Raw genomic sequence first — 56,506 nt, forward strand, 5'->3', positions numbered from 1 at the left:
TTTCCTCGGGGTTTCGCCTTCCGGGTCTCCGCTTTCGCGCTTTCCCTTTCCGGCGGTTCCGACTCTATCAGATCTTCTTTTTCGACCTGACCCCCGGTCAGCGGGGTTTGTCTTTCCGGCTGTTGGGCCGTTCCGACGAGTGAGACTGTAGCGGATTCCCTGCTCCCGAGCTAATCGGGGGCCTGCGCCCTTTCGAACGCGGATTCCTCATTTCGCGAATACACACACCAATGCCATGACGACAGACAGACGGCTGCCGTTGAGTTGGTGCAGTACGTACGGAATGGCTGTCCGGGGCCGACCGGAGTCGGTACTCACGTCGGACAACTCGGAGAACACTACGGATGACGTCAGGGTGTGTCAACTCGCTGCCGTCATCACCACCCGGTGCCCCTCTTCAGGGCGTAGCCTGGCCCACATGACGACTACGCGTACGTACAGCCAGCTCTGGTGGGCCGCCTGACAGCGGCCGTCCGTACGTATGCGCTCAACGGCCGCCGTTCCGGTGGCCGTTTTCGTTTCTCCCTCCAGGGCTCCGGCCCTCAGGACTCCGGGGGCGGCCGGCCGGGGCGGCGGTCACAACCAGGAGACGGAGACAGGAAGCGATGAAACGGGTCTTCAGTGGGATCAAACCGACCGGACATCTGACGCTGGGGAACTACCTGGGGGCCATGCGGCGGTGGGCCGCGGTCGACCAGCACCGGGCGGACGCGTTGTTCTGCGTCGTAGATCTGCACGCGCTGACCGTGGACCACGACCCCTCACGGGTGCGCAGACTGAGCCGGCAGGCGGCGACGCTGCTGCTGGCGACCGGGGTGGATCCGGAGCTGTGCACCGTGTTCGTGCAGAGTCACGTGGACGAGCACGCCCGCCTGTCGTACGTGCTGGAGTGCGTGGCGACCGACGGCGAGATGCGGCGGATGATCCAGTACAAGGAGAAAGCCGCGCGGGAGAAGCGGCGGGGCGGGAGTGTGCGGCTGTCGCTGCTGACGTATCCCGTGCTGATGGCGGCGGACATCCTGGCGTACGGGACGGACGAGGTGCCGGTGGGGGACGACCAGGCGCCGCACGTGGAGCTCACACGGGATTTGGCCGTGCGGTTCAACCAGCGGTACGGGCACACCTTCGTGGTGCCCCGGACCACGCATCCGGACGTGGCTGCGCGGGTGATGAATCTGCAGGACCCCCTGTCGAAGATGGGGAAGAGCGACGACGTCGGGCCGGGAATCGTCTACCTGCTGGACGAGCCGGACGTGGTGCGGAAGAAGGTCATGCGGGCGGTGACCGACAGCGGACGCGACGTCGTGTACGACAGGGAGGAACGGCCCGGGGTGGCGAATCTGCTGGAGATTCTCGCGGCGTGCTCGGGCGGGGACCCGAAGACGCTGGGCGATGCCTACGACTCGTACGGGGCTTTGAAGAAGGACACCGCTGAGGCCGTGGTCGAAGCACTGAAGCCATTGCGGGAAAGGCACAAGGAGTTGTGCGCGGATCCCGGTCATGTGGAGGGTGTGTTGCGGGACGGAGCGGAAAGGGCTCGCGCCATGGCACGGCCGGTCGTGGATGCCGCCTATCGGGCTGTCGGCCTGCTGCCGGCGTCCGCGGCGGGGGCCGGAAGGTAGTGCCGGTGCCGGCCCCGGTGTCCGCGCCGGGCGGCCGGCTCGCTTGGCAGTAAGTCGTCGGTCGTTGGCCTCCGTACCTCTGGGAGGTGGGGTGCGGGGGCGGCACGATCGGGGTCATGGACATTGCGGAGAACGCGGCGCTGGTGGTCGTCGACGTGCAGCAGGCTTTCGAGGACCTCGATTTCTGGGGGCGGCGGAACCATCCCGGGGCGGACGAGAACATCGCCGGACTGATCGACGCGTGGCAGGCGTCGGGGCGGCCGGTGGTGTTCGTGCGGCACGACTCGGTCGAGCCGGCGTCGCCCCTGCGTCCGGGGCAGCCGGGCAACGGATTCAAGGAGTACGTGGAGCGGCGGCGCGGCACGGGGAGCGGGGGCGCCGAGCTGCTGGTGACCAAGAGCGTGAACTCGGCGTTCCACGGCACTCCGGACCTCGGCGCCTGGCTGAAGGACGCGGGGATCTCCCAGGTGGTGCTGGCCGGGATCCAGACCAACATGTGTGTGGAGACGACGGCCCGGGTGGGCGGGAACCTCGGGTACGACGTGGTGGTCGTGTTCGACGCGACGTACACCTTCGACGTGGAGGGACCGTTCGGCTGGCGGCGCAGCGCGGACGAGGCGGCGCAGGCGTCGGCGGTGACGTTGCACGGGGGCGGGTTCGCGCGCGTGGTGATGTCGCAGGACGTGCTCGCCGGAACGAAGTGAATGACAGTGGCCGACGGGGCGCCCCGGGCGGGGGCGCCCCGGGCGGGGCCTGTCCTCAGTCCTTGGTGCCGGAGGCCAGTTCGCGGCTGCGGTCGCGGGCGGCTTCGAGTGCGGCGATGAGGGCGGCTCGTACGCCGTGGTTCTCGAGTTCGCGGATGGCGTTGATGGTGGTGCCGGCGGGGGAGGTGACGTTCTCGCGGAGCCGTACGGGGTGTTCGCCGCTGTCGCGGAGCATGATCGCGGCGCCGATCGCGGACTGGACGATGAGGTCGTGGGCCTTGTCGCGGGGCAGGCCGAGCAGGATGCCGGCGTCCGTCATGGCTTCGACCAGGTAGTAGAAGTACGCCGGGCCGGAGCCGGACAGGGCGGTGCAGGCGTCCTGCTGCGACTCCGGGACGCGGAGCGTCTTGCCGACGGCACCGAAGATCTCCTCGGTGTGGGCGAGGTGCTCCGGGGTGGCGTGGCTGCCGGCGGAGATGACCGACATGGCCTCGTCGACCAGGGCGGGGGTGTTCGTCATGACGCGGACGACCGGGGTGCCGGCAGCGAGACGGTCCTCGTAGAAGGAGGTGGGGATGCCTGCGGCGCCGCTGATGACCAGGCGGTCGGCGGGGAGGTGCGGGGCCAGCTCGTCGAGGAGGGTGCCCATGTCCTGCGGTTTGACCGTGAGGATCAGGGTGTCGGCGGTCTTGGCGGCTTCGAGGTTCGAGACCGGGGTGACTCCGTGGCGGGCGCGGAGTTCGTCGGCCCGCTCCTGGCGGCGGGTGGTGACCAGGAGGTCGGCGGGGGCCCAGCCGGCGCGGATCACTCCGCTGAGCAGGGCTTCACCGATCTTGCCGGTGCCGAGGACTGCGACTTTCTGAGCCATGACTGGGGATGTCCTCCGGAGTGGGCGCGTCGTCCTGATTCATCCTCGCACTCGGGGGGCGTGGGGGCGGGGTGGTGTCCGGTGGGCGGACGAGGGGTGGACGGTGGCGGACGCCGCTGCCAGGGGCTCCGGGGAGGGCGTCAGGCCGTCCTGCGGCGCAGGGTCGCCGCGCCGAGGACGAGCACCAGCAGGGCGCAGCCGGCGACGATCAGGATGTCGCGCACGAAGGGGGCGGTCATGTCCGTGTGCCTGAGAACCTCGTTCATGCCGTCGACGGCGTAGGACATGGGGAGGACGTCGGAGATGCCCTCCAGGACGGGGTGCATGTTCTCGCGCGCGGTGAAGAGTCCGCACAGGAGGAGCTGGGGGAAGATCACTGCCGGCATGAACTGGACCGCCTGGAATTCCGAGGCCGCGAAGGCCGAGACGAAGAGGCCGAGGGCTGTGCCGAGGAGGGCGTCGAGCAGGGCCACCAGGAGGAGCAGCCACGGGCTGCCGACGACGTCGAGCCCCAGGAACCAGACCGCCAGCGCGGTGGCCAGGGCGGACTGGACGATCGCGATCGCGCCGAAGGCGAGGGCGTAGCCGGCGATCAGGTCGCCCTTGCCCAGCGGCATGGTGAGGAGGCGTTCCAGCGTGCCGGAGGTGCGCTCGCGCAGGGTGGCGATCGAGGTGACCAGGAACATCGTGATCAGCGGGAAGATCCCGAGGAGTGAGGCGCCGATGGTGTCGAAGGTGCGCGGGCTGCCGTCGAAGACGTAGCGGAGCAGGAGCAGCATCAGGCAGGGGACGAGCAGCATCAGCGCGATCGTGCGCGGATCGTGGCGGAGTTGACGCAGGACCCGGGCCGCGGTGGCGAGGGTGCGCGAGGCGTTCAGGGCACTCGTGGGGACGGAGGGCCGGGTCGTCGTACGGGGGGTGCTCATCGCGAGGTCTCCTTCGTGCGGCTTGCTGCGACGGCCGCGTCCACCAGGTGCAGGAAGGCCGCCTCGACGGTGTCGGATCCGGTGCCGGCGCGCAGGGCGTCGGGGGTGTCGTCGGCGAGGATCTCGCCCTCGCGCATGAGCAGGAGGCGGTGACAGCGCTCGGCCTCGTCCATGACGTGGGAGGAGATCAGCAGGCCGGCACCCCGTTCGGCGGCGATGGTGTGGAAGAGCTGCCAGAGGTCGCGGCGCAGGACGGGGTCGAGGCCGACCGTGGGCTCGTCGAGGACCAGCAGCTCGGGGGTGCCGAGGAGGGCGACGGCGAGGGAGACACGGCTGCGCTGGCCGCCGGAGAGGTTGCCGGCGAGGGCGTCGGCATGGGTGGTGAGGTCGACGTCGGCGATGGCCCGGGTGACGTTGTCCCGGCGGCGGTCGGCGGCCGTGGGGGTCCCCCCGCGCGAGCGAGTTCGAGCGTGGGGGAGGCCGGGATCGAGGACCGAGGCGAAGTAGTCGAGGTTCTGTCGGACCGTGAGGTCGTCGTAGACCGAGGGAGCCTGGGTGACGTAGCCGATGCGGGTGCGCAGGGCGGGGTGACCCGCGGGGAGACCGAGCACGTCCAGCGTGCCGGTGACGTTGGCCTGGGTGCCCACGATGGCCCGCATCAGGGTCGACTTGCCGCAGCCGGAGGGACCGAGGAGGCCGGTGACCTGCCCTCGCGGGACGGTGAAGTCGAGGCCGCGCAGGACGGTGCGGGGGCCTCGGACGACGGTGAGGCCCTGGGCGCGGACGGCGGGGGTTTCTCCCTCGCCGGTGTCCGGGTGCGGAGTGCCGGAGGCGTAATTCATCATGTGATGAATAATCCTCTCGGAGGCGGGGCACGTCAAGCGGTGGCGAAACGGTTCGCGCTGGGACAGGGGACGGCCGTGCGGCTGAGGCAGGGAACGGCCGTGCGGGGGCGAGCGGGCAGGGCCGACGGGAGGCGCGGCGCAGTGCGTGGCGGGCGGCCGAGGGGCGAGGCGGGAGACACAGCGCGGTGCGCGGCGGGAAGCGGCCCGCGAAGGGCATCGGCACGGGGACGCGGGGACGCGGCGCGGGCGGCACGGGCGTCGGCACAGGGGCGCGGGCGGGCGGCACGGGGACGCGGGCACGCGCGCGGGCGGCAGCCCAAGGCGGACGGCGGAGCGGCGCGCCGGATGCGGGGAAGCACCCGGCGGCAGAGGGAGGGAACCGTTCGGTGCAGGCCGACGGTTTCCCTGCGGTGGTCAGGAGCGGCGGCGCTTCTTGGGGTTGCCGGAGCGGCGGGACGTCCGCTTCGCGTACTGGGCGCGGGCCGTTTCGTACTCCTCGCGGTGGAGCTTCTCGCCGGGAGCCTCGGCGAGGGAGCGGAAGAAGTAGGCGAGAAGGGAACCGACGAAGCCGACGGTGAGCAGGCCGCGGAGGGACCGCTGGCGGTCGGGGTCGGGGCGGCGCTTGAACGCCTCCCAGGTGTGCCCGAACGCGAGGGCGCTGCAGACCGCGAACATCACGACTATGAGGAGCGTGACGAAACCGCCGACCTCGGCGATCTGGAACCCCTGGTAGGCGATGCGCAGAACGAGGCAGGCGGCGGCCGCGGCGGCGAGCGAGCCGACGGCGACGCCGATGCGGCGGGCCGCGTAGCCGCTGTCGCGGTCGACCCAGGTCGTACCGAAGAAGCGGATGGGTTCGGGGCGGGGGCCGACGGGGGTTCCCGGGGAGCCCGCGGGGTGGTCGTCCGGGGTGCCGTTCTCTGCGCTCACGCTTCGATTATGGCTCCGGCGCCCCGCGGGCTCCGAACGGGATCAGCCGCGATCAGCTGGGATCAGCTGGGATCATCTGGGATCGGGCGGAATCAGCTGCAGCGCGGGGCCACGTAGCCGTCGCTGCCGGTCTTCACGTAGGTGTCCGAGACGTACTGGCCGTCGGCGATGTTGCACCAGATGCTCGACGTGCCGTACGGGCCGGTGACGGTCGTGCCCGGACGCTGGCAGAAGATCGGCACCTGCGCGCCCAGCGGCAGGGTGCGGACGATCGCGTAGTTCGTGCCCGGACCGCTGCGGACATTGAGCCGGTAGCCCGGCGCGACCGGGTAATACTGCACGGCCGCCGCCGCGGCCGACTCTGCCGCCCCGGCGCCCTCTGCTTCTCCAACCTGGTCAACTGCCATGGAAAACCTCCCCCGTTGTGCACCCCATGTCTGTCATGGGGCCCCCTTCATACCCTGAAATCCCGCCACGCACACATGTACGTTGTTTAAACACCAGTACGGCCATGCCTCCTCGGTCCCGTACATTTCATCGACTAGGGTCTGTGCGGCGCGCACGTGGACGAACAGCACGGGGGTGGTCCCATGGCGCCACAGCAGAACATCGGAGCGGGCACGGAAGCGGAACTTCCCGAGTACGCCGGTCACTACCGTCTCGATTCATGCCTCGGCTCCGGCGGAATGGGCGTGGTGCATCTGGCCCGGAGTACGTCCGGGCTGAAGCTCGCGGTGAAGGTCGTGCACGCCGAGCTCGCGCGGGATCGCGAGTTCAGGGGACGTTTCCGGCAGGAGGTCGCGGCGGCGCGACGGGTGAGCGGTGCCTTCACCGCGCCGGTCGTCGACGCCGACCCGGAGGCCGCACGCCCCTGGATGGCCACGCTGTTCATACCCGGCCCGACGCTCGCCCAGCATGTGAAGCGGAACGGGCCCATGTCCCCGCCCCAGTTGCGCAGGCTGATGGCCGGACTGGCGGAGGGGCTGCGGGACATCCACCGGGTCGGGGTCGTGCACCGCGACCTGAAGCCCAGCAACGTACTGCTCGCCGAGGACGGGCCGAAGGTCATCGATTTCGGCATTTCTCGGCCAAAGGACAGTGAACTGCGGACCGAGACCGGCAAATTGATCGGCACCCCGCCCTTCATGGCGCCCGAACAGTTCCGGCGTCCCCGTGAAGTCGGCCCCTCCGCCGACATCTTCGCGCTCGGCTCCCTCCTCGTGCACGCCGCCACCGGACGCGGGCCGTTCGACTCCGACAGCCCGTACGTGGTCGCCTACCAGGTGGTGCACGACGAGCCCGATCTGACCGGCGTACCGGACGGGCTCGCCCCCCTGGTGCTGAGCTGCCTGGCCAAGGAACCCGAGGACCGGCCCTCCCCCGACGAGTTGATGCGGGAACTGCGGTCCGTCGCGGCCACGTACGACACCCAGGCCTTCATCCCTGTACAGCGGGCGGAACCGGGAGCGGAGGCTGACCCGGGAGCGGAAGCGAGGGCGGGAGCGGGAGCGGCCTCAGCGGGCGCCGTACCCGGCCACCAGGGGGTGCCCGAAGCGGAGGGCGGGATCGGCTCCGAGCCCGCGAACCGGCCCGGAGCCGACCATACGGCCGAACTCGTTGCCGGAGCCGCTCCCGAACCTGCTCCCGGTCCCGAACCCGGTCCCGGGCACCGCGTCGGCCCGACGGCGGCCCGGCGTTCCGCGCGGCCGACCCTCAGTAAACGGTCGCTGCTCGGGGGCGGAGCGCTCGCCCTCGCCGTGTTCGGCACTCTCTTCTCCGTCCAGTTGCTCGGCGACGAGCCCTCGGCGCGGCAGACCACCGCCGGCGCCCGGACCACGCCGGACGCGTTCCGGGCGTGGGAGGCGGCGCCGTCGGGCAAGCCGGGCAACCCTCAGTGCTCGTACGGGGCCGATCTGCTGGTGTGTGCCCAGGCGGAGTCGGTGTTCGCCCTCGACCCCGACGACGGCGGCCTGCTGTGGCGGCACACCGTCGCGGGGACGGCGGCGAGCGGACCGCCGGTCGTGTCGGGCGGACTCGTGCAGCCCGCGCCGGAGCCGGCCGGCGGCCTGGAAGCCCTCGACCCGGCCTCGGGGAAGCCGCGGTGGCGGCAGGAGAACGCCGAGTACAACGGCCTGACCGGTACCGGGGACGTGCTGCTGCTCACCGGAGCCGACGGCACGGTCACCGGCGTGGACAGCGCCTCGGGCGACGCGTTGTGGAGCGGGCGGGTGCCGGGGCACGACGCCCTGTACTTCCGCACGTTCGCGGGGGACCCGCTGGCCTACGTGGCGAGCACGTCGGACGACGGTTCCAGCACACAGGTCACAGCGGTCGATCCGCGGTCCGGTGCGGTGCGGTGGGACGCCCGGCTGGAGGGGATGCTGACGCCGGTCGGCAGCACGGGCGAGGCGCTCGTCCTCGCTTCCGCCGACCCGGTCTACGACACCGCTCAGGCCCTGATCCGCTACACACCGGACAGCGGGGAGACGCGCCGGGTGACGCTGCCCGTGCCGCTGGCCCAGGCGCGGGGCACCGTGCACGGGGACGTCGCCTACCTGACGGGCACCGGCGGCAGACTGGTGGCCGTCGACATGACCGCGCTGCGGCAGCGGTGGAGCCTGGAGAGCGGGATCGCCCGCTCGTCCACGCCGGTCGCGGACGGACGGCACGTCTATTTCACGGCGCCGGACGGCCGGCTGCTCGCCGTGGACGCGCGGGAGGGACGACTGGCCGGGCAGACGGCGCCCCGGATGGACGGCACCCCCGACCGTGTGGCCGCCACCCTGCCGGATCCGGTGATCGCCGACGGCCACGTCTACGCCACCGCCCCCGACGGCACGGTCTTCGCCGTGGACGGCCACGCCCCGGCCGACTGGTAGGGCCCACGGAACCCCCTGGTTCCGTGGGCCCTCGGGCGTCGGGCGTCGGGCGGTTCAGCCCAGCTTCGACACGTCCCGCACCGCGCCCTTGTCGGCGCTCGTGGCCATCGCCGCGTACGCCTTCAGCGCCGCCGAGACCTTGCGCTCACGGTTCTTCGGGGCGTACGCACCGCCCAGCGCCTCCTCGCGACGGGCCAGTTCGGCGTCGTCGACCAGCAGCTCGACCGAGCGGTTCGGGATGTCGATGCGGATGCGGTCGCCCTCCTCGACCAGGGCGATGGTGCCGCCCGAGGCCGCCTCCGGGGAGGCGTGACCGATGGAGAGGCCGGACGTACCGCCGGAGAAGCGGCCGTCGGTGATCAGGGCGCAGGCCTTTCCGAGACCCCGGCTCTTCAGGTACGACGTCGGGTAGAGCATCTCCTGCATGCCGGGGCCGCCCTTGGGGCCCTCGTAGCGGATGACGACGACGTCGCCCTCCTTGACCTGCTTGGTGAGGATCTTCTCGACGGCCTCTTCCTGCGACTCACAGACGACCGCCGGGCCTTCGAAGGTCCAGATCGACTCGTCGACGCCGGCCGTTTTGACGACGCAGCCGTCCACGGCGAGGTTGCCGCGCAGCACCGCCAGGCCGCCGTCCTTGGAGTAGGCGTGCTCGGCGGAGCGGATGCAGCCGCCCTCGGCGTCCTCGTCGAGGGTGTCCCAGCGCTCGGACTGGGAGAACGCCTCGGCGGAGCGCACACAGCCGGGGGCCGCGTGCCACATCTCCACGGCCTCCGGGGACGGGGAGCCGCCGCGGATGTCCCAGGTCTTCAGCCAGTCGGCCAGGGTCGGGCTGTGGACGGAGTACACGTCCTCGTTCAGCAGGCCCGCGCGGTGCAGTTCGCCGAGCAGGGCGGGAATGCCGCCCGCGCGGTGCACGTCCTCCATGTAGTACGTGCGGCTCTTGGCGACGTTCGGTGCGACCTTCGCCAGACAGGGCACACGGCGCGAGAGTGCGTCGATCTCGGTCAGGCCGAAGGGGACCTCCGCCTCTTGGGCGGCGGCCAGCAGGTGCAGGATCGTGTTGGTGGAGCCGCCCATGGCGATGTCCAGCGCCATCGCGTTCTCGAAGGCGGCGACGGTGGCGATGCTGCGGGGCAGGACCGTGTCGTCGTCCTGCTCGTAGTAGCGGCGGGTGATGTCCATGACCGTGCGGGCGGCGTTCTCGTAGAGCGCCTTGCGGGCCGTGTGGGTGGCGAGGACCGAGCCGTTGCCGGGGAGGGACAGGCCCATGGCCTCGGTGAGGCAGTTCATCGAGTTGGCGGTGAACATGCCGGAACAGGAGCCGCAGGTCGGACAGGCGTTCTCCTCGATACGGAGGAGGTCGGCGTCGGAGATCTTGTCGTTGGCGGCGTCCACCATCGCGTCGATCAGGTCCAGCGTGCGGACCGTACCGTCGACCAGCGTCGCCCGGCCGGCCTCCATGGGACCGCCGGAGATGAAGACCGTCGGGATGTTCAGCCGCAGGGCGGCGTTGAGCATGCCCGGGGTGATCTTGTCGCAGTTGGAGATGCAGATCAGGGCGTCCGCGCAGTGGGCCTCGACCATGTACTCCACGCTGTCCGCGATCAGGTCGCGGGAGGGCAGGGAGTACAGCATGCCGCCGTGGCCCATCGCGATGCCGTCGTCGACGGCGATGGTGTTGAACTCGCGCGGGATGCCGCCGGCCGCGACGACCGCCTCGCTGACGATCCGGCCGACCGGCGCGAGGTGGGTGTGGCCGGGGACGAACTCCGTGAAGCTGTTGGCGACGGCGATGATGGGCTTCCGGCCGATGTCCGCACCCGGCACACCGGAGGCTCGCATCAGGGCGCGGGCGCCCGCCATGTTGCGGCCATGGGTGACTGTGCGGGACCTCAGCTCGGGCATCGTCGCTCGCTCCTTCAGACCTTCTCGGGGTGCCGGGGTCAGAGATTCCTGACTGTCGTCGAGCGTACGCCCGTCATCCAGGGGGCGGGACGGGGTGTCCGGAATGCGGGATACGGATCTCAGTGCGGGGGCGGTGCGGGAGCGGTGCGGGGACCGCGGTACGTGCGCGGTACGTGTGGAGGGCGCGGCGCTTCAGCGGCCGGTGAGGTGGCCCTGCACCACCGGCGCCACCCGCTCGACGATCTGCTCGGCGTCCGCCGAGGCCAGCGGTTCGACCTTGATCACGTACCGGATCATCGCGATCCCGACCAGCTGGGCGGCGGCGAGCTCGGCGCGCAGTTCGGCGTCCGGCAGGTCGAGCCGCCCCGCGATACGGCGCAACAGCTGGCCGGCGACCAGGCGGCGGAAGACACCGGCGGCGATCTCGTTGTTCACGGCGGACCGGACGATCGCGAGCAGCGGGGCCCGGGTCACCGGGTTCTCCCAGAGGCCGAGGATCATCCGGGTCATCCGCTCGCCGACCTCCTCCAACGGAGCGTCGAGGACGGCTTCCCGGCCTTTGAGCACCGGGGCGAAGGCAACCTCGACGGCCGCCTCGAACACCTGCTCCTTGGTACCGAAGTAGTGGTGCACCAGCGCGGAGTCGACCCCTGCCGACTTGGCGATGCCCCGTACGGATGTCTTGTCGTACCCGCGTTCGGAGAACTCCTCGCGGGCGGCGTCCAGGATGCGGTCCCGGGTGCCGGCCGACTCCGTGCGCGAGGGCCGGCCACGGCGTCGGGGGGTGGTGCCGGGGCGGCCGGGGGACGTGTCCGGGGCGGTGGCGGACGTATCCGGGACCGACTCGTCCGGACCGCCGGACACCCCGTCCGGACCGCCGGGAGACGCATCCGGTCCGCCGGGCACGGTGACGCCGGTCATCGGCGTGGCGCACGCAGCGCCGAGGTCGCCGTCGAGGCCCCGGGGGCACCTGGGGTCGCCGACGCCAGGTGCAGACGGGTGAACGCCAGTGCCTCCGCCAGGTCGGCCTCGCGCTCGGCACCGGACATGGCACGGCGGGTGTTGACCTCGACGACGACATGGCCGCCGAAACCGTTGAGGGCCAGGCGCTCCAGCACCTCGGCGCAGGGCTGGTCGCCGCGGCCGGGCACGAGATGCTCGTCCTTGGCCGAGCCCCGGCCGTCGGCGAGGTGGACGTGACCGAGGCGGTCACCCATGCGGTCGAGCATCCCCAGGGTGTCGGTGCGGGCGGTCGAGGCGTGGCTGAGATCGATCGTGAAGTGGCGGTAGTCGTCCTTGGTGACGTCCCAGTCGGGGGCGTAGGCGAGCATCTCGCGGTCGCGGTAGCGCCACGGGTACATGTTCTCGACGGCGAACCGCACATCCGTCTCGTTGGCCATCCGCCAGATTCCGTCGACGAAGTCGCGGGCGTACTGGCGCTGCCAGCGGAACGGCGGATGAACGACGACCGTGGCGGCGCCGAGCTTCTCGGCGGCGGCACGGGCCCGCTGGAGCTTGGTCCAGGGGTCGGTGGACCACACGCGTTGCGTGATGAGCAGGCAGGGGGCGTGCACGGCCAGGACAGGGATGCGGTGGTAGTCGCTGAGGCGGCGCAGCGCCTCGATGTCCTGGCTGACCGGATCGGTCCACACCATGACCTCTACACCGTCGTACCCGAGGCGCGCGGCGATCTCGAAGGCCGTCGCCGTCGACTCCGGATAGACGGAGGCCGTCGACAGAGCGACCTTCGCATCCGGGATGCGCACCGCTGGATCTGCCACGAGTGACAGCGTACGGGGTGTGTTCGACGGGTGGGCCGCGGACGACGGGCTTCGGCCGGAGGTGTTCGCCCTGGCCGCGAGCACATGAGCGCAGGACACGGGGCGTTTCGTCCGTCCGGCGGTCCCGCGGCCCGAAGGCCGCCGTGTGATCGAGCCGACCGGACGCCTGCTCCGCTGCCCCGGCTCGTCGAAGCACGCGCGGCCCGGCTCATCGACCCCCGCGCGGCCCGGCTCGTCGACCCCCGCGCGGCCCGGCTCGTCGACCCCCGCGCGACGGGTGGTCGCATCCGCGCGGCAGGCGGTCGCGGCGCGCGACTACGCGGGCCCCATGTGGTCCAGGCGGCGCAGGATGACGCCCTCGCGCAGCGCCCAGGGGCAGATCTCCAGGGACTCCACCCCGAGGAGGTCCATCGTGGCCTCCGCGACCAGCGCCCCGGCGACCAGCTGGCCGGCGCGCGACTCGGAGACCCCGGGCAGCGCGGCGCGCTCTGTGGTGGTCATCACGGACAGCCTCGACACCCACCCCTCCAGGGACTGGTACTTCAGCTCGCGCGGGACGTACGGACCCTCGGTGGAACGGGCGGCGCCCGCGAGGCGGGCGAGCTGCTTGAAGGTCTTGGAGGTGGCCACCACGTGGTCGGGCGGACCGAGACGGCTGAACTCGCCGACCGTACGGCCGATCTCCGCGCGGACGTGCCGGCGCAGCGCCCGCACGTCGTCCGGCGCCGGCGGGTCGCCGGGCAGCCGGGTGCCGGTGAGGCGGCCGGCGCCCAGCGGTAGCGACACCACGGCGTCGGGCTCCTCGTCGATGCCGAAGGCTATCTCCAGGGAGCCGCCTCCGATGTCGACGACCAGCAGCTTTCCGGCCGACCAGCCGAACCAGCGGCGGGCGGCGAGGAAGGTCAGCCGGGCCTCCTCGGCACCGGTGAGGACCTGCAGTTCGACTCCGGTCTCCGCACGCACACGCTCGAGGACCTCGCCCGAGTTGCGGGCGTCGCGCACCGCCGAGGTCGCGAACGGCAGCAACTCCTCGACGCCCTTGTCCTCGGCGGCCTGGAGCGCCTCGTGGACGACCTGGATCACCTGGTCCGTCCCGCCGGGGCCGATCGCTCCGTCGGCGTCCAGCAGCTCGGTCAGGCGCAGCTCCGCCTTGTGCGAGTGCGCGGGCAGCGGGCACGCCCCGGGGTGCGCGTCGACCACCAGCAGATGCACCGTGTTCGAACCCACGTCGAGGACACCGAGTCTCATGTACGGAACGCTACTGCGCGTGACGCGGCGAAAAGCCCGCTCTGGAGCAGTCGGTCCGGTACGGGACAGTGATGTGGGCGACTTACCCTGGACGAGTGCCAAAGACGAAAAAGGCGAAGACTGAGAAGGCGGACAAAATGACCAAGCAGGCCAAGAGGGCCAAGCCGGTCGATAGTCCGTCGCGGGTGCCGCCGAACGACGAGAAGGGCCTCGACTTCGCTCGGGCGTGGGTGGAGTTCCCCGATCCGGCGGACGAGGAGCAGGTGTTCCGCTGCGATCTGACATGGCTGACCTCTCGCTGGAACTGTGTCTTCGGCAGCGGTTGCCAGGGCATCCAGGCGGGCCGCGCGGACGACGGATGCTGCACCCTGGGGGCGCATTTCTCGGACAAGGACGACGAGAAGCGGGTCGCGGGGCATGTGGCGAGGCTGACGCCGGACATCTGGCAGCACCACGACGAGGGCATCCGGGACGGCTGGGTCTCCGAGGACGAGGACGGTGACCGCCAGACCCGCCCCTTCCAGGGCTCGTGCATCTTCCAGAACCGGCCGGGCTTCGCCGGCGGCATGGGCTGCTCGCTGCACATCCTCGCCGTGCGGGAGGGCCGCGAGCCACTGGAGACCAAGCCGGACGTGTGCTGGCAGCTGCCGGTCCGGCGGACCTACGACTGGATCGACCGGCCCGACGACACGCGCGTGCTGCAGGTGTCGATCGGTGAGTACGACCGCCGGGGCTGGGGCCCGGGCGGTCACGACCTGCACTGGTGGTGCACGTCGGCGACCTCGGCGCACGGCGCGGGCGACCCCGTGTACGTGTCCTACCGGGCGGAGCTGACCGAGCTGATGGGCCAGGCCGGTTACGACCGGCTGGCCGAGCTGTGCGAGGAGCGGCTCGCCTCGCAGCTCCCGCTGCTGGCACCGCATCCGGCGGATCCCGCCTGATCCACCTCCCCATGCACGGGGCCCGGGTCACCGGTTTCGGGTCCCGGCAGCCCCCGCAGTCCCGGCAGTCCCGGCAGTCCCGGCAGTCATGGCAGTCATGGCAGTCACGAAACGGACGGGATCAGGGCGCCGCGGATGTCATCGCCGATGTCACCGCCGCCGTCCTCGGTGGACGGGGACGGCGAGGACGGCGGGTGGGCAGGGGCGGCCGGGCCGCCGGGGGCCGGGTCCGTGGGCTCCGGGTCCGTGGGCTCCGGGTCGGGCGACCGGGGCGGATCGCTCGGAGCGGGATCCGACGGGGACGGTGACGTGGGTGTGGGCGTCGCGTCCGGGGCGGGGGACGACGGCGGGGGCCCGCCCGGGTCGCCGGAGCTCGGGGGCGGGGTGGACGGGGAACCGGGGTGCGAGGTTCCCGGGCTGCCGGGACGGCCGGGCCCCCCGGACCGACCGGGAAGGGGCGCGCCGGAGGAGGACGGGCCGGGGGCGTTGCCGTGGCCGTCGATGGTCACCACGGCGCCGGTGGGCGAGACTGCCACCCGCGCGCTCCAGCCGCCGGACGGCTCGCGCAACTGGTCGACGTACACCCTGATCGTCAGCGACTGCCCCGGCCGGAGCGTCCCCGACGCCTGGCTCAGGTAGAGCCAGGGTGCCCCCGTCGACGCGGACCAGCGGACCGGCACCGCGCCCCGCGCGGTGAGCGTGATCAGCGTGGTGTCGCCGCTGTGACCGGCGGTGACACCCAGCACGGCAGCGCCCTTGTGGCCTGCACCGGTGACCTCGACGACCTCCACGGACACGTCCGCCCTGCCGTGCCCGCCGGCCTCGCCGGAGCGGCCCCCGGGCCGGGTGTCGGCGTTGCCGGTGTTCTCGTAGCCGCCCGGGCCCCCGCCGGCGAGGTCGAGGGGCATGTCGGTCTCCCGCGCGGAGGCCGTCCGGCCGTCCCGGGCCTCGCCGACGGGGGCGCCCCGGTAGGCGGCGTACAGCGCGAGCACGGGGGCGGCGACGACGGTGGCGACGACGGTCGTCGTGACCGCACGCGCGCGCAGCCGGTTCCGGCGGGCGACACGGTCCTTGGGATCCATCGGGAATCCGCGCCGGTCGAAGCGGGGCGCGCCGCCACGCGCGCGTGGATGGTGCGCCAGGGCGGTGCGCAGGGCCGCTTCGGGAGCCGGAAGGACGTGCAGGGCGTCGGGGGTGACGCCGGTGCCGGGCCAGCGGCCGGGGAGGGCGCGCCCGGCGGTTCGGCGGCAGCCCGGGCAGTCGTCGACGTGCCGGACGAGTTCGCGGCGCAGTGCGCTGCTGAGCACGAGCCGGCTGTCGCCGGTGAGATGCGCCACGCCCCGGCAGGCGCCGGTCTCGACGACGGCGAGCGCCGCGCGGGTGCGCTCGACCTCGCAGGCGGCGGAGGCGAGCAGTTCGCGGGCGGCGTCCGGTTCCATGCCGAGCACGGCGGCGACCTCATGGGTTCCGAGGTGGTGCCGGACGCCGAGTTCGAGCGCCTCGCGCTGCTCCGGCGTGGTGCCCGCGGCCTCCGGCCAGGCGAGCAGGGCCAGCTCACGGCGGCGCTGCTGCCGCACCTCCTCTGAGACGGCCGGGGCAGCGGCGGTCCGCGCCGCCCGCTGCCGGGCCGCCCGGCCCGCCGCATGGGTGACCTGGCGTTTCTGCCGGGCCTCGGCCAGCTTGCGCAGACAGGCCCAGCGGGCCAGCGCGTACAGCCAGGCCCTGTGGTCCCCGGACGCGTCCGGGAGGTGCCGGCCACGGCGCTCCGCGAGGGTGAGGACGTCGGCCAGGGCGGCGGTCGCCGCGTCGTGGTCGCACAGCACTGACAGGCAGTAGGTGAACAGGCCGTCCAGACACGGTTCGTGGCAGGTGGGCGGCCGGTGTGCCGGCGTGTGCGCGGCCCCGCGGTCGCGCACCTCCCGGTGCGCCCGGTGTGTGCCGGTCGTGCGGGTCGGGATCTCCGGGCCACTGCTCATCATTCGGCGACCGTAGGCGGCCGGAGTCGGCCCCTCCCGGAGCCCTGCGCACTTTTAATCCGTACGGGTGAAACGATCCCTCAATCGGGGGGGAGAACCCTTCGCTCCACGGGTGGGGCGGGGAAATCGGCCCGGCGCCGGGGCCGGTGGCCGGGCACTGTGCGCCCGGCTGTCAGTGCCGGGCGCTACCGTTTCGACCATGGCTGCCCGCACCAAGACCACCAAGGACCGACCGTCCTACCGCTGCACCGAGTGCGGCTGGCAGACGGCCAAGTGGCTCGGCCGCTGCCCCGAGTGCCAGGCCTGGGGGACGGTCGAGGAGTACGGCGTGCCCGCGGTCCGTACGACAGCGCCGGGGCGGGTCACCACCTCCGCCGTACCCATCGGCCAGGTCGACGGCCGTCAGGCCACGGCCCGCTCCACCGGTGTTCCCGAGCTGGACCGGGTGCTCGGCGGCGGGCTCGTCCCCGGCGCGGTGGTGCTCGTCGCGGGTGAGCCGGGCGTCGGCAAGTCCACGCTCCTGCTGGACGTCGCGGCCAAGGCGGCGAGCGACGAGCACCGCACGCTCTATGTCACGGGCGAGGAGTCGGCGAGCCAGGTCCGGCTGCGCGCCGACCGGATCCACGCCATCGACGACCACCTGTACCTCGCCGCCGAGACGGATCTGTCCGCCGTCCTCGGCCATCTGGACGCGGTGAAGCCGTCCCTGCTGATCCTCGACTCGGTGCAGACGATCGCCTCCCCGGAGCTCGACGGCGCGCCGGGCGGCATGGCCCAGGTGCGCGAGGTGGCGGGCGCACTGATCCGCGCCTCCAAGGAGCGCGGGATGGCCACACTCCTGGTGGGCCATGTCACCAAGGACGGCTCGATCGCGGGGCCGCGCCTGCTGGAGCACCTGGTGGACGTCGTCCTGAGCTTCGAGGGCGACCGGCACGCGCGCCTGCGCCTGGTGCGCGGCGTGAAGAACCGCTACGGCACCACGGACGAGGTCGGCTGCTTCGAACTGCACGACGAGGGCATCACGGGCCTGGCCGACCCCAGCGGGCTGTTCCTTACCCGCCGTGCGGAGCCGGTGCCGGGCACCTGTCTGACGGTGACACTGGAGGGCCGCCGCCCGCTGGTCGCCGAAGTGCAGGCGCTCACCGTCGACTCGCAGATCCCCTCCCCCCGTCGCACCACGTCCGGGCTGGAGACCTCGCGTGTCTCGATGATGCTCGCGGTGCTGGAACAGCGCGGGCGCATCAGCGCCTTGGGCAAGCGGGACATCTACTCCGCGACGGTCGGCGGAGTAAAACTCTCCGAGCCGGCGGCGGATCTGGCGATCGCGCTCGCCCTCGCGTCGGCGGCGAGCGACACCCCGTTGCCCAAGAACCTGGTCGCGATCGGCGAGGTCGGGCTCGCGGGCGAGGTCAGGCGGGTGACGGGCGTGCAGCGCAGGCTTTCCGAAGCGCACCGCCTGGGCTTCACCCACGCGCTCGTGCCGGGCGATCCGGGCAAAATCCCGCCAGGGATGAAGGTTCTGGAAGTCGCGGACATAGGGGATGCTCTGCGCGCCCTTCCGCGTTCGCATCGCCGGGACGCCCCACGGGACGAGGAGGAGCGCCGGTAGACTTTGCCCTGGTCTCGCCCGTCCGTACGAACCGAGTGCGTGGGGATCTCCCGTTTGGATCAGCCGGACAGGGAGCGGGGCCGGGTGCGTGCAGCTGCAGGCGGAGGAGGAAGTCAACGCGGTGGGGGTCCCCCCTGCTCGAGCTCGTCGAGAGCTTGGGGGCGTTGGCGACCGACGACCACGCCGCTGGGGGTCCTCCAAGCTCGAAGAGCTCGGGGGAGCACGCACCCGGCCCCGCGAGCCCGGCATGATTCGAACGGGACACCCTGAACGGGGGCGCCCAGACATCGCGACCGGAGGAGTGCAGTGGCAGCCAACGACCGGGCAGCAGCTCCCGGAAAGTCCGGCGGGAGCGCCGGTTCCGATCGCCTGATGCGTGCCTCGCTGAGCGCCGTGGCACCCGGCACCGCCCTCCGTGACGGCCTGGAGCGCGTACTGAGGGGAAACACCGGCGGTCTCATCGTGCTCGGTTCCGACAAGACCGTCGAGACGCTGTGCAGCGGCGGGTTCGTCCTGGACGTCGAGTTCACCGCCACCCGGCTGCGCGAGCTGTGCAAGCTCGACGGCGGCATAGTCCTGTCGTCCGACCTGTCGAAGATCCTGCGCGCGGGCGTCCAACTGGTGCCGGACCCGACGATCCCGACCGAGGAGACCGGCACCCGGCACCGCACCGCCGACCGGGTCTCCAAACAGGTCGGCTTCCCGGTCGTCTCGGTCTCCCAGTCGATGCACCTGATCGCGCTCTACGTCGACGGCCACCGCCGCGTCCTGGAGGACTCGGCGGCGATCCTGTCCCGTGCCAACCAGGCACTCGCGACGCTGGAGCGCTACAAGCTCCGCCTCGACGAGGTCGCCGGCACGCTGTCGGCGCTGGAGATCGAGGACCTGGTGACCGTGCGGGACGTCTCGGCGGTCGCGCAGCGGCTGGAGATGGTGCGCCGCATCGCCACCGAAATCGCCGAGTACGTGGTCGAACTGGGCACCGACGGTCGTCTCCTCGCCCTTCAGCTGGACGAGCTGATCGCGGGTGTGGAGCCGGAGCGCGAGCTGGTCGTGCGGGACTACGTGCCCGAGCCCACCGCCAAGCGTTCCCGCACGGTCGACCAGGCCCTGCACGACCTGAACGGCCTCCCCCAGGCGGAACTGCTGGATCTGCCCACGGTGGCCCGGGCCCTGGGCTACACCGGCTCCCCCGAGACACTGGACTCGGCCGTGTCCCCGCGCGGCTTCCGGCTGCTCGCCAAGGTGCCGAGGCTGCCCGGCGCGATCATCGACCGCCTGGTGGAGCACTTCGGCGGCCTGCAGAAGCTGCTGGCCGCCAGCGTGGACGACCTCCAGACGGTGGACGGCGTCGGCGAGGCCCGCGCCCGCAGCGTCCGGGAGGGCCTGTCGCGGCTGGCGGAGAGTTCGATCCTGGAGCGGTACGTCTAGGACTCGGTACGTCCGGGAGCCCCGGTACGTCCAGGCCGGTACGCGCGGGACGCGGTGCGCGCGGGACGGTCAGGCGCTCTTCAGCACGAAGGACGTCTGCACCTTCGCGAACCCCGGTGTCTTCGCCTCGACCAGGTACGTGCCCGCCTTGGCCGACCCGGCCGGCGGCGTCGCGCACTGCGGGGCGCTCGGCTTGCGGTCCCACTTCACGGTGTACGTGATGCTGTCGCCCGCGGGCACCCGGAACACCAGGCTCCCCGCGCCCTTGGGGCAGTCGTCCGACGCCCAGTACGCGTCGTCGTCGGCGGCGGCCGCCTGGGCGATCGTCAACACCGCACTCTTCGGACCGAGATCGACCTTGCAGTCGCTTCCGGAGATGTTCCGCGCGGTCAGCCGGAAGGTGGGCGTCCCGTCGGGCTCGTATGAGTTGCGGACGCTGCTCAGGCTGAACTTGACCGCGCTCGCGGTGCAGTTGGGGAGCCCGGACCCGACCGGCAGCGCGTCACCCGCGCCGACCCCCGCCGTCGTACCGCCCTCGGAGCCGCTGCCCGTGCCGCCCTCGCCGCCGCCGTCCGATCCGCCGCCGGAGTCACCGGGGTCGCCGTTCGCCCCGTCGTCCCCCGTGCCGGTGCCGGTCGAGGAGCCACCCGAGTCCTCGTCACCGGACTCGTCACGGCCGCCCGGTGCCTGACTGATCGCCGGCCCCGAACTCGACGGTCCCGGAGCGATGGTGGAGGGTGCGGGATTCTTGCCGTTGGCCCCGTTGTCGTGCCCGCCCCCGCCCCCGCCTCGGGAGACGACGACCCAGGTGACCAGCAACGCCAACACGCCCAGCAGGGACAGCAGTACGGCCCTCCTGCGCCAGTAGATGGAGGAGGGAAGCGGCCCGACCGGATTGCGCAGAGATCCCACGGTGCAAACTGTACGAGAGATCCGGGCCTTCGCTGATCCCACCCGCCGCTGAGAACTCAACTTTTCCGGATCATCATCCCGGAAACGGCTGCTTGTTGCCGCTCTCGGTCAGGCACGGCACGCGACGGTCACGGAGTGTGATGACATGGGTACTCCACCTACGGTCCGTGACCGAGGAGCGCGGAGGTGGCCCTCGCCGCCGGGAGCTCCGCACTCCGACACCCCGTGTTCGCGATCGTGTCCCTTGCAGCTCTGGCCACGGCTCCGACCGCCATTGCGGCACGACGGGGGTGGCGGTGTCCCCGTTCGTGCCGGTGGTCGTGGCAGGATCGAGAGGCCATGACTGCTCTCACGAAGCCCCAGCCCGACGGCACCGCCGATCCCTCGTCCGAGCACGCTCCCGGAGCGTCGCTCCACTACCCCGTCATCGACTGGTTCGACGAGCACGCCCGGGATCTTCCGTGGCGACGCCCGGAGGCCGGCGCGTGGGGGGTGATGGTCAGTGAGTTCATGCTCCAGCAGACCCCGGTGAACCGGGTCCTGCCGGTCTACGAGCAGTGGCTGGCTCGCTGGCCGCGCCCCGCCGACCTCGCCGCCGAGGCGCCCGGTGAGGCCGTCCGCGCCTGGGGCCGGCTCGGCTACCCGCGCCGCGCCCTGCGGCTGCACGGCGCCGCCGCCGCCATAACGGAACGGCACGGGGGCGACGTACCCGCCGACCACGCGCAGCTGCTGGCGCTGCCCGGCATCGGCGAGTACACGGCCGCCGCCGTGGCGTCGTTTGCTTACGGGCAGCGGCACGCCGTGCTGGACACCAACGTGCGCCGGGTGTTCGCCCGTGCGGTGACCGGTGCCCAGTACCCGCCGAACGCCACCACGGCCGCCGAGCGCCGGCTCGCCCGCGCGCTGCTGCCCGAGGATGAACGGACCGCCGCGCGGTGGGCCGCCGCCTCCATGGAGCTGGGGGCGCTGGTGTGCACGGCGAAGAACGAGTCGTGCCATCGCTGCCCGATCGCCGCACAGTGCGCCTGGCGGCTCGCGGACAAGCCGGCACACGACGGCCCGCCGCGCCGGGGACAGACGTACGCGGGCACGGACCGCCAGGTCCGCGGGCGGCTGCTGGCCGTGCTCCGGGAAACGCACAGTCCCGTACCGCAGGCGACCCTGGACCGGGTGTGGCACGAGCCGGTGCAGCGCGCCCGCGCACTGGACGGCCTGGTCGCCGACGGTCTGGTCGAACCACTGCCCGGCGGGTTCTACCGACTGCCACTGACCTGACCCGACCGACCGGCCACCCGACCGGCCGGACCGACCCGGCCGGCCGGTCACCGGTCCGACGCCGGTGGGCTCACCCGCGTACGGGCCGTGTCGTCACACCCGCACATCCACCCGTGCGGCACACATCACCCCATAGGATCCCCAACTCTCCTACCGCTTTACCTCGTTCCTACTTCCGTTACACAACCGACGGACAGCCGAGGGCAGGCCGCAGGCTGCTTCGCACAGTGCCGTGACAACGCCTCCGTACCTTCATTCCCATGCCCCGCACGCAGCACACGGCGCACAGGGGCGCAATCACCACGGATCACAGCAGGGGGACCGGACCGCACGGGCGGGCCGGTACGGGGAGCGGAAGGCGGTTCACCATGGCGCAGGGCGAGGTGCTCGGGTTCGAGGAGTACGTCCGTACCCGGCAGGACGCGCTGCTGCGCAGCGCCCGCCGTCTGGTGCCCGACCCCGTCGACGCACAGGACCTGCTGCAGACCGCGCTGGCCCGGACGTACGGCCGCTGGGACGGGATCGCCGACAAACGGCTGGCCGACGCCTACCTTCGCCGCGTCATGATCAACACCCGGACCGAGTGGTGGCGTGCCCGCAGGCTGGAGGAGGTGCCCACCGAGCAGCTCCCTGACGCCTGTGTGAACGACGCCACAGAACAGCACGCCGACCGCGCCCTCCTGATGGACGTACTGAAGGTGCTCGCCCCGAAGCAGCGCAGCGTGGTGGTGCTGCGACACTGGGAGCAGATGTCCACGGAGGAGACGGCCGCCGCACTCGGCATGTCGGCCGGAACGGTCAAGAGCACGCTGCACCGGGCCCTCGCCCGGCTCCGCGAGGAGCTGGAGGCCCGCGAGCTGGACGCACGCGCGCTGGAGCGTGAGGAGCGGGAGCGTTGCGCGGCCTGACCGACGCGGGACCCGTGCGGGTCCGGAGAAACGCCCGGGCGGCGACCACGGCGACGTCCGTGCTCGTCGCCCTCGCCCTTTTCCTCACCGCCTGCGGCAGGGGCGGCACCGGCGCCCGCGACGAGGGCCCTGCGCACGCGGACTCGGTGGCGAGTCCCCCCACGTCCACGGAGACCGGCTCGAAAGCGCCGGTCTCGGCTGCCGGCCGGGTGGACGCTGTGCGGCTGGTCAAGGACGATCCCATCGTCTCGGCCGAGGTCAAGCGGCTGCTGAGGCCGTGCGTCGCCGACGAGTACCCCCTGGACGTGAGCTACGGGAACGTTACCGACGGGACCGCGGACGATATCGTCATCAACGTGCTGACCTGCGGAGACGCGGTGGGCGTCGGCTCGTACGTGTACCGCGACCAGGGCGGTGCGTACGTGAACGTGTTCAAGACCGAGGAGCCCCCCGTGTACGCGGAGATCGACCGCGGGGACCTGGTGGTGACGATGCAGGTGTACGACCGGGGCGACCCGGTGTCGAGTCCGTCGGGCGAGAACGTGATCACCTACCGCTGGACCGCCGGCCGGTTCACCGAGGAGTTCCGCACCCACAACGAGTACGGCAAGGTGTCCGGCACGGAGCCGACCCCTATGCCCGACAGCTGAGATCCGGAACCCGGGGCCCTGGACACAGGGGCCCGGAACCCGGGCCGGGGCCTTGAAGGGTGGGGCCCGCACCACGTTTCCTGGCGCGTGGCGTGAACCGGCGGGCCGCGTGGTCCGATGAGGGGATGAACCCTCCGCGCGGTTCCCGCGTCTGCCCGGTGGGCGGGGTGGAACGCTCCCACCGACCCGAGAGCGTACGAGAACCGAAAGCCGAGAGCCGAGAACCGAGAGCTGAGAGCTGAGAGACCGGGATGACAGACCAGACCCATGTCCTGTTCGTCGAGGACGACGACGTCATCCGTGAGGCCACCCAACTCGCCCTGGAGCGGGATGGCTTCGCGGTCACCGCGATGCCCGACGGGCTGTCGGGCCTGGAGGCTTTCCGCGCCGACCGGCCGGACATCGCCCTCCTCGACGTCATGGTGCCCGGCCTCGACGGCGTCAGCCTGTGCCGGAGCATCCGAGACGAGTCGATGGTGCCGGTGATCATGCTGTCGGCGCGCGCGGACGCCATCGACGTGGTGCTGGGCCTGGAGGCGGGCGCCGACGACTACGTGACCAAGCCGTTCGACGGAGCCGTCCTGGTCGCACGCATCCGCGCGGTCCTGCGCCGCTTCGCCCGGGCGAACGGCGGCCGGGAGGAAGCGGAGGCCGTGGCCCCCACCGGCGCGCTGGCCTTCGGTGAACTGGAGATCGACACCGTGGGCATGGAGGTGCGGCGGGCCGGGACGCCGGTGGCACTGACACCGACCGAGATGCGGCTGCTGCTGGAGTTCTCCTCGGCGCCGGGCACCGTCCTCTCCCGCGACCGGCTGCTCGAACGTGTGTGGGAGTACGGGTGGGGCGGCGACACCCGCGTCGTCGACGTCCATGTGCAGCGGTTGCGCGGGAAGATCGGCCAGGACCGCATCGAGACGGTCCGCGGCTTCGGCTACAAACTGAAGGCCTGAGCACGGACATGCGGCGGTACGTCGGGCGCCTGGTGAGCGCGGGAACACAGGGGGATTTCGGGAGAGGGGCTGCCGGGAGACCGGCGAGCGCCGGCGCCCGGGAGGGATTCGGGCCGTCTGCGGGCGCCGGCGCGCGGGGCAGGTTCGGGCGGCTGGTGAGCGCGGGGCTCGAACGGGCGGGTGTGCTCACCGGGCTGAGATGGAAGCTCAGCGCGGCCATCGCCCTGGTCGGTGCGCTGGTGGCGGTCGCGCTGAGCCTGGTCGTGCACAACGCGGCCCGGGTGTCGATGCTGGACAACGCGCGCGACCTCGCCGACGAACGCGTCGTGATCGCCCAGCGCAACTACGAGCTGTCGGGGCGGCTGAACTTCCCCAACACCAAGGTCGACGACCCCGACCTGCCGGCGGAGCTGCGGGCGAAGGTCGAGGAGGGCAGGCGGGCGACCTATGTGGCGAACCGGGCGGACGGGACGCCGGACATCTGGGCGGCCGTACCGCTGAAGAACGGCCATGTCATGTCCCTGCACTCGGGCTTCACGGACCGCAGCTCGAACATCCTCAAGGACCTCGACCAGGCCCTGGTGATCGGCTCCATCGCCGTCGTCCTGGGCGGCAGCGCGCTCGGGGTGCTGATCGGCGGGCATCTGTCCCGCCGACTGCGCAAGGCGGCGATCGCGGCCAACCGGGTTGCCAAGGGGGAGACGGAGGTCCGGGTGCGGGAGGCCATCGGCGGGGTCGTCCGGGACGAGACCGACGATCTGGCCAGCGCGGTGGACGCGATGGCGGACGCGCTGCGCCAGCGGCTGGAGGCCGAACGCCGGGTCACCGCCGACATCGCGCACGAACTGCGCACCCCGGTCACCGGTCTGCTGACCGCCGCCGAACTACTGCCGCCGGGCCGGCCGACCGAGCTGGTGCTGGACCGGGCGAAGGCCATGCGCACCCTGGTCGAGGACGTCCTGGAGGTGGCCCGGCTGGACGGCGCCTCGGAACGGGCCGAGCTGCAGGACATCCTGCTGGGTGAGTTCGTCGCCCGACGGGTCGCGGCGAGGCGCGAGGCCAGGGCCCGCGAGCCCGGCCTGATCCGGACGGGAGGGCCTGGGGACCCGGACGTCACGGTGCGCGTGGTGCGCGAGTCGGAGGTCACCACCGATCCGCGGCGCCTGGAACGCGTGCTGTTCAACCTGCTGGCCAACGCCGCCCGGCACGGCAGGCCGCCCATCGAGGTCTCCGTCGAGGGGCGGGTCGTCCGGGTCCGCGACCACGGGCCCGGCTTCCCCGCGGTCCTGCTCGCCGAGGGGCCGAGCCGTTTTCGCACCGGCAGCGCGGACCGGGCCGGCCGCGGTCACGGCCTGGGCCTGACCATCGCGGCCGGGCAGGCCCGGGTCCTGGGCGCGCGGCTGACCTTCCGCAACATACGGCCGGCCGGCGTGTCCGAGGACTCGCCGACCGAGGGGGCGGTCGCCGTGCTGTGGCTGCCGGAGCACGCACCGACGAACACGGGTAGTTACCCGATGCTTCCGTAGGGTGGCAGGCCGAGGAGACCCGGGGCCGGGATGTTTCCCCGGACCGGAGTCCTCAGAACTGCACGCCCTTGCCGCGCAGGAACTTGACCGGGTCGATCGCGGAACCGTAGTTCGCGCCGGTCCGGATCTCGAAGTGCAGGTGGGGGCCGCTGGAGTTGCCGGTGTTGCCGGACAGGGCGATCTTCTGGCCGGCCTTGACGACCTGGCCGGGCTGCACGTTCACCTGGGAGAGGTGGGCGTACTGGGAGTACGCCCCGTTGCCGTGGTTGATGACCACGGCGTTGCCGTAGGCCGGGCCGTCGCCGGCGCCGTTGCCGCCCGCCTTGACGACCGTGCCGCCGTGCGTGGCCATGACCTTGGTGCCGTTCGGCACCGCGAAGTCCTGCCCGCTGTGGGCGGACTGCCACATGCCGCCGGCCTGGGCGTAGGTCGCGGAGATCGTGTACTGCTCCACCGGGTCGACCCAGGACGCCTTCTTCTTGGCGGGCTGAGCCGGCTTCTTGGCCTTCTCGGCCTTCTTCACCTCGGTGGCCTTCTTCGCCTCGGCGGTCTTCTTCGCCTCGGTGGCCTTCTTCGCCTCGACGGTCTTGGCCTCCGCAGCCTTGGCCTGGGCGTTCGCCTGAGCCTGCACGGCCTTGGCGGTGTTGCCGGCGGCGGCCGTGGTGTCGGCGGCGGCCGCGATCCCGGCTCCCACGACGGCCGTGACTCCCATGCCGGCGGCCAGAACGGCCGCACGGGTGCGGAGGTGGGACGTGAGGAAGGAACGGGGCGTGACGCGCTGGGACATCTGAACCTCGTAAGGAAGGGAGCAGGGGAAAGCCACCGGGCGAACTGGTCCCCGCCGCAGTGGCCATTCCTTGGTAACCCCTTCACCCACAAAGCCACAAGAAGGTGGATCTACTACCCAAGTTCGTACTTCTGGAGTGAGATGGACGTCTCTTGACATCAAGCCCGCACCGGACGAAAGCCCCATTTAAGGCCGATCGATCAGAGGCTTACGTCAAATATCCGTTTCGCATTTCAGCGTTTCGCTACTATTCATGCTCGTAACGGACAAAACGGCTGTGCAGCATGTCACCAAGAGGCGGGTTCAGCCATTCCATAAATGTGGCGTGCGCCTCTCTGGCCACCTACCGCTTGGTAACCCTACGGTTCACCTCGCGTCACCCTCGAAGACGAACATGCACACGACACATCGGCAGCGTGACGAGCCCGAGAGGACCCCCACCACATGAGAAGCCGACGCTCCTGGCTGCGCCGCGCATCGGTCACCGCCGTCTCCACCGCGGCCCTGGTGGCCCTGGCCGCCCCCGCCCAGGCAGCGACCGCCCCCGGTACCCCCGCAACGGCCACGACGGCCGACGTGACGGCTACGGCAGCCGCCGCGGCCGTCGACTACGACACCTGGCAGCGGGACTGCCAGGCGGTCATGAACCAGGCCCTGCCGCAGCTGACGCAGCGGATCGCGAACCCGCGGCCGGGCGAGAAGCAGGCGATCGTCCTCGACATCGACAACACCGCTCTGGAGTCCGACTTCGGATTCAAGTTCCCGGCACCGGCCAACGAGCCGGTCCTGGAGGTCGCGCAGTACGCCCAGGAGCGCGGGGTCTCGGTGTTCTTCGTGACTGCCCGGCCGGGCATCGTCGAGGCCTTCACCGAGTACAACCTCGACCACGCCGGATACGAGTCCGCCGGACTGTACGTCCGCGGCTTCCTCGACCTGTTCCGGAACGTGGCCGAGTACAAGACGGCCCAGCGCGTCGACATCGAGTCGAAGGGCTACACGATCATCGCCAACATCGGCAACAACACCACCGACCTGTCGGGCGGCCACGCCGAGAAGACCTACAAGCTGCCGGACTACGACGGCCGGCTCTCCTGACCCGGCCCCGGGCAGCCGAAAGGGGCCGGTGCCCTTCCCGGGCACCGGCCCCTTTCGGCTGCCGTGACGCTTACGCGTCCTTGCTGAGGTTCGGACCGGCTCCGCCGGCCGCCTGCTCGATCGGCGGAACGTCGGGCAGGGCCGACTTCTCCTCACCACGGAAGGTGAAGATCGTGCTCTCGCCCTCGCCCTCGATGTCCACGACCACGATGTGGCCGGGGCGCAGCTCGCCGAAGAGGATCTTCTCCGACAGCGAGTCCTCGATCTCGCGCTGGATGGTCCGGCGCAGCGGCCGGGCGCCCAGCACGGGGTCGTAGCCCCTCTTGGAGAGGAGCTCCTTGGCGGGCTGGGAGAGCTCGATGCCCATGTCCCGGTCCTTGAGGCGCTCGTCCACCTTCTCGATCATCAGGTCGACGATCTCGAGGATGTCCTCCTGGGTCAGCTGCGGGAACACGACCACGTCGTCGACACGGTTGAGGAACTCGGGACGGAAGTGCTGCTTGAGCTCGTCCTGGACCTTGTTCTTCATGCGCTCGTAGTTGGTCTTCTTGTCGCCCGCGGCGGCGAAGCCCAGGTTGAAGCCCTTGGAGATGTCCCGGGTGCCGAGGTTGGTCGTCATGATGATGACCGTGTTCTTGAAGTCCACGACCCGGCCCTGGGAGTCGGTCAGGCGACCGTCCTCCAGGATCTGCAACAGCGAGTTGAAGATGTCCGGGTGGGCCTTCTCGACCTCGTCGAAGAGGACGACCGAGAACGGCTTGCGGCGCACCTTCTCCGTCAGCTGACCGCCCTCCTCGTAGCCCACGTAACCGGGGGGCGAACCGAAGAGACGCGAGACCGTGTGCTTCTCGCTGAACTCCGACATGTCGAGGGAGATCAGTGCGTCCTCGTCACCGAACAGGAACTCGGCGAGGGCCTTGGACAGCTCGGTCTTACCCACACCGGACGGACCGGCGAAGATGAACGAACCACCGGGACGCTTCGGGTCCTTCAGACCGGCACGCGTACGGCGGATGGCCTTCGACAGCGCCTTGACGGCGTCCTTCTGGCCGATGACCCGCTTGTGGAGCTCGTCCTCCATGCGCAGCAGACGCGAGGACTCCTCCTCGGTCAGCTTGAAGACCGGGATGCCGGTGGCCGTCGCGAGGACCTCGGCGATCAGGTCGCCGTCGACCTCGGCGACGACGTCCATGTCGCCGGCCTTCCACTCCTTCTCGCGCTTGGCCTTGGCAGAGAGGAGCTGCTTCTCCTTGTCGCGCAGGGAGGCGGCCTTCTCGAAGTCCTGCGAGTCGATCGCGGACTCCTTGTCCCGGCGGACGCCGGCGATCTTCTCGTCGAACTCGCGCAGGTCCGGCGGCGCGGTCATCCGGCGGATGCGCATCCTCGAGCCGGCCTCGTCGATCAGGTCGATCGCCTTGTCCGGGAGGAAGCGGTCCGAGATGTACCGGTCGGCCAGGGTGGCGGCCTGCACCAGCGCCTCGTCGGTGATCGAGACGCGGTGGTGCGCCTCGTACCGGTCGCGCAGACCCTTGAGGATCTCGATGGTGTGCGGCAGGGACGGCTCGGCGACCTGGATCGGCTGGAAACGGCGCTCGAGGGCCGCGTCCTTCTCCAGGTGCTTGCGGTACTCGTCCAGCGTGGTCGCGCCGATCGTCTGCAGCTCACCGCGGGCCAGCATCGGCTTCAGGATGGAGGCCGCGTCGATGGCGCCCTCGGCGGCACCCGCACCGACCAGCGTGTGCAGCTCGTCGATGAACAGGATGATGTCGCCGCGGGTGCGGATCTCCTTGAGCACCTTCTTCAGGCGCTCCTCGAAGTCACCGCGGTAGCGGGAGCCGGCGACCAGGGCACCGAGGTCCAGGGTGTAGAGGTGCTTGTCCTTGAGGGTCTCGGGCACCTCGCCCTTGACGATGGCCTGAGCGAGGCCCTCGACGACGGCGGTCTTGCCGACGCCGGGCTCACCGATCAGCACCGGGTTGTTCTTGGTGCGGCGGGACAGCACCTGCATGACCCGCTCGATCTCCTTCTCGCGCCCGATGACCGGGTCGAGCTTGGACTCACGAGCGGCCTGGGTGAGGTTCCGGCCGAACTGGTCGAGGACCAGGGACGTGGAGGGGGTGCCCTCGGCAGGACCGCCGGCGGTGGCGGTCTCCTTGCCCTGGTAACCGGAGAGCAGCTGGATGACCTGCTGCCGCACCCGGTTCAGATCTGCGCCCAGCTTGACCAGGACCTGGGCGGCGACGCCCTCGCCCTCACGGATCAGGCCGAGCAGGATGTGCTCCGTGCCGATGTAGTTGTGACCCAGCTGCAGCGCCTCGCGGAGCGACAGCTCGAGGACCTTCTTGGCACGGGGAGTGAAGGGGATGTGACCCGACGGGGCCTGCTGGCCCTGCCCGATGATCTCCTCCACCTGCTGACGGACCGCCTCGAGCGAAATCCCGAGGCTCTCAAGGGCCTTGGCGGCGACACCCTCACCCTCATGGATCAGGCCCAGGAGAATGTGCTCGGTGCCGATGTAGTTGTGGTTGAGCATCCGGGCTTCTTCCTGAGCCAGGACGACAACCCGCCGCGCGCGGTCGGTGAACCTCTCGAACATCGTTAATCGCTCCTCAGAGCGGTCAGGCAGTGGGGGGAACTTCCCCTCCCTGTCCTTCCGCAGCTTAGTCCCGCAAGCGGGGACCGCTCATTCCAACTGCCGACACCGTCGATGGCCTCCTGACCCCGAACGCCGACATCTGCTTCAACCCGATGGTGCGAGACGATGTTCCCGCAGGCCAGGCAGTTACCCCCATCTCCAGTACGCCGATGGCGAACGCGAGATGTGCCGCCCTGCGTGTCGCCCTCTCCCACTAGGGATGTCTTACCCGCTGCCACCGACAGTCCATGCCAAGGGCGGGGGTCCCCTCCGCTACGGGCGAACAGCCTTGCGCCTCCCCGGGCTCCCTCACGCCCCCCTGTTCGACACACTGTGCATATGCAGGAGCACCCAGCGTAACCCGAACGGCCTTCCGGCAGTTGCGCTTGCATGGCCGGCACCGTCCCATCCGTCATCGCGGGCCCCTCGGTCCCTGCGCACCGTTCCGTCAGCGCGGCCGACGGGGCCCCGGGCTCTCGCAGACCCCTCGGTCCACCCGATCCGGCCGGGGCGGACGAGCCGAGTGCTCCGGGCAGCCCGGATGATCCGGTCCGGCACTGGTACGAGAACGAACAAGGGTGGCCGACGGTGCCCGGCTCTCCGGTACGCCTGTCGGTGGGGATGCGCTTCGACGTCCTGGACGTCCCCGCCGAGGCGGGCCGTGCGGCGTTGGAGCGCCTGGGGCGCCCGGAGCCTCCGGAACGTTCTGGGGGCTCCCGGCGGGCCGGACACGCTGCCGGGTGGTTTCCGGTGGCCCTGCAGGGCGGCCGGATGCGGCTGCTGGTGGCCGCGGGCAGCGCGGAGGAACTGCCGGGGCTGCTCGCCTGGCTGGAGTGGGGCACGCTGACCCTCGATCTGGCCGCGATCGGCACGGGCGGCCTCATCGACGCTCCGCCGCCCCCTGGGGCCGCCGGCCATGATGCTGTCCGGCCGTTCTCCCCGGGAAGCGCCGGTTCGCAGGGGGCCGCCGTATGGCTGCGGCCCCCCGAGCCGGGGCGCGAGGTCGAGGTCTCGCTGCCGACGCTGTCGGCGACGGGGACCCGTGGGGACGCCCCCGATCTCGTACGGCTGGTGAACACGGTGGCCACGCAGTGCCACCGGGTCCGGATCCTGCGCGCCTGCGGCCGGCCGCAGGTCGGGATGCGCGTGGCGGGGCGGGCCGACGGTCAGCCGTTGGCCTGCTCGTAGGCCTCGCGGATGGCCGCGGGGACACGGCCGCGGTCATTGACCTCGTGGCCGTTCGCCTTCGCCCAGGCGCGGATCGCCGCGGTGTCCTGGTTGCCGCCGGAACCGGCACGCGCCTTTCCACGCCCTCCCGAAGCACGGCCTCCCGTGCGACGGCCGCCCTTCACGTAAGGCTCGAGAAGGCCACGGAGCTTGTCCGCATTGGCAGTGGTGAGATCGATCTCGTATGTCTTGCCGTCCAACGCGAACGTCACGGTCTCGTCCGCTTCGACGCCGTCGAGGTCGTCGACAAGAAGGACCTGAACCTTCTGTGCCACCGGATTTCCTTTCATCGATAACGTCAGGGCCCGGGTGTACCGGCTTCCGCCGTATCGCCGTCCCCTGTTATATGCACTACTGCAGTACGTCGGAAAGCAAACCGCTTTTGCCGGAAAAACACAAACCCCGGGGACGGACCCACTGGCGCACACAGCCCGGAAACGTGCGCGTTTCGGACATAGGGAACCGGCAAGGCCCACGACACGGAAGCAGTACGGAATATGCCTTGACGTGGCACACCGAGACCTCCGCCGCAAGGCGTCGGGTGCGGAACGCCGACGATCACAGATGCAGAAGCATCCGGCTGTTGCCCAGAGTGTTCGGTTTCACGCGTTCGAGACCGAGGAACTCCGCGACACCTTCGTCATAGGAACGCAGCAGCTCGGCGTACACATCGGTGTCGACGGGCGTCTCACCGATCTCCACGAAGCCGTGCTTGCCGAAGAACTCGACTTCGAAGGTCAGACAGAAAACACGGCGAACACCGAGCCAGCGGGCAGTCTGCAGCAACTTCTCCATCAAGTGATGCCCCACACCGGCGCCCTTCAGTCCGGGCTTCACAGCGAGAGTACGGACTTCCGCGAGGTCTTCCCACATCACGTGCAGTGCGCCGCAGCCGACGACCTCCCCGTCGTCGCTCCGTTCCGCGATCCAGAACTCCTGGATCGCCTCGTAAAGAGTCACCGTTGCTTTGTCGAGCAGGATGCCCTTGCGGACGTAGGCGTCGAGGAGGTGGCGCACGGCGGAGACATCGCTGGTGCGGGCCCGCCGGACGGTGATGGCTTTTGCGGTGACATCCGGGCTGTCTGCTGACATGAGCGGACGCTATCGCCTGCGCGGACCCTCGCCCGCGGCGGGGTTCTCGACAGAGGGTTCCGCGGGCGGGGTCTGTTCGGGCGATCCTGCTTCTTCGGCCGAACCGGCTTGTTCCGCCGGCCGGCGTTGTTCCCCGGTTTCCGGAAGCTGTGCAACCCGTACGGCATCCGTGAGGGCCTGACGCTGTTCCTCGCTCATCATGCCGAAGAAGGCGACGAGTGCGGCGGCGGCGTTGTCGCTCTGCGACCATGCCTCGTTCATCAGCGCGGCAGCGTACGCGGCGCGGGTGGAGACCGCTTCATATCGATAGGCCCGGCCTTCCGCCTGACGACGCACCCAGCCCTTCTGATGGAGATTGTCCAGAACGGTCATCACCGTGGTGTACGCGATGGACCGTTCCTTCTGTAGATCTTCAAGGACTTCCCTGACGGTCACCGGGCGGTTCCACTTCCACACCCGCGTCATGACCGTGTCTTCGAGTTCTCCCAGGGGGCGAGGCACACATCAGACAATAGTGCGCAATCACCCCCACGGCGTCCCGAACATATAGAAGGATCTTCGATCGTGAACAAAAACGGCGTACGACTCGCACTCGAGTCGTACGCCGGGGCCGTCTCCCGTGCCGCTCGCGGCCGGCGGGGCGGCGGGGCGGATCAGACGTCGGTCTTGGCGGTGGCCTGGCGGGTGGCCTCCGCGCGGGCGAGGGCCGCGTCCACGGCGGCGTCCTCCTTGGTCTTGTTGGCGCCACCCTGGGTCTTCACGATCACCCGGATCACACCGATGAAGAGGACGGCCATGACGACCGGGGGCAGGAGCGCGGAGACGTAGTCCATGGGTCCAGGGTAGCGAGAGCGGCCCGGCGGACGGCCGAGCGGGGGCGAATGTGCGGCGGCTGCGCGGGCGCGGTGGGGGGCGCGGCGACGATTCAGCCCGCGGCGAGTCGCCGGCCCTGCGGGGGCCGGGCGGGCTTGCGGCGGGGGAAGACCTCTCCCGGGGTGGGAACGGGGCGGCCGGGTTTCGGTGCGCCGGGAGCAGGGGCGGCGGGTTCGGGCCGGGGGGCGGACGGCTTGTGCTCCGGCTCCTTCTCGGAGTCCTCGGCGGCCTGGCCGCCCGGCAGGGCGAGGAGGCGGGGACGGGAGGCGGGGACGACGGACAGGGGGCCCTTGGACAGCGGAGCGGCGGACGGGACGCCGGGCGGGGAGCCGGTGGCGGCCGCGCGGACCGTGCGGCCTGCGAGGCGGGCCCGTACGTCCTGTTCGGCCAGTAGCCGGCAGCGGTCCAGGAGGGCGGCGGCGGTGGGGTTGCCGCGCAGCGCCCGGAGGGCGGCGAGGTCGTCGGCGTCGGGGCGGTAGCCGGCCCCCAGCGCCTCCTCCAGGAGCGTGAGGTAGCCGGCGACGGTGCCGGGGAGGGCGGCGCGGTAGCGACCGAGGTCGGCCACCAGGAAGGCGCGCAGGCGGGAACTCTCCCGCGTCGCCTCGTCGAGGGAATCGGCGAGGCGAAGGCAGTCCTGGACGTCTTCGGCCGAGGCGGACGTGGGGTGCAGGGCGAGGGCGAGGGCGAGGCGGAGCACACGTAGCTCCTCCGTGCCGAACGCCATGCCGCCGCGGGATCCGTAGGGCGTGGGCATGCGGCGACGATACGCGCTAATCGGACAAATAGCGCATAGCGCACGGGTGTGGCGTGCGGGTACGGTGCCCGGGTCCACCCGGGTGGGGGCCGGCCCGGCGGAGGGCCGGCCCGGCGGGCGTCCCGGCGAGGAGCGGGTGCCGCTCGACGAGGGCCGCCCGGTGCCGCAGGGTGCGGGCTCACGGAGCCCAAAACGGCCGGGGGAACCGACCGACGGCATCCGATCCGCGAGGGGCCCGGCCCGCTCCACGAAGCGTACGGGCCGGGCAGCTCCCGTACGGCTCCGGGACCTGCCCGTGGCCCGCGGGCAGGTCCCGGAGCGCCGCGTCCGGGGCGGGCCACGGGAGCGCCGCATCCGGGATGCGCTACATCCGCGACACGTTCCGTTCGTAGACCAGGCGCAGGCCGATCAGGGTCAGCCACGGCTCGTGCTCGTCGATGACCGCGCTCTCGCCCAGAACCGTCGGCGCGAGTCCGCCGGTCGCGATGACGGTCACCTCCTCGGGATCGTCGGAGAGCTCGCGGGCCATCCGGCGGACGACGCCGTCGACCTGGCCGGCGAAGCCGTAGACGATGCCGGACTGCATCGCCTCGACCGTGTTCTTGCCGATCACGCTCCGGGGCCGGGCCACCTCGATCTTGCGGAGCTGTGCGCCGCGGACGCCGAGCGCCTCGACGGAGATCTCGATGCCGGGGGCGATGACGCCGCCGACGTACTCCCCGCGCGCGCTGACCGCGTCGAAGGTGGTGGCGGTGCCGAAGTCGACGACGATGGCCGGCCCGCCGTAGAGATCGACGGCGGCGACCGCGTTGATGATGCGGTCCGCGCCGACCTCCTTGGGGTTGTCGGTGAGGATCGGCACGCCGGTCTTGACGCCCGGCTCGACCAGGACCGCGGGGACGTCACCGTAGTAGCGGCGGGTCACCTCACGGAGTTCGTGCAGGACGGAGGGAACGGTCGCGCAGATGGCGATGCCGTCGATGCCGTCGCCCAGTTCGTCGCCGAGCAGGGGGTGCATGCCCATCAGGCCCTGGAGGAGAACGGCGAGCTCGTCGGCGGTGCGGCGCGCGTCCGTGGAGATCCGCCAGTGTTCGACGATGTCCTGGCCGTCGAACAGGCCCAGGGTGGTGTGCGTGTTGCCCACGTCGATCGTCAGCAGCATGGCAGGCCCCTATTCAGCCGCTCGCAGGTCCAGGCCGATGTCCAGGACCGGCGAGGAGTGGGTGAGTGCGCCCACGGCGAGGTAGTCGACCCCCGTGTCGGCGTACGCCTTGGCGTTTTCGAGGGTGAGCCGGCCGGACGCCTCCAGGGTGGCGCGGCCGGCGACGAGGGCCACCGCCTCCTCGCACTCGCCGGGGGTGAAGTTGTCCAGCAGGATCAGGTCGGCGCCCGCGTCCACGACCTCGCGGAGCTGGTGCAGGGTGTCGACCTCGACCTCGATCGGTACGTCGGGGAAGTGTTCCCGGACGGCCCGGAAGGCCTGGGCGACACCACCCGCGGCGACGACGTGGTTGTCCTTGACCAGGGCGGCGTCGGAGAGCGACATGCGGTGGTTGACGCCGCCGCCGCAGCGCACGGCGAACTTCTCCAGGGAGCGCAGGCCCGGGGTGGTCTTGCGGGTGTCGCGGACCTTGGCCTTCGTGCCGTCCAGGACGTCGGCCCACGCGCGCGTGGCCGTCGCGATGCCCGAGAGGCGGCACAGGATGTTCAGGGCGCTGCGTTCCGCCGTGAGGAGGTCGCGGGTGCGGGTGGTGACGGAGAGGAGCTTGTCGCCGGCTTCCACCCGGTCGCCGTCCTCCACGTGCCGTTCGACCTCGAACTCCGCCGTGCAGACCACCGAGACGACCGCCTCGGCGATCCTGAGGCCCGCCACGACACCCGCTTCCCGCGCGGTGAAGTCGGCGGTGGCGACGGCGTCCTCGGGGATGGTCGCGACCGTCGTCACGTCCACGCCGTGGGCGAGGTCCTCCTGGATGGCGACGTTGGCGATGTCCTCGACCTCCACCGGGTCCAGACCGGCATCGGTCAGGAGCTGCGCGAGCGCGGGGTCGAGGCCGCACTCCAGGTAGGTCTCGTCGTAGTTCTCGTCGCTGTCCGCGCCGCAGGCGCAGCCGTCGCCGCAGCCACCGGACGGGGCGAGGGGAAGGTCTGGGGTGGTCACTGCTGTCACTGCTCCTGGGGCCTGGTGCGGGAGGGTCGGGGGGCCTGGACGTCAGGGAAGTCCGACATCGGGGAGGCCGGGACATCGGGGAGGGTCGGGGGGAAGTCTGTGGTGCCGGTGGTGTGCGTCGCCAGCGTGCGGTCCGGATTCAGCCGTACGACGATGTGGCGGCGCCAGGCGGTGTCGTCGCGCTCGGGCCGGTCCTCGCGCCAGTGGCAGCCCCGGGTCTCCTCGCGACGCAGCGCGGCGGCGACCAGGACGCGGGCGACGCACAGGAGGTTGGTCGCCTCCCAGGTGTCGACTCCGGGCTCGGCTGTCTTGCCCTGCTCGTCGAGGGCGTCGCGGGCATCGGCGTGCAGCCGCTGGAGCGCCTCGGCGGCCCGCTCGAGGGAGGCGGCGGAACGCAGGACACCGGCTCCCCCCGTCATGATCCGCTGGATGGTGAAACGGGCCTCCGCGGGGAGGAGGGGGTGCCCGGGGCGCTCGGCGGGCGGGAGGGGCTGCGGCGTACGCGTGTGGAGGACATTCCCGGTCCGGCTCCCGGCGATGTCGGCGGCGATGCGCTCGGCGTAGACCAGGCCTTCCAGGAGCGAGTTGGAGGCGAGCCGGTTGGCTCCGTGCACGCCGGTGCAGGCGACCTCCCCGCAGGCGTAGAGCCCGGGGACGGTGGTGCGGCCGTGGAAGTCGGTACGGACGCCGCCGGAGGCGTAGTGGGCGGCGGGGGCGACCGGGACGGGCTCGGTGACCGGGTCGATGCCGTGGGTACGGCAGGCGGCGAGGATCGTCGGGAAGCGGTGTTCCCACATGTCGGCGCCGAAGTGCCGGGCGTCGAGGTACATGTGCTGGGCGTCCAGCTCCCGCATCCGGCGCATGATGCCCTTGGCGACGATGTCCCGCGGGGCCAGCTCGGCGAGCTCGTGCTGCCCCACCATGAAGCGCACGCCGTCGGCGTCGACCAGGTGGGCGCCCTCGCCTCGGACCGCCTCGGAGACCAGGGGCTGCTGGCCCTCCGCGTCCGGGCCGAGGAACAGGACGGTCGGGTGGAACTGCACGAACTCGAGGTCGCTGACCTCGGCACCCGCGCGCAGGGCCAGTGCCACCCCGTCGCCGGTCGAGACGGAGGGGTTCGTGGTCGCGCTGAAGACCTGGCCCATGCCACCGGTCGCCAGCACCACCGCAGGGGCGTGCACGGCCCCCACGCCGTCGTGCTGGCCCTCCCCCATGACGTGCAGGGTCACACCCGCGCTGCGCCCCTCGGCGTCCGTCAGCAGATCCAGGACGAGCGCGTTCTCGATCGTGCGCAGTCCCGCCCGTCGCCCGCCACCGCCCTTGCCCGGGAACGCTTCGCGCTCGCCCCTCCTGACCGCGCGTACGGCTTCCACCAGCGCGCGGGAGATCTCAGCGCCGGTGGCGTCCCCGCCCGCGTGCGCGATGCGCCGGCGGTGGTGGCCGCCCTCGCGGGTGAGTTCCAGGCTGCCCTCCTCGGACTCGTCGAAGTGGGCGCCGGTGGCGATGAGACGGCGTACCGCGTCGGGGCCCTCGGTGACGAGGATGCGGACCGCCTCCTCGTCGCACAGCCCCGCGCCGGCGACCAGGGTGTCGTCCCGGTGCTGCTCGGGGGTGTCTCCGTCGCCGAGGGCCGCGGCGATGCCGCCCTGGGCCCATCGGGTGGAGCCGTCGTCGAGCCGGGCCTTGGTGACGACGACGGTGGCCAGTCCGGCGGCCTCGCAGCGCAGCGCGGCTGTCAGCCCGGCCACGCCGGAGCCGACGACCACGACGTCCGCCTTGATGGACCATCCTGGCGCGGGAGCGTGCAGTCGTATGCCGGTGCTGGTCACGAGGCGGCTCCGAGGGTGCCGAAGGTCAGGGGGAGGTTGTCGATCAGGCGGGTCGTGCCGACCCGGGCGGCCACGACGAGCACGGCCTCGCCGGTGAAGTCGTCGCCGATCTCGGTGAAGTCCGAGGGGTCGACCAGGGCCAGGTAGTCCGGCGTGAGCGGCGGGGTGAGGCGGGCGGCCCCGTCGAGGACCTGGCGGGCGGCGGCGCGGACGGCCTCGGGCCCGCCCGCCGTGGCGACGGCGTGCGCGTCGGCCGCCGCGCGGGACTCCCCGAGCGCGTTCAGCGCCTCGACGCGTGCGTGCGTGGCGGGCACTTCGCGGGCCCGCGCGCGCAGCGCCTCCTGCGCGGCGTGCCGGTCCCGGCCGGCGAACAGGGCGCCGGACAGGGCGAGGGCGGTGCGCCGCTCAGCGGCGGAGAGATAGCGGTTGCGGCTGGAGAGGGCCAGTCCGTCGGGCTCGCGGACGGTGGGGACGCCGACGATGTCGACGCCGAAGTTCAGGTCGCGGACCATACGGCGGATCAGCGCGAGCTGCTGGGCGTCCTTCTGGCCGTACAGGGCGATGTCGGGGCGGGTGAGGTGCAGCAGCTTGGCGACGACGGTGAGCACACCGTCGAAGTGGCCGGGGCGGGCGGCACCCTCCAGGCGTTCGCCCATGGGTCCGGCGCTGATGCGGACCTGGGGCTCGCCGCCCGGGTAGACCTCGTCGACCGACGGGGCGAGGACCACGTCGGCACCAGCCCGCCCGGCGAGCTCGAGGTCGGCGTCCAGGGTGCGCGGATACCGGTCGAGGTCCTCGCCCTCGCCGAACTGCAGCGGGTTGACGAAGACGGTGACCACGACCTCGCCCCCGGCGCCCGCGAGGTCGCGCGCGGCGCGGATCAGGGTGGCGTGGCCCTCGTGCAGGGCACCCATGGTCATCACCGTGGCTCGGCGGCCCGCCCGCGCGCGTGCGTGCAGGTCGGCCGCGGTGCGCAGCAGGGTGGTGGTCATCGGGGGTCCCCTTCGTCTTCGCCGCCTTGATCGCCCTGGTCACCGGGATCGCCGGGGTTTCCCCGGGCTCCCCGGTCGCCCTGGTCGCCCTGGTTTCCTTGACCACCCGGGCTCGTCGTCCCGTCGGCGAGTACCCCGAGGAGGTCCTCGGCGAGCTCCGGCTTCAGCAGGCCATGGGCGAGGGCGCGGTCGGCGGTCGCGCGCGCCATCGCCAGATAGCCGGCGACAGTCTGCGGGGCGTGCCGGCGCAGCTCGGCGACATGGGCGGAGACGGTGCCGGCGTCACCGCGCGCGACGGGGCCGGTGAGGGCCGCGTCGCCGGAGCGCAGGGCGTTGTCCAGGGCTGCGCCGAGCAGGGGACCGAGCATCCGGTCAGGGGCCTCGACCCCGGCGGTGCGCAGCAGCTCCAGGGACTGGGCGACCAGGGTGACCAGATGGTTGGCGCCCAGGGCGAGGGCCGCGTGGTAGAGCGGGCGGTTCTCCTCGGCGATCCACTCCGGTTCGCCGCCCATCTCGATCACGAGGGCCTCGGCGGCCAGCCGCAGCTCCTCGGGCGCGGTGACGCCGAAGGAGCATCCGGCGAGCCGCTGCACGTCCACGGGCGTGCCGGTGAACGTCATCGCCGGGTGCAGGGCCAGCGGCAGCGCACCGGCCCGCAGAGCGGGGTCCAGCACCTTCGCGCCGTACCGCCCGGAGGTGTGCACGAGGAGCTGTCCCGGCCGTACCGCACCCGTCTCGGCGAGCCCGGCCACCAGTTCGGGCAGCGCGTCGTCCGGAACGGTCAGCAGCACCAGTTCGGCCCGCTCCAGCACCTCGGCGGGCGCGACCACCGGCACGTCGGGCAGCAGCTGCTCGGCACGCCTCCGGGAGGCGGCCGAGACGGCGGACACGGCCACCGGACGGTGTCCGGCGAGCTGCAGGGACGCGGCCAGGGCCGGTCCGACGCGCCCGGCGCCGACCACACCGACGCTGAGCCGCGCGGGGCGGTCCCTGGGATCCGGCTGTGGGCTTGTGTTCACGCGACGACGGCCTTCCCGTTCCAGTCCGCTCGGGGTACCGGACGATTTTTCGTCATGTTAACGCGAAACGCGGCCGGTTCCCCGGCGCACAGTGGTCCGCAGGGTGTGGGTTCCGCGGGGTGTGGGTTCCGCGGGGAAAACCCGGTGCCCGCGCGCGTCCGTACGCGGGATGATCCCGGCATGGGTGATACGGCGGAGAACGGCACGGGGACACAGGACGGGGACGGGCGGCAGAACGGGGCGGAACCGGACCCGGACCAGGGGCCGGACCAGGACCAGGGGCCGGACCAGGAGGCGGATCAGGAACAGGAGGCGGATCAGGAACAGGGCCAAAAGCTCCGCGCGCGGCGGATCGCCGCCTGGCGCAGCGCCCCGCGCGCGCTCGCGCGCCTCGGCTTCCTCGGCCCTCTTCGGGAGCGGCTGGCCCTGCTGGACGCGGCGGCGAGCGTGTACGACCTGGACGAGACGGCCGACCTCTACGGCAACGGCGTCGTCGAGGCGCTGGAGGAACGGGTCGCCGGACTCCTGGGCACCGAGGCCGCCGCGTTCTTCCCGACCGGGACGATGGCCCAGCAGGTGGCCCTGCGCTGCTGGGCGGGCCGTACCGGCAGCCCGGTGGTCGCGCTGCACGGGCTCAGCCACCCCGAGGTGCACGAACGGAACGCGTTCAGCCGGGTCAGCGGCCTGCGTCCGGTGCGGGTGACCGACGAACCCCGGATGCCGACCGCCGCCGAGGTGCGGGACTTCGACGAGCCCTTCGGCGCGCTGATGCTGGAGCTCCCCCTCCGGGACGCCGGTTTCGTGCTGCCCACCTGGGAGGAGCTGACCGAGGTGGTGGACGCCGCGCGGGAACGCGAGGCCGTGGTCCACTTCGACGGGGCCCGGCTGTGGGAGTGCACGGTGCACTTCGGCCGTCCGCTGGAGGAGATCGCCTCCCTGGCGGACAGCGTCTACGTGTCGTTCTACAAGTCCCTCGACGGCTTCGGCGGCGCGGCGCTCGCCGGTCCGGCGACGTTGGTGGAGGAGGCCAAGGCCTGGCGGCACCGGTACGGAGGCAATGTCTTCCAGCAGTTCCCGACCGCCCTGGCGGCGCTGATCGGCCTGGAGCACGAGCTGCCCCGGCTGCCCGAGTACGTCACCCACGCGCGCGTGGTGGCCGCCGCCCTGCGCGAGGGGCTGGCGGAAGCCGGGGTGCCGTGGGCGCGCGTCCACCCCGAGGTGCCGCACACCCACGACTTCCAGGTGTGGTTGCCGTACGAGGCCGATGTCCTGGCCGAGACGGCCGTCCGGGCGGCCGAGGAGACGGGGGCCGCGCTGTTCGCCAACCACTGGGACCCCAAGGGGCCGGGTCTGGCCTTCACCGAGGTGTACGTGCGTGCGGCGGGCCTGGAGTGGACGGCCGACGACGTACGGGCCGCGGCCGCGGACTTCGTACGACGGCTGCCGGAAGCGAAGGCGTAGCCGAAGGAACAGGCGAAGGCCCGCAGAGGCTCGGGATGTCGCGGGCGCAGCGGCTCCCGATTGACGACAGCCGTCAATCGGGGGGCGCTGTCGGCGGCGGGGTGCACGATGAGGGCATGAGTGTGCGCATCGACATCTCGGGGCTGCGGGCGACGGGGGTGCCCCCTGCCCGGGCGGAACCGGGAGCCTGGAGGAGGATCGCCGCCGTACCGTCCCCGCTGGCCGAGCTCGGCATGGCGCTGCACGCCCTGTCCGAGCCGGCCCACCACCCAGAACTCCAGAGCTGGGTGACGGGCGTGACCGCGCGCCTGGACCCGCACCTGGCGGACCGGATGTGCGAGGCGGACTTCCTGTGGCGTATGACGTTCTCGGACCTGTTCCTGGCGTGCGCGGGCGTCCCCGGCGGCGTGCTTCCCGGCACGGACCTCGCCGAAGAACTGGAACTGCTGGACAAACTGTCGGACGAGCAGTTCGTGGCCGCCGCGCTGGAGTTCACCTGCGCGTTCCCCTACGACAAGCCGGGCCCCGGGCCGCTCACCGACGCGAGGATGCGCCACCGGGCCCTGGAACTGGCGGCTGCACGAGGGCCCAGGCAGGTGCGGTTCGCGCAAGGGCTGCTGGCCGATCCTCCCCGGATCCGGGCCTGGCTTCGGGAGTTCCTCCAGGACTGCGACGCGGCGTTCTTCGCCGAGACCTGGGCCCGGCTGCGTCATCAGCTCGCCGCCGACACCCGGCTCAAGACGGACCTGCTGCGGCACAAAGGGCCGGCCGAGGCACTGGCCGCGGTGTCCCCGGCGGTCACCGTCGACCTGGAGGCCGGCCTGATCACGGTCGACAAACTCGGTGACACCCGTACGGCCACGGCCGACGGCGGTCTGTTGCTGATCCCGACGAGCCTGGGCCGGCCGCACCTGATGGTTCTGCACCGCTACGGCTGGCGGCCGGTGCTGCACTACCCGGTCGGCTCCCCCGAGCTCGCCGCGCCGCCGACGGTCGAGCAGCTGGCCCTGCGGATGACGGCGCTGTCCCATCCCGTCCGCATGCGGTTGTGCCGTCACCTCGCGCGCAGCGCGTACACCACCGGTGAGCTGGCCCAGGTGCACGGCATGACAGCCCCGGAGATATCCCGGCACCTGGGCGTGCTGAAGAAGGCGGGGCTGCTCACCACACGTCGCCGCGGCCGGTACGTACTGCACCAGCTGGACGTGACGGTCGTGGCTCGGCTCGGCAGCGACTTCCTGGAGGGCATCCTGCGCTGACGGCGGCCCCGTACACCGGCCGACCGGTGCGGATCGGCCGAAGCCGATGTTGCGGAGGGGAGGGGAGCGGAGGGGAGCGGGCGAAGGAGACAGGGCGAAGAGGATCAGTCGAAGCGGATGTGGCGGATGCCGACGCCTGCCTGCCGCAGCCGGGTCCGCAGCGGGCCCTCGTGGTTGGGGCGCAGGGTCAGGCCGGCCAGGACGGCGATGCGGTCCGCCGTCTTCGGGACGGTCGTGTGGTCGGTCCACAGGTGCTCGGCGAACTCCGGCTCGCCCAGGCGCTCCAGGCAGTGGTCGAGCCGCCGCACGGCCCAGCTCTCCCGGCGCAGGCCCGTGTTCTTCCCGCCGACGTACTTCAGGAGACGCCCGAAGCCGCGTTCGCGCAACCGCCGCAGCACCGTCTCGCGTTCGGCGAGGAGGGTGAAGTGGCTTACTTCGTGGCCGAGTTCGCGCAGGCGGCCGACGGTCTCGGCGAAGCAGCCCGGGTCGGTGACCGTCATGGGCGCGATCACGACGCCGTCGTGCCGGGTCAGCACGAGGTCGAGGACCTCGACGACACCCTGCCGCCAGGAGACCAGGTCCTGGAAGTCATCTATCAGCGGCCTCCGGCCGCGGGCCCCCCGGAGTTCCGGCGGGAGCATCCGGTGCAGGCCGAAGCCGACGTGCTCGGGGTCGCAGATGACGCTGCCGGGCAACCGGCGCCGTATCTCGTGTGCGGTCTGCGTCTTGCCGCCCCCGAAGGGACCGTTGATCCAGAGCAGCATGCGCAGACCCTACCGACGCGGGGACGCCCGGTCAGCCCCGTGCGCAAGGTCAGCCCTGTCCGCCGGCCCGTACCAGTCCCGTCTCGTAGGCGAGGACCACCACCTGCACCCGGTCCCGCAGCCCCAGTTTGGTCAGGATGCGGCCCACGTGCGTCTTCACGGTCGCCTCCGACAGCACCAGACGGGCCGCGATCTCGCCGTTGGACAGGCCCTGCGCGACCAGCACCATGACCTCCCGCTCCCGCCCTGTGAGCCGCTCCAGTTCCTTGTGCTGGGGCTGCGCGGTGGTGCTCGGCAGCATGGGTGCGAAGCGGTCCAGGAGCCGGCGGGTGGTGGACGGGGCGACCACGGCGTCGCCGCTGTGCACCGCGCGGATCGCGGCGAGCAGTTCGCCGGGCGGCACGTCCTTGAGCATGAAGCCGGAGGCGCCCGCCTTCAGCCCGGAGAAGGCGTACTCGTCGAGGTCGAACGTGGTCAGGATCAGCACCTTCGGCGGGTCGGTGTCCGCGCAGATCCGGCGGGTCGTCTCCACCCCGTCCAGCTTCGGCATCCGGACGTCCATGAGCACCACGTCGACGGCGGTGGACCGCAGCACCTGGAGGGCCTCCACGCCGTCGCCCGCCTCCGCCACGACCTCCATGTCCGGCTGGGCGGCGAGCACCATCCGGAATCCGGTGCGCAGCAGTACTTGGTCGTCGACGAGCATCACGCGGATCGCCATCGGGGCCTCTTCCCTCATCCAGAAGGTGTTACAGGTGTCAATAAAGGGCGTGCGCAAGCATGGGGACGTCAAGCGGGTTTGAGGGGCAACAGGACACTGATACGGAACCCTCCGCCCGGCCTCGGACCCGCGTCCAGGGTGCCGCCGACCATACCGACCCGCTCGCGCATCCCGATCAGACCGTGCCCCTGGCCGTCGAACCCGCCCTCCTCGTACAGCTCGTGCGGGGCGCCCTTGCCGTCGTCCTCGATGAGCAGGCCGAGACCGTCGTCGAAGTACACCAGGCGCACGCTGGCGCCCGTGTTGGGCCCACCGTGCTTGCGGGTGTTGGTGAGCGCCTCCTGCACGATGCGGTACGCGGTGAGTTCGAGGCCGCTGGGCAGGGGACGCGGGGTGCCCTCGATCTTGAAGTCCACCGGCAGCCCGGATTCCCGGCACTGCTCGACGAGATCCTCGATCTGCCGTACGTCGGGCTGCGGCACGTACTCCCCGGCCTCCTGATGCTCGCCGGTACGCAGCACGCCGAGCAGGCGGCGCATCTCGGCGAGCGCCTGCCGGCCGGTGGAGGAGATCGTCTCCAGGGCGTTCTTCGCCTGGTCGGGCGCCACGTCGAGGACGTAGGCGGCGCCGTCCGCCTGCACCACCATCACCGACACGTTGTGCGCGACGACGTCGTGCAGTTCGCGCGCGATGCGGGCGCGCTCGGCGGCGACCGCGACCTTCGACTGTGCCTCGCGCTCCTTCTCGAGCCGCGCGGCACGCTCCTCGAGCTGGGCGAAGTAGGCACGCCGGGTGCGCATGGAGTCGCCGAGCACCCAGGCGAGGACGAAGGGCACGGTCAGGAATATCACCATGGCGATGTTGCCCGCCGCGCTCACGTCCTCGATCGGCCAGCGCGCCTGCGCCACCGGTGCCGCGCACAGGCCGGCGCCGAGCGCGAGCCGGGAGGCCCAGCGGGCGCCGATGGTGGCGACCGTGTAGACGATCACCAGCATGGCGAAGTCCGCGGGCAGGACCGTCACGTCGAGGACCACCTGGAGCAGGCCCACCACGACGGCCAGGACCAGCATCCGCTCCGGCATCCGGCGGCGCAGCGCGACGACCAGCGACAGCAGCAGCATGACCGGTACGGCCAGGGCCGTCGGCGGGGTCCCGTGGCCCTCCTCGACGGGCGCTCCGCTGATCAACGAAATCCCGAACAGGACCACGGCCCAGAAGCCGTCGACCCATGCCGGGTGCCTGCGGAGAAAATCGTAGAGGCGCTGCACGTGACCCAGCGTAGGGAAGCGAAATGCGTGCAGGGGTCAACCGGAGGGCCGATCCCCGGTCCGCACGTGTACTCCGCAAGGTGGAGGCCCGGCACCTCCCCGGACGTAACCTGGGCCGATGACGACGGCGGCAGTGGCGGCGGCGAGCCGGTGACACCGGTGACGGCGGCGGCGAGCGGGTGGCACCGGTGACGGCGGGGGCGGAAGGCCACCCGCGCGGGTGGCGGGCGGCGACCCGGGCGGCTCTGTACGGGCCGGACGGGTTCTACCGCGGGCCGGAGGGCCCCGCCGGACACTTCCGTACGTCGGTGCACGCCTCCCCGCTGTTCGCGGGGGCCGTGGCGCGTCTGCTGTGCCGGGTCGACGAGACGCTGGGCCGGCCCGCGGTGCTCGACTTCGTGGACATGGCGGCGGGCCGGGGGGAACTGGCCGCCGGTGTGCTCGCCGCGCTGCCCGCCGACGTGGCGGTACGCACGCGTGCGTACGCCGTCGAACTCGCCGGCCGTCCCGGCGGTCTCGACCGACGGGTCGAGTGGCGGGCCGAGCCCCCGGAGCGGGCCACGGGGCTGCTGTTCGCCAACGAGTGGCTGGACAACGTGCCCCTGGAGGTCGCCGAGGCCGACCCGGAGGGCGTCCCTCGGCTGGTCCTGGTGGACGACGACGGAACGGAACGGCTCGGACCGCCGGTCACCGGCCCGGAGGCGGAGTGGCTGGCACGGTGGTGGCCCCTCATGGACGAGCAGCCCCTCACGGGCGAGCGGCCCGTGACCGACGGCGGAGAGACCACGGAGGGGGAGGCCACTGCGGGAGCCGCGAGCGGAGCGGGACTGCGGGCGGAGATCGGGCTGCCCCGGGACCTGGCCTGGGCGTCGGCGGTCGGGACACTCGCGCGAGGGCTCGCGGTCGCCGTGGACTACGCGCACACGGCGACCGCGCGCCCGCCGTTCGGGACGCTCACGGGCTTCCGGAAGGGGAGGGAGACGACACCCGTACCGGACGGGTCGTGCGACATCACCGCGCACGTCGCCCTGGACGCCTGCGCGGCGGCCTGCGCACTCCCCGGCGCCCGCCTGCTCCCCCAGCGTGCCGCCCTGCGCGCCCTGGGCCTCACCGGCTCGCGCCCCCCGCTCACCCTCGCGTCCACCGACCCCGCCGGCTACGTACGGGCCCTGGCGGCCGCCTCGGAGGCCGCCGAACTCGTCGCGCCGGGCGGGCTCGGCGGCTTCGGGTGGCTGCTGCAGCCGGTGGGGATCCCGGACGTGCTCGCGGGCGCCGCCTGAGGCGGCTCCCCGCTTCCGCGTCCCGCTTCCCTGCCGTCCTGCTCCCCTGCTGTCCTGCCGCCCTGCCGCTCTACTTGTCGATGTCCCCCACCACGAAGAACATCGACCCCAGGATCGCCACCATGTCCGAGACCAGTGTCCCCGGCAGCAGCTCGGTGAGCGCCTGGATGTTGTTGTACGACGCCGAACGCAGCTTCAGCCGGTACGGCGTCTTCTCGCCCTTGCTGACCAGGTAGTACCCGTTGATGCCGAGCGGGTTCTCGGTCCACGCGTACGTGTGCCCCTCGGGCGCCTTGAGTACCTTCGGGAGCCGCTGGTTGACGGGGCCCGGGGGCAGGTCGGCGAGCCGGTCGAGGCAGGCCTCGGCGAGGTCGAGAGAGTGGTACGTCTGCTCCAGGAGGCATTCGAAGCGGGCGAGGCAGTCGCCCTCCTCGCGGGTCACGACCTTCAGGACGTCCGCCAGCTCGCCGTACGCGAGATACGGCTCGTCGCGGCGCAGGTCGAGATCGACGCCCGAGGCTCGGGCGATCGGCCCGCTCACCCCGTACGCGTGCACGGCCGCCGGGGAGAGGACACCGACACCGCGCGTGCGGCCGCGGAAGATCTCGTTGCCGAGCACCAGGTCGTCGAAGCGGTCCATGCGGGAGCGCACGTCGGCGACGGCGCCGCGCGCGCGCGTGGTCCAGCCCGCCGGAAGGTCCTCCTTGAGGCCGCCCACGCGGTTGAACATGTAGTGCATGCGCCCGCCGGAGACCTCCTCCATGACGTGCTGGAGCTCCTCGCGTTCGGTGAAGGCGTAGAACACCGGTGTGATGCCGCCGAGTTCCAGCGGATAGGAACCGAGGAACATCAGGTGGTTGAGCACCCGGTTCAGCTCCGCGAGCAGCGTGCGCAGCCACACCGCGCGCTCGGGGACCTCCATGCCGAGCATCCGCTCCACGGCGAGGACCACGCCCAGTTCGTTGGAGAACGCCGACAGCCAGTCGTGGCGGTTGGCCAGCATGATGATCTGCCGGTAGTCCCGCGCCTCGAACAGCTTCTCCGCGCCCCGGTGCATATAGCCGATCACGGGCTCCGCGCTGGTGATGAGCTCGCCGTCCAGGACGAGCTTCAGCCGCAGCACGCCGTGCGTGGACGGATGCTGGGGCCCGATGTTGAGCACCATGTCGGTGCTCTCCGCGGCGCTGCCGATACCGACCATGGTCTCCGTCGTAGGAGTCATGAACACAGTCTCCCCTACGTACGCTGTGGCCATGGAGACGGGGAACCCGCACGACACGGGTACAGCGGGACCGGAACAGCCCGCTGAGGCGACGGCGACCACGGAGACCACCGGGACGACGACGGGACCGACGGCGAAACCGGCCGCGCCGACGGAGGCGGTGGAGCCGGTGGGGCCAGAGGTCCCTTCCGGCGCGCCGTCGGTCCCCGGCGACGAGCCGAAGTGGATCGCACTGCCACCGGGGCTGCTGAAGGTGCGCCGACTGATGCTGGTGGTGTGGCTGGGACTGCTCACTCTGGCCGCCGGGCTGGTCCCGGGCCTGCTGGCCGGCCCCGGCTGGGCCGCGTTCGCCCTGCCGCCGCTGGCCCTGCTGGTCTGGGGCTGGGTGATGCTGGAGCGCAACTGGCGCTCCTGGCGGTACGCCGAGCGCTCCGACGACCTGCTGATCAGCCGGGGCGTCCTGTGGCGTCGGGAGACGGTCGTGCCGTACGGGCGGATGCAGTTGGTCGAGGTGACGTCGGGGCCCCTCGAACGGCACTTCGGGCTGGCCAGCGTGCAACTGCACACGGCGGCCGCGGCGACCGACGCCACCATCCCCGGTCTCGTCCCGGCCGAGGCGGAACGACTGCGCGACCGGCTCACCGAGCTGGGCGAGGCCCGATCGGCGGGGCTGTGACCGCCCCACAGGCCCCCGAGACCGTACGCGAGCGGCGGCCCGTGCTCGAGCGCCGGCTGCACCCCGTCACACCGCTCAGGCGGGCGTGGGCGCCCGTCGCGGTCATCATCGGGTGGGCGCTGCACGACCCGGACCAGGCACAGCGCCAGCTGACCCGGCTGACGACGACCACCCTGCTGATCGGGCTCGGTGTCCTCATCCCGGCCGCCGCCCTCTACGGCTTCCTGACCTGGTGGTTCACCCACTTCGCGGTGACCGACAGTGAACTGCGCATCCGCACCGGACTGTTGTTCCGGCGTACCGCGCACATCCGGCTGGAGCGGATCCAGGCCATCGACGTCACCCAGCCGCTGCTCGCGCGGGTCGCGGGCGTGTCCAAGCTCAAACTCGACGTCATCGGAACGGACAAGAAGGACGAGCTGGCCTTCCTGGGCGCCGACGACGCCCGCGCGCTGCGCGCCGAACTGCTCGCGCGGGCGGCCGGTTTCGCACCCGAGACGGCACACGAGGTGGGCGAGGCTCCGTCCCGGCAGCTGCTGCGCGTGCCGCCCGGCGTCCTCGCCCTCTCCCTCGTACTGACCGGTGCGGCCTGGGTCTGGCTGATCGTCGCCGTCGTCGCGCTGCCGCTGCTGTGGATGGCCACCCACAGCCTGTGGACGCTCCTCGCCGCCGCCGTCCCGATGGCCGGCGCGGTGGGCGCGAGCAGCGTCGGCCGGTTCGTCACCGAGTACGACTGGACCCTGGGCGAGTCGCCCGACGGACTGCGGATCGACCACGGTCTCCTCGACCGGGTGCACGAGACGGTGCCGCCGGGGCGGGTGCAGACCGTGCGGATCGTGGAGCCGCTGCTGTGGCGGAGCCGGGGCTGGGTGCGGGTGGAGCTCGACGTGGCGGGCTCGTCCAACTCCCTGCTGCTGCCGGTCGCTCCGCGCGAGATCGCCGAATCCGTCGTCGCGCGGGTGCTGCCCGGCGTCGGAGTGCCGTCGCACGCGGAGCTCTCCCGGCCGCCGCGGCGCGCGCGGTGGTGCGTCCCGGTGTGGTGGAGCGGCTACGGACTCGCCGTCACCGGCACCGTGTTCGCCGCGCGGCACGGCCGGCTGACCCGGACCGTCGCGCTGGTGCCGCACGCCAAGGTGCAGAGCGTACGGCTGGTCCAGGGCCCCTGGCAGCGCGCCCGGGGCGTCGCGGACGTCCATGTGGACACCGGGGCCAACAAGTCCGTGGTGGCCCGGCTCCGGGACGCCCAGGAGGCGGCGGAGCTGCTGCGGGCCCAGGCGGAACGGTCCCGGACCGGTCGCCGGGACGCCCGCCCGGACCGGTGGATGGCCTGACCCGGCCGCCCGGCACCCGGCGCCGGGCCGGACACGCGAACGGGGTCCCGCACGTCTCCGGTGCGGGACCCCGTTCGCGTCGCCCCGTTCGCCGTGGGGCGGGTCTGCCGTGTGCTCTCTCTGCCGTCAGGAGACCGCGCTGCGCAGTCCCTTCGTACCGATCCCGGTCCCGGCCTCGGTCCCGGCCTCTGCCTCTTCGTCCGCCGGCTCCGGCTCGTCGTGCGCCGTCAGGTCGATGACCTGGCCGACGCCCCGCGCGTGGTCGGCCGGCTCGAACTCCGGATCGGCCTCTGCCGTGTGCGGGGCCGGCGTCTCCGCCTCGGCCACGTCGGCGCCCTCCGCCTCGTTCTGCGTACCGAAGAAGTCGAAGGTGCCGTCGGACACCGGGCGCCGCACGGGCTCGGTCGGCGGTGCCACCGCGACCGCGGTCGGCACGGTGAAGTGCCCGGCGGGCCGCCGCACGGAACTGCCGGGCGGGGCAGGCAGGACAGGCTGTGCGGACTGGGTCGGCTGCTCGGGCGTGGTGCCGGTGTCCGAGCCGGAGGAGGCGGTCGCGCGTCCGCGCTCGGCCATCGCCTCGGACCGCCCCTCCGCCTCGCCCCCCTGCGGCTGCTGCGGCTTCCTCGCCCTGAAGGGCTCGGGGTCGTCGTCCTCGGGGGCGCCGGCGCTCCGGGTGGACCCGGCGGTGTCCTCGGGCCCGGTGTCCTCCCTCGTGGACGCGGAGTCACCGCCCTTCGCCGGGTGGCCGACCTGAGGGGTGCCGGCGTCGGCCGGCGCGTCGTCGGCCGGCGTCTCCACGGCCTCCACGTCGGTCACGTCGGTGGCATCGGTGGCATCGGTGGCATCGGTGGCATCGGTGACGTCCCGCGCGGGGCGGTCGTCCCCCTCGTCGTTGTCGGCGAGCCGTGCCAGTGCCGCGTCGGCCCGCAGGAACAGCGTGGACCCCGCCGGCGAGAAGACCTGGGGAGCCTCCGGCTGCCCGGCCTCCTCCCCACCGTCCGCGGTTGCCCCGGACTCGGTTGCCCCGGACTCGGGGACCTCGGGCTCGGGCACGGTCGTCGTCCCGCCCTCGGTCCTGGCCGTCGGAACGGTCGCCTTGTCGTCGGGGGCGGCACCGGACTCGGCGACCGACGGTCCCGCCGTCAACGCGCGGGCCGGAACCGTCGCCTCGATCTCGAGCACCCGGCGCTCCTCCAGGACCGTCGCCCGGCCGGTCTCCGCCGCGGCGTACCGCCTGAGCAGTGCCGCGTGCTCATTGCGCAGCCCGGCCAGCTCCGTGCGCTTGGCGCGCAGCCGGTGCTCCAGCTTGAGGCGCAGCTCGCGCGACTCCTCGAGGTCGGACTCCAGTTCGGCGACCCGTTCCTCGAAACGCCACTCGTCACTGGCGCGCGCGCGTGTGAGGTCGGCGACCTGCTTGCCGGCCTGGGCGTCCCAGTGCCGCATGACGACCGCACCGAGGATCGCCACGGCCGCCGCGGCAGCGGCCAGGAGGCGAAGCGTCATCGGTTGTGTGAACACCCAGGGCCCCAGGGCGCAGACGAGCGAGACGCCTGCGATCGCCGACGGGGGAAACATCCTGTGCAGGGGCGGGGAATGACGGTGACGTCCACGTGGCATGGCCAGAAACTTACCGCGCGTAGGCGAATGTTGGAGCCCCGCCCCGTAAAAACAAAGCCATACCGAGGCTTTCACAGGGCATCGGGGAACTCCGCCGAACCGTGAATAGGCCCGCGCCGCAATTATCAAGATCGTTTTCCGGGCGGAAAGCCGGTTTCGTTACGCCCCGCCCCGCACCGGATCGACTCCCGTGCCGGCACTGGGCCCGCCCCGCACCCGGCCCGGGCCCGTCCCGCACCGCCCCTCCGGCATCCGCGGGTCCATTCGGGCTTCCGCCCGAAAAACCTACTCCCGGGTAAGGAAGGCGTACCCGAGGCGCACCCGAGTCACGTCCCAAGGCACCCCCATCCCGACCCCGCCGCTTTCCGGGACGACCGACGAGATCCGGATACGCCCACCGGCCGTCTCACGCCCGCCGGAATACCGGGCCGCAGTCCGGCTCCGGCGCTTCGGGCTCCTGGACCCGGGTCACGAGCTCCGCGGAGCCGGCTTCCGGCCGCGTCCCCCTGATCCAGGTGCTTCCCGGCCCCGTCCTGGGCCTACGCTGAACATATGAGCAACAGGAGCGGACACCTTCACGTCTCGGGCCTTCCCCATTGGGGCCGCTGCGCGGTCATGGGCGTCGTGAACGTGACGCCCGACTCCTTCTCCGACGGTGGCCGCTGGTTCGACACGACGACCGCCGTCAAGCACGGCCTCGACCTGGTCGCCCAGGGCGCCGACCTGATCGACGTCGGCGGCGAGTCCACCCGCCCCGGCGCCACGCGTGTCGACGAGGCCGAGGAACTCAAGCGCGTCATCCCCGTGGTCCGTGGGCTCGCCTCCGAGGGCGTCACGGTCTCCGTCGACACCATGCGCGCCTCCGTCGCCGGGCAGTCCCTCACGGCGGGCGCCGCACTCGTCAACGACGTGAGCGGCGGTCTCTCCGACCCCGGCATGATCCCCGTGGTCGCCGAGGCCGGTGCCCCCTTCGTCGTCATGCACTGGCGCGGCCTGCTGGAGGGCGACAACGTGAAAGGCACGTACGACGACGTCGTCACCGAGGTCGTCGACGAACTCCGCGCGCGCGTGGACGCCGTACTGGAGGGCGGTATCGCCGCCGACCGCGTGATCGTCGACCCCGGGCTCGGCTTCTCCAAGGGAGCCGACCACGACCTCGCCCTCCTCGCCCGTCTCGACCGCCTCCGGGGGCTCGGCCACCCGCTGCTCGTGGCCGCGTCCCGCAAGAGGTTCCTCGGCCACGTCCTGGCCGGCCCCGACGGCGCGCCCCCGCCCGCCCGGGAGCGCGACGCGGCCACCGCCGCCGTCTCCGCCCTCGCCGCTCAGGGCGGCGCCTGGGCGGTCCGCGTGCACGAGGTGCGCGCCACCGCGGACGCCGTACGGGTCGCCCACGCCATCGAGCGGGCACGCACCCCGGACGGCACGCCTCCCGTACCCGGCGCGCACGGTGCCGAGGGAGCCCGGTGAGCGCCCCGCACACCGATGTCGAGCAGGTCGAAGCCAGCAACGCCGCCTTCTACGAGGCCCTCGAGCAGGGCGATTTCGAAGAGGTCGCGTCGCTCTGGCTGGCCCCGGCCGACCTGGGCGTCGACGAGACCTACCACGACCCGGCGGACGCCGGCGTGATCTCCTGCGTGCACCCCGGGTGGCCGGTACTCACGGGCCGCGGCGAGGTGCTCCGGTCGTACGCCCTGATCATGGCGAACACCGACTACATCCAGTTCTTCCTCACCGACGTGCATGTCTCCGTCACCGGCGACACCGCCGTCGTGACCTGCACCGAGAACATCCTCAGCGGCGGCCCCGCCCCGGAGGCCGGCGAGGAACTCGGCCCCCTGCTCGGGCAGCTGGTCGTCGCCACCAACGTGTACCGGCGCACCCCCGCGGGCTGGAAGCTCTGGTCCCACCACGCCTCCCCCGTCCTCGCCGAGGACGACGAGAGCGAGGACTCCGAGGCCCCCGACGACACCGAACCCCCCTCCTGAGCGAACAGACCGGCCACCGGACCGGATCGACCACCGGACCGGACCACCGGGCCGGCCCGGACCGACCACGGGACCGGCCGGACCCGGCTGATCACAGGACCCGGCCGGAGCCCGTCATTCCCCTCCCCGCCCGGGAAGGGATTGACATCGCCCCCGTGCGGGTAGGGGCCGCTACCTGTCCGTGAGCCCCCGGTCTTCCCGGGGAAAACGCACGGTGAAATCTCCCGGCACGGACCGGACCCGCCCACCTCGGGGTTCGCCCTGTCGGTACCCGCGGGTAAATTCGACCGAGGCAGGGGCGCCGTCCCCACACGGCACCGACCGGCCGCACCGACGACTTGCAGGAGTGGATTCGTGTGGATCGTGTCGCGTTGCACGGCCTGAGGGCCCGTGGGCACCACGGTGTGTTCCCCAAGGAACGCGAGGAGGGCCAGACCTTCATCGTGGACCTGGTCCTCGGCCTGGACATCCGGCCGGCCGCGGCCCACGACGATCTGACCAGGACCGTGCACTACGGCATCGTGGCGGAGGAGGTCGTGGCGGTCGTCCAGGGCGAGCCCGTCAACCTCATCGAGACGCTCGCCGAGCGCATCGCACAGGTCTGCCTCAAACACGACGTGGTCCAGGAGGTCGAGGTCCGCGTCCACAAGCCGGACGCACCGATCACCGTGCCCTTCGACGACGTGACCGTCACCATCATCCGGAGCCGCGCATGACCAGGCCGTCCACCCAGGGCCATACCGACCCGACCGTCCAGCCCGTCCCCGCCTCCGTGGTCGAGCGGGTGGACGCCGCCGACACCACCCTGCACAACCCGAAGCGGGCCGTCGTCTCCCTGGGCGCCAACCTCGGCAACCGGCTGGAGACCCTCCAGGGGGCCGTCGACGCCCTGGAGGACACCCCCGGCATCCGGGTCAAGGCGGTTTCGCCCGTGTACGAGACGGAGCCGTGGGGCGTCGAGCCCGGCAGCCAGCCCTCGTACTTCAACGCGGTCGTGGTCCTGAGGACCACCCTGCCCCCGTCCTCCCTGCTGGAGCGGGCCCACGCGGTCGAGGAGGCCTTTCACCGGGTGCGCGACGAGCGCTGGGGCCCGCGCACCCTGGACGTGGACATCGTCTCCTACGCGGACCTCCTCTCCGACGACCCGCAGCTGACCCTCCCCCACCCCCGCGCCCACGAACGCGCCTTCGTGCTGATCCCCTGGCACGACGTCGACCCCGAGGCCGAACTCCCCGGACGCGGACCCGTCGCCGCCCTGCTGGACACGGTCGCCCGGGAGGGCGTCACGCCCCGCGACGACCTGGAACTCCGGCTGCCCGAGTAGCCGTTAAGGTCGACAGGACCGCATACCGGGGTACCGGGGGAACCGAAGGGACACCGTGAGAGAGCTGCGCATCCGGGTGCTGGCCGGCGTCTTCGTCGTTGCCGGGATCCTGTCCTGGGCCGGCGCCCGCCTCTGGAACTCGCTCGGCACCCTGCCGAGCGTTCCGCTGGCGGCGCCCGTCGTCCTCGCCCTGATCGCCGTGGTCCTCACGGCCACGGCGCTGTCCCTGCGCGCCCGCCTCAGGGACCAGCGCGAGCGCCGCCCCGGCGCCAAGGGCGTCGACCCGATGATGGCGGCCCGCGCGGTCGTCTTCGGCCAGGCCAGTGCCCTGGTCGCCGCCCTCGTCGCCGGGATGTACGGCGGCACCGGCGTCTTCCTCCTGGAGTCCCTCGACATCCCCGCCCGCCGCGACCAGGCCATCTACGCGGGGGCCTCGGTCGTGGCGGGGATCGCCGTCATAGCGGCGGCCATCTTCCTGGAGCGCGTCTGCAAGCTCCCGGAGGAGGACGACGACCACAACGGCAGAGGCACGGCCCCGGCCGCCTGACGTCCGCTCAGCGCGCCATGATCAGGCTCATCGCCTCGTTGCGCGTCGTCGCGTCCCGCAGTTGCCCGCGCACGGCCGAGGTGAGGGTCTTCGCGCCGGGCTTGCGGATGCCCCGCATCGACATGCACATGTGCTCGCACTCGACCACCACGATCACCCCGCGCGGCTCCAGGATCTCCATCAGGGAGTCCGCGATCTGGGTGGTGAGTCGTTCCTGCACCTGCGGACGCCGGGCGTAGACGTCCACGAGCCGGGCCAGCTTGGACAGCCCCGTGATCTTTCCGCTGGTGGCCGGGATGTACCCGACATGGGCCACACCGCGGAACGGCACCAGGTGGTGCTCGCAGGTCGAGTACACCTCGATGTCCTTCACGAGCACCATCTCGTCGTGGCCGATGTCGAACGTCGTGGTCAGCACGTCCTCGGGCTTCTGCCACAGGCCCGCGAATATCTCCTTGTACGCCCTCGCCACCCGGGCCGGCGTCTCCTGCAGGCCTTCCCGGTCGGGGTCCTCGCCGACCGCGATCAGCAGTTCACGTACGGCGTTCTCGGCCCGCTTCTCGTCGAACTCGCCGAAGGTGGCCTCGCCGTCCAGCGTCACGGGGTCGGTCATGTAGTGCCTCGTTCCTGTGCCTGCGCGCGTCGGGAGGACGCGTCCTCAACTGCGGATACACAAAAAATGCCGCGCC

The 56,506-nt window shown here is 71.9% G+C and carries 52 protein-coding genes; 23 read left to right on the forward strand and 29 right to left on the reverse strand.

Going from position 1 to position 56,506, the window contains the following annotated elements:
• Positions 1-605 precede the first annotated feature (605 nt).
• Together trpS and ACFYQA_RS10865 are read left to right on the forward strand one after the other, a co-directional pair.
• Complete coding sequence (gene trpS, locus ACFYQA_RS10860) at positions 606-1,622, forward strand: tryptophan--tRNA ligase (RefSeq protein WP_388914654.1); 1,017 nt, start codon at positions 606-608, stop codon at positions 1,620-1,622.
• Positions 1,623-1,738: 116 nt separating this feature from the next.
• Positions 1,739-2,326 (forward strand): cysteine hydrolase family protein, encoded by a 588-nt coding sequence (locus ACFYQA_RS10865; RefSeq protein WP_388914657.1) that lies wholly within the window; start codon positions 1,739-1,741, stop codon positions 2,324-2,326.
• Positions 2,327-2,381: 55 nt separating this feature from the next.
• Here ACFYQA_RS10865 and proC read toward each other — a convergent pair whose 3' ends face one another.
• From proC to ACFYQA_RS10890, 5 genes are all read right to left on the reverse strand, one after another.
• Complete coding sequence (gene proC / locus ACFYQA_RS10870) at positions 2,382-3,194, reverse strand: pyrroline-5-carboxylate reductase (protein WP_388914659.1); 813 nt, start codon at positions 3,192-3,194, stop codon at positions 2,382-2,384.
• Positions 3,195-3,334: 140 nt separating this feature from the next.
• A complete protein-coding gene (locus tag ACFYQA_RS10875; RefSeq protein WP_388914662.1) occupies positions 3,335-4,120 on the reverse strand; it encodes an ABC transporter permease in 786 nt (261 codons plus the stop codon).
• Positions 4,117-4,965: an ABC transporter ATP-binding protein gene (locus ACFYQA_RS10880; protein WP_388914665.1), complete on the reverse strand. Its 849-nt coding sequence runs from the start codon at positions 4,963-4,965 to the stop codon at positions 4,117-4,119. Before ACFYQA_RS10880 ends, ACFYQA_RS10875 begins: the two co-directional genes overlap by 4 nt.
• A gap of 414 nt (positions 4,966-5,379) precedes the next feature.
• Entirely contained in the window at positions 5,380-5,895 is a 516-nt protein-coding gene (locus ACFYQA_RS10885; protein ID WP_388914668.1) for an EamA/RhaT family transporter, read from the reverse strand.
• 92 nt (positions 5,896-5,987) lie between these two features.
• Entirely contained in the window at positions 5,988-6,302 is a 315-nt protein-coding gene (locus ACFYQA_RS10890; protein WP_388914670.1) for an SH3 domain-containing protein, read from the reverse strand.
• 183 nt (positions 6,303-6,485) lie between these two features.
• On the opposite strand from ACFYQA_RS10890, the gene ACFYQA_RS10895 reads away from it, so the two are divergent.
• A complete protein-coding gene (locus ACFYQA_RS10895; protein WP_388914673.1) occupies positions 6,486-8,774 on the forward strand; it encodes a serine/threonine-protein kinase in 2,289 nt (762 codons plus the stop codon).
• A 54-nt stretch (positions 8,775-8,828) separates the two neighbouring features.
• On the opposite strand, the gene ilvD is transcribed toward ACFYQA_RS10895, so the two are convergent.
• The 4 genes from ilvD to ACFYQA_RS10915 all read right to left on the reverse strand — a co-directional run bounded on the left by ilvD (position 8,829) and on the right by ACFYQA_RS10915 (position 13,711).
• The gene (gene ilvD, locus ACFYQA_RS10900; RefSeq protein ID WP_388914676.1) at positions 8,829-10,682 is read right to left on the reverse strand and encodes a dihydroxy-acid dehydratase; all 1,854 of its coding nucleotides are present in this window, start codon (positions 10,680-10,682) and stop codon (positions 8,829-8,831) included.
• A 192-nt stretch (positions 10,683-10,874) separates the two neighbouring features.
• Positions 10,875-11,603: a TetR family transcriptional regulator gene (locus ACFYQA_RS10905; RefSeq protein ID WP_388914679.1), complete on the reverse strand. Its 729-nt coding sequence runs from the start codon at positions 11,601-11,603 to the stop codon at positions 10,875-10,877.
• On the reverse strand, positions 11,600-12,463 hold the full coding sequence (locus ACFYQA_RS10910) for a sugar phosphate isomerase/epimerase family protein (protein WP_388914682.1): 864 nt from the start codon (positions 12,461-12,463) through the stop codon (positions 11,600-11,602). The genes ACFYQA_RS10905 and ACFYQA_RS10910 overlap by 4 nt, the downstream gene beginning before the upstream one ends.
• A gap of 315 nt (positions 12,464-12,778) precedes the next feature.
• Positions 12,779-13,711 (reverse strand): Ppx/GppA family phosphatase, encoded by a 933-nt coding sequence (locus ACFYQA_RS10915; RefSeq protein ID WP_388914684.1) that lies wholly within the window; start codon positions 13,709-13,711, stop codon positions 12,779-12,781.
• 95 nt (positions 13,712-13,806) lie between these two features.
• On the opposite strand from ACFYQA_RS10915, the gene ACFYQA_RS10920 reads away from it, so the two are divergent.
• Positions 13,807-14,652, forward strand: coding sequence for a hypothetical protein (locus ACFYQA_RS10920; RefSeq protein WP_388914687.1), 846 nt, complete (start codon positions 13,807-13,809; stop codon positions 14,650-14,652).
• Positions 14,653-14,756: 104 nt separating this feature from the next.
• On the opposite strand, the gene ACFYQA_RS10925 is transcribed toward ACFYQA_RS10920, so the two are convergent.
• A complete protein-coding gene (locus tag ACFYQA_RS10925; RefSeq protein ID WP_388914690.1) occupies positions 14,757-16,631 on the reverse strand; it encodes a hypothetical protein in 1,875 nt (624 codons plus the stop codon).
• A gap of 196 nt (positions 16,632-16,827) precedes the next feature.
• Between ACFYQA_RS10925 and radA the strand changes: the two genes are divergently transcribed.
• Complete coding sequence (gene radA, locus ACFYQA_RS10930) at positions 16,828-18,237, forward strand: DNA repair protein RadA (protein ID WP_388914693.1); 1,410 nt, start codon at positions 16,828-16,830, stop codon at positions 18,235-18,237.
• Between the two features lie 306 nt (positions 18,238-18,543).
• Positions 18,544-19,668: a DNA integrity scanning diadenylate cyclase DisA gene (disA, locus tag ACFYQA_RS10935; RefSeq protein ID WP_388914696.1), complete on the forward strand. Its 1,125-nt coding sequence runs from the start codon at positions 18,544-18,546 to the stop codon at positions 19,666-19,668.
• A gap of 69 nt (positions 19,669-19,737) precedes the next feature.
• Here disA and ACFYQA_RS10940 read toward each other — a convergent pair whose 3' ends face one another.
• A complete protein-coding gene (locus ACFYQA_RS10940; RefSeq protein ID WP_388914699.1) occupies positions 19,738-20,580 on the reverse strand; it encodes a hypothetical protein in 843 nt (280 codons plus the stop codon).
• A gap of 339 nt (positions 20,581-20,919) precedes the next feature.
• Here ACFYQA_RS10940 and ACFYQA_RS10945 point away from each other — a divergent pair, with 339 nt between their 5' ends.
• From ACFYQA_RS10945 to cseC, 5 genes are all read left to right on the forward strand, one after another.
• A complete protein-coding gene (locus ACFYQA_RS10945; RefSeq protein ID WP_388914702.1) occupies positions 20,920-21,855 on the forward strand; it encodes an A/G-specific adenine glycosylase in 936 nt (311 codons plus the stop codon).
• A 368-nt stretch (positions 21,856-22,223) separates the two neighbouring features.
• Entirely contained in the window at positions 22,224-22,763 is a 540-nt protein-coding gene (locus ACFYQA_RS10950) for a SigE family RNA polymerase sigma factor (protein WP_388914705.1), read from the forward strand.
• Positions 22,751-23,413 (forward strand): hypothetical protein, encoded by a 663-nt coding sequence (locus ACFYQA_RS10955; protein WP_388914708.1) that lies wholly within the window; start codon positions 22,751-22,753, stop codon positions 23,411-23,413. Before ACFYQA_RS10950 ends, ACFYQA_RS10955 begins: the two co-directional genes overlap by 13 nt.
• Before the next feature lie 251 nt (positions 23,414-23,664).
• Positions 23,665-24,363: a two-component system response regulator CseB gene (gene cseB / locus ACFYQA_RS10960; protein WP_332429686.1), complete on the forward strand. Its 699-nt coding sequence runs from the start codon at positions 23,665-23,667 to the stop codon at positions 24,361-24,363.
• Positions 24,252-25,889 carry a two-component system sensor histidine kinase CseC gene (gene cseC, locus ACFYQA_RS10965; RefSeq protein WP_388914711.1) on the forward strand — a complete coding sequence of 546 codons (1,638 nt, stop codon included), beginning with the start codon at positions 24,252-24,254 and terminating at the stop codon, positions 25,887-25,889. Before cseB ends, cseC begins: the two co-directional genes overlap by 112 nt.
• A 52-nt stretch (positions 25,890-25,941) precedes the next feature.
• On the opposite strand, the gene ACFYQA_RS10970 is transcribed toward cseC, so the two are convergent.
• Positions 25,942-26,676 carry a M23 family metallopeptidase gene (locus ACFYQA_RS10970; protein WP_388914714.1) on the reverse strand — a complete coding sequence of 245 codons (735 nt, stop codon included), beginning with the start codon at positions 26,674-26,676 and terminating at the stop codon, positions 25,942-25,944.
• A gap of 444 nt (positions 26,677-27,120) precedes the next feature.
• Between ACFYQA_RS10970 and ACFYQA_RS10975 the strand changes: the two genes are divergently transcribed.
• The gene (locus ACFYQA_RS10975; RefSeq protein WP_388914717.1) at positions 27,121-27,771 is read left to right on the forward strand and encodes an HAD family acid phosphatase; all 651 of its coding nucleotides are present in this window, start codon (positions 27,121-27,123) and stop codon (positions 27,769-27,771) included.
• 70 nt (positions 27,772-27,841) lie between these two features.
• Here the strand turns inward: ACFYQA_RS10975 and ACFYQA_RS10980 are convergent, their stop codons facing one another.
• Positions 27,842-30,367, reverse strand: coding sequence for an ATP-dependent Clp protease ATP-binding subunit (locus ACFYQA_RS10980; protein ID WP_386393511.1), 2,526 nt, complete (start codon positions 30,365-30,367; stop codon positions 27,842-27,844).
• A gap of 429 nt (positions 30,368-30,796) precedes the next feature.
• Between ACFYQA_RS10980 and ACFYQA_RS10985 the strand changes: the two genes are divergently transcribed.
• On the forward strand, positions 30,797-31,594 hold the full coding sequence (locus tag ACFYQA_RS10985; RefSeq protein ID WP_388914720.1) for an SCO3374 family protein: 798 nt from the start codon (positions 30,797-30,799) through the stop codon (positions 31,592-31,594).
• Here ACFYQA_RS10985 and ACFYQA_RS10990 read toward each other — a convergent pair.
• The 10 genes from ACFYQA_RS10990 to ACFYQA_RS11035 all read right to left on the reverse strand — a co-directional run bounded on the left by ACFYQA_RS10990 (position 31,573) and on the right by ACFYQA_RS11035 (position 40,362).
• Positions 31,573-31,908, reverse strand: coding sequence for an Lsr2 family protein (locus ACFYQA_RS10990; RefSeq protein WP_388914723.1), 336 nt, complete (start codon positions 31,906-31,908; stop codon positions 31,573-31,575). The two genes, ACFYQA_RS10985 and ACFYQA_RS10990, sit on opposite strands and share 22 nt — an antisense overlap.
• A 283-nt stretch (positions 31,909-32,191) precedes the next feature.
• Entirely contained in the window at positions 32,192-32,725 is a 534-nt protein-coding gene (locus tag ACFYQA_RS10995) for an amino-acid N-acetyltransferase (RefSeq protein WP_388914726.1), read from the reverse strand.
• Positions 32,726-32,734: 9 nt separating this feature from the next.
• Complete coding sequence (locus ACFYQA_RS11000) at positions 32,735-33,190, reverse strand: BlaI/MecI/CopY family transcriptional regulator (RefSeq protein ID WP_388914729.1); 456 nt, start codon at positions 33,188-33,190, stop codon at positions 32,735-32,737.
• Between the two features lie 188 nt (positions 33,191-33,378).
• The gene (locus ACFYQA_RS11005; protein ID WP_386422068.1) at positions 33,379-33,558 is read right to left on the reverse strand and encodes a hypothetical protein; all 180 of its coding nucleotides are present in this window, start codon (positions 33,556-33,558) and stop codon (positions 33,379-33,381) included.
• 92 nt (positions 33,559-33,650) lie between these two features.
• Entirely contained in the window at positions 33,651-34,322 is a 672-nt protein-coding gene (locus ACFYQA_RS11010; RefSeq protein WP_386393598.1) for a hypothetical protein, read from the reverse strand.
• A 394-nt stretch (positions 34,323-34,716) separates the two neighbouring features.
• Positions 34,717-35,514 (reverse strand): type III pantothenate kinase, encoded by a 798-nt coding sequence (locus ACFYQA_RS11015; RefSeq protein ID WP_388914732.1) that lies wholly within the window; start codon positions 35,512-35,514, stop codon positions 34,717-34,719.
• Between the two features lie 9 nt (positions 35,515-35,523).
• The gene (gene nadC, locus ACFYQA_RS11020; protein WP_388914735.1) at positions 35,524-36,513 is read right to left on the reverse strand and encodes a carboxylating nicotinate-nucleotide diphosphorylase; all 990 of its coding nucleotides are present in this window, start codon (positions 36,511-36,513) and stop codon (positions 35,524-35,526) included.
• 5 nt (positions 36,514-36,518) lie between these two features.
• Positions 36,519-38,351 (reverse strand): L-aspartate oxidase, encoded by a 1,833-nt coding sequence (locus tag ACFYQA_RS11025; RefSeq protein ID WP_388914738.1) that lies wholly within the window; start codon positions 38,349-38,351, stop codon positions 36,519-36,521.
• On the reverse strand, positions 38,348-39,343 hold the full coding sequence (gene panC, locus ACFYQA_RS11030) for a pantoate--beta-alanine ligase (RefSeq protein WP_388914741.1): 996 nt from the start codon (positions 39,341-39,343) through the stop codon (positions 38,348-38,350). The genes ACFYQA_RS11025 and panC overlap by 4 nt, the downstream gene beginning before the upstream one ends.
• Positions 39,340-40,362 carry a Rossmann-like and DUF2520 domain-containing protein gene (locus ACFYQA_RS11035; protein WP_388914744.1) on the reverse strand — a complete coding sequence of 341 codons (1,023 nt, stop codon included), beginning with the start codon at positions 40,360-40,362 and terminating at the stop codon, positions 39,340-39,342. Before ACFYQA_RS11035 ends, panC begins: the two co-directional genes overlap by 4 nt.
• 180 nt (positions 40,363-40,542) lie before the next feature.
• On the opposite strand from ACFYQA_RS11035, the gene ACFYQA_RS11040 reads away from it, so the two are divergent.
• Positions 40,543-41,823, forward strand: a complete 1,281-nt coding sequence (locus ACFYQA_RS11040; protein WP_388914747.1) for a threonine aldolase family protein — start codon at positions 40,543-40,545, stop codon at positions 41,821-41,823.
• A gap of 116 nt (positions 41,824-41,939) precedes the next feature.
• Complete coding sequence (locus ACFYQA_RS11045) at positions 41,940-43,082, forward strand: DUF5937 family protein (RefSeq protein WP_388914750.1); 1,143 nt, start codon at positions 41,940-41,942, stop codon at positions 43,080-43,082.
• A gap of 104 nt (positions 43,083-43,186) precedes the next feature.
• Here the strand turns inward: ACFYQA_RS11045 and ACFYQA_RS11050 are convergent, their stop codons facing one another.
• The 3 genes from ACFYQA_RS11050 to ACFYQA_RS11060 form a co-directional block, all read right to left on the reverse strand.
• Positions 43,187-43,846, reverse strand: coding sequence for an AAA family ATPase (locus ACFYQA_RS11050; RefSeq protein WP_388914753.1), 660 nt, complete (start codon positions 43,844-43,846; stop codon positions 43,187-43,189).
• 49 nt (positions 43,847-43,895) lie between these two features.
• The gene (locus tag ACFYQA_RS11055; protein ID WP_332432934.1) at positions 43,896-44,567 is read right to left on the reverse strand and encodes a response regulator transcription factor; all 672 of its coding nucleotides are present in this window, start codon (positions 44,565-44,567) and stop codon (positions 43,896-43,898) included.
• A gap of 68 nt (positions 44,568-44,635) precedes the next feature.
• Positions 44,636-45,835 carry a sensor histidine kinase gene (locus ACFYQA_RS11060; RefSeq protein WP_388914756.1) on the reverse strand — a complete coding sequence of 400 codons (1,200 nt, stop codon included), beginning with the start codon at positions 45,833-45,835 and terminating at the stop codon, positions 44,636-44,638.
• 179 nt (positions 45,836-46,014) lie between these two features.
• Between ACFYQA_RS11060 and ACFYQA_RS11065 the strand changes: the two genes are divergently transcribed.
• Positions 46,015-47,115 carry an SAM-dependent methyltransferase gene (locus ACFYQA_RS11065; RefSeq protein ID WP_388914759.1) on the forward strand — a complete coding sequence of 367 codons (1,101 nt, stop codon included), beginning with the start codon at positions 46,015-46,017 and terminating at the stop codon, positions 47,113-47,115.
• Between the two features lie 70 nt (positions 47,116-47,185).
• On the opposite strand, the gene ACFYQA_RS11070 is transcribed toward ACFYQA_RS11065, so the two are convergent.
• A complete protein-coding gene (locus ACFYQA_RS11070) occupies positions 47,186-48,337 on the reverse strand; it encodes an NADH-quinone oxidoreductase subunit D (protein ID WP_388914762.1) in 1,152 nt (383 codons plus the stop codon).
• A gap of 265 nt (positions 48,338-48,602) precedes the next feature.
• Between ACFYQA_RS11070 and ACFYQA_RS11075 the strand changes: the two genes are divergently transcribed.
• The gene (locus ACFYQA_RS11075; RefSeq protein WP_388915132.1) at positions 48,603-49,013 is read left to right on the forward strand and encodes a PH domain-containing protein; all 411 of its coding nucleotides are present in this window, start codon (positions 48,603-48,605) and stop codon (positions 49,011-49,013) included.
• Positions 49,010-50,344 carry a PH domain-containing protein gene (locus tag ACFYQA_RS11080; RefSeq protein ID WP_388914765.1) on the forward strand — a complete coding sequence of 445 codons (1,335 nt, stop codon included), beginning with the start codon at positions 49,010-49,012 and terminating at the stop codon, positions 50,342-50,344. Before ACFYQA_RS11075 ends, ACFYQA_RS11080 begins: the two co-directional genes overlap by 4 nt.
• A 126-nt stretch (positions 50,345-50,470) precedes the next feature.
• On the opposite strand, the gene ACFYQA_RS11085 is transcribed toward ACFYQA_RS11080, so the two are convergent.
• Entirely contained in the window at positions 50,471-51,961 is a 1,491-nt protein-coding gene (locus tag ACFYQA_RS11085; RefSeq protein ID WP_388914768.1) for a hypothetical protein, read from the reverse strand.
• A gap of 552 nt (positions 51,962-52,513) precedes the next feature.
• Between ACFYQA_RS11085 and folP the strand changes: the two genes are divergently transcribed.
• The 5 genes from folP to ACFYQA_RS11110 all read left to right on the forward strand — a co-directional run bounded on the left by folP (position 52,514) and on the right by ACFYQA_RS11110 (position 55,817).
• Positions 52,514-53,428 (forward strand): dihydropteroate synthase, encoded by a 915-nt coding sequence (gene folP / locus ACFYQA_RS11090; RefSeq protein ID WP_388914771.1) that lies wholly within the window; start codon positions 52,514-52,516, stop codon positions 53,426-53,428.
• Positions 53,425-53,946, forward strand: coding sequence for a nuclear transport factor 2 family protein (locus tag ACFYQA_RS11095; protein ID WP_388914774.1), 522 nt, complete (start codon positions 53,425-53,427; stop codon positions 53,944-53,946). Before folP ends, ACFYQA_RS11095 begins: the two co-directional genes overlap by 4 nt.
• Before the next feature lie 356 nt (positions 53,947-54,302).
• Positions 54,303-54,662 carry a dihydroneopterin aldolase gene (gene folB, locus ACFYQA_RS11100; RefSeq protein WP_332429661.1) on the forward strand — a complete coding sequence of 120 codons (360 nt, stop codon included), beginning with the start codon at positions 54,303-54,305 and terminating at the stop codon, positions 54,660-54,662.
• Complete coding sequence (gene folK / locus ACFYQA_RS11105; protein ID WP_388914778.1) at positions 54,659-55,270, forward strand: 2-amino-4-hydroxy-6-hydroxymethyldihydropteridine diphosphokinase; 612 nt, start codon at positions 54,659-54,661, stop codon at positions 55,268-55,270. The genes folB and folK overlap by 4 nt, the downstream gene beginning before the upstream one ends.
• Positions 55,271-55,325: 55 nt before the next feature.
• A complete protein-coding gene (locus ACFYQA_RS11110; RefSeq protein ID WP_388914781.1) occupies positions 55,326-55,817 on the forward strand; it encodes a DUF3180 domain-containing protein in 492 nt (163 codons plus the stop codon).
• 7 nt (positions 55,818-55,824) lie between these two features.
• On the opposite strand, the gene folE is transcribed toward ACFYQA_RS11110, so the two are convergent.
• Complete coding sequence (gene folE, locus ACFYQA_RS11115; RefSeq protein WP_388914784.1) at positions 55,825-56,430, reverse strand: GTP cyclohydrolase I FolE; 606 nt, start codon at positions 56,428-56,430, stop codon at positions 55,825-55,827.
• Positions 56,431-56,506 lie beyond the last annotated feature (76 nt).

The organism is Streptomyces sp. NPDC005774 (assembly GCF_042871645.1).
GTDB classification, from domain to species: Bacteria; Actinomycetota; Actinomycetes; order Streptomycetales; family Streptomycetaceae; genus Streptomyces; species Streptomyces pratens.

Bases quoted from the DNA above. Each gene is read 5' to 3' on its own strand.
- folP (WP_388914771.1), top strand. From the start codon at position 52,514: ATGAGCAACAGGAGCGGACACCTTCACGTCTCGGGCCTTCCCCATTGG.
- folK (WP_388914778.1), top strand. From the start codon at position 54,659: ATGACCAGGCCGTCCACCCAGGGCCATACCGACCCGACCGTCCAGCCC.
- ACFYQA_RS11050 (WP_388914753.1), bottom strand. From the start codon at position 43,846: ATGCTGCTCTGGATCAACGGTCCCTTCGGGGGCGGCAAGACGCAGACC.
- ACFYQA_RS11000 (WP_388914729.1), bottom strand. From the start codon at position 33,190: ATGACGCGGGTGTGGAAGTGGAACCGCCCGGTGACCGTCAGGGAAGTC.
- trpS (WP_388914654.1), top strand. From the start codon at position 606: ATGAAACGGGTCTTCAGTGGGATCAAACCGACCGGACATCTGACGCTG.
- ACFYQA_RS10970 (WP_388914714.1), bottom strand. From the start codon at position 26,676: ATGTCCCAGCGCGTCACGCCCCGTTCCTTCCTCACGTCCCACCTCCGC.
- ACFYQA_RS10945 (WP_388914702.1), top strand. From the start codon at position 20,920: ATGACTGCTCTCACGAAGCCCCAGCCCGACGGCACCGCCGATCCCTCG.
- ACFYQA_RS10975 (WP_388914717.1), top strand. From the start codon at position 27,121: ATGAGAAGCCGACGCTCCTGGCTGCGCCGCGCATCGGTCACCGCCGTC.
- ACFYQA_RS10915 (WP_388914684.1), bottom strand. From the start codon at position 13,711: ATGAGACTCGGTGTCCTCGACGTGGGTTCGAACACGGTGCATCTGCTG.
- ACFYQA_RS10890 (WP_388914670.1), bottom strand. From the start codon at position 6,302: ATGGCAGTTGACCAGGTTGGAGAAGCAGAGGGCGCCGGGGCGGCAGAG.
- radA (WP_388914693.1), top strand. From the start codon at position 16,828: ATGGCTGCCCGCACCAAGACCACCAAGGACCGACCGTCCTACCGCTGC.
- cseB (WP_332429686.1), top strand. From the start codon at position 23,665: ATGACAGACCAGACCCATGTCCTGTTCGTCGAGGACGACGACGTCATC.
- ACFYQA_RS11070 (WP_388914762.1), bottom strand. From the start codon at position 48,337: ATGACTCCTACGACGGAGACCATGGTCGGTATCGGCAGCGCCGCGGAG.
- ACFYQA_RS10880 (WP_388914665.1), bottom strand. From the start codon at position 4,965: ATGATGAATTACGCCTCCGGCACTCCGCACCCGGACACCGGCGAGGGA.
- ACFYQA_RS10895 (WP_388914673.1), top strand. From the start codon at position 6,486: ATGGCGCCACAGCAGAACATCGGAGCGGGCACGGAAGCGGAACTTCCC.
- ACFYQA_RS10905 (WP_388914679.1), bottom strand. From the start codon at position 11,603: ATGACCGGCGTCACCGTGCCCGGCGGACCGGATGCGTCTCCCGGCGGT.
- ACFYQA_RS11010 (WP_386393598.1), bottom strand. From the start codon at position 34,322: ATGGCGTTCGGCACGGAGGAGCTACGTGTGCTCCGCCTCGCCCTCGCC.
- ACFYQA_RS10985 (WP_388914720.1), top strand. From the start codon at position 30,797: ATGGCCGGCACCGTCCCATCCGTCATCGCGGGCCCCTCGGTCCCTGCG.
- folE (WP_388914784.1), bottom strand. From the start codon at position 56,430: ATGACCGACCCCGTGACGCTGGACGGCGAGGCCACCTTCGGCGAGTTC.
- proC (WP_388914659.1), bottom strand. From the start codon at position 3,194: ATGGCTCAGAAAGTCGCAGTCCTCGGCACCGGCAAGATCGGTGAAGCC.
- ACFYQA_RS11040 (WP_388914747.1), top strand. From the start codon at position 40,543: ATGGGTGATACGGCGGAGAACGGCACGGGGACACAGGACGGGGACGGG.
- ACFYQA_RS10995 (WP_388914726.1), bottom strand. From the start codon at position 32,725: ATGTCAGCAGACAGCCCGGATGTCACCGCAAAAGCCATCACCGTCCGG.
- ACFYQA_RS11045 (WP_388914750.1), top strand. From the start codon at position 41,940: ATGAGTGTGCGCATCGACATCTCGGGGCTGCGGGCGACGGGGGTGCCC.
- ACFYQA_RS10950 (WP_388914705.1), top strand. From the start codon at position 22,224: ATGGCGCAGGGCGAGGTGCTCGGGTTCGAGGAGTACGTCCGTACCCGG.
- ACFYQA_RS10865 (WP_388914657.1), top strand. From the start codon at position 1,739: ATGGACATTGCGGAGAACGCGGCGCTGGTGGTCGTCGACGTGCAGCAG.
- ACFYQA_RS11005 (WP_386422068.1), bottom strand. From the start codon at position 33,558: ATGGACTACGTCTCCGCGCTCCTGCCCCCGGTCGTCATGGCCGTCCTC.
- ACFYQA_RS10980 (WP_386393511.1), bottom strand. From the start codon at position 30,367: ATGTTCGAGAGGTTCACCGACCGCGCGCGGCGGGTTGTCGTCCTGGCT.
- panC (WP_388914741.1), bottom strand. From the start codon at position 39,343: ATGACCACCACCCTGCTGCGCACCGCGGCCGACCTGCACGCACGCGCG.
- ACFYQA_RS11085 (WP_388914768.1), bottom strand. From the start codon at position 51,961: ATGCCACGTGGACGTCACCGTCATTCCCCGCCCCTGCACAGGATGTTT.
- ACFYQA_RS11055 (WP_332432934.1), bottom strand. From the start codon at position 44,567: ATGGCGATCCGCGTGATGCTCGTCGACGACCAAGTACTGCTGCGCACC.
- ACFYQA_RS11075 (WP_388915132.1), top strand. From the start codon at position 48,603: ATGCTGGTGGTGTGGCTGGGACTGCTCACTCTGGCCGCCGGGCTGGTC.
- ACFYQA_RS10875 (WP_388914662.1), bottom strand. From the start codon at position 4,120: ATGAGCACCCCCCGTACGACGACCCGGCCCTCCGTCCCCACGAGTGCC.
- ACFYQA_RS10925 (WP_388914690.1), bottom strand. From the start codon at position 16,631: ATGATGAGCAGTGGCCCGGAGATCCCGACCCGCACGACCGGCACACAC.
- ilvD (WP_388914676.1), bottom strand. From the start codon at position 10,682: ATGCCCGAGCTGAGGTCCCGCACAGTCACCCATGGCCGCAACATGGCG.
- ACFYQA_RS11015 (WP_388914732.1), bottom strand. From the start codon at position 35,514: ATGCTGCTGACGATCGACGTGGGCAACACGCACACCACCCTGGGCCTG.